Source organism: Nonomuraea composti, assembly GCF_012034275.1.
GTDB lineage: Bacteria > Actinomycetota > Actinomycetes > Streptosporangiales > Streptosporangiaceae > Nonomuraea > Nonomuraea composti.
Window position 1 is genome coordinate 1 of the sequence record NZ_JAATEP010000052.1, and the last position, 57671, is coordinate 57671.

Sequence of the window (57671 nt, forward strand, 5' to 3'; positions counted from 1 at the left end):
CACCTCGTCCTGGGGCGCCGTCAGGGTAGCCAGCAGATCGCGACCACTCGACTTCCTGTAGATAAAGATCATCATGACTGGCTCCGGAGCGTATGCGCCGTAGCGATCGAACGACTAATTTCAGGGAGCCCTAGACTCTACGAGCCGAATGCGGAGCTGGAACCTCGAGACGAATACTTTATGCTTGACGTTGGCAGCATACCCGAGCAGCCGGTAGCGCAAGGAAAATCCGGATCGGATTCGTCTGCAGATGACGGCAATCCTGATCGAGCTGCCGCCCTGATCCGATCTCTGCGTGATATTTCTATCTTGAACGTCATGAGCGCTCAAGATCTTCCCAGCTTCAAACCCATGCTGTTCTATTCAATCTCGTGGCAGCAGAACAACGATACGTGGATCCATTTCATCCGCAAAGCCAACCCGAGAGTGGCTTTCAAGGCCGGCAATCGCTGGTTTCAGTATTCCGGAACATTGCGCGAGATCGCAGAGCCTTCGATGGTTCTTGATGATGTTGTTGATGTGATTCTTACCAAGGATCACATGGCTGCATTCCACGGTACACATCTGAAGAACCTCCTCACAGACGTCCGCATCGTGATGCAAAATGTTCCTCAGTATGTAGAAACCATAGTCAAGGCACTCAAGGCATCAGATATCGGCATAACCGAAAACGCACAGGCTGCGCTACAGGCTGCGGCAGGCAGGCTTTACTCATTCGCAACAAGATTGTTCCACCTTCAAGATCGCCTCACACAGATCCAGCCTGACCCTGCCCACTTCGCCAAGGTACTGGGAACGCATGACATCGAAGTCTCAGCGTTCATCAACAGCGACGGCCTTATCGACTTCGATGAGAGACAAGCAGGTCTCTTCATCGATGTGATCGATGGTCGTCTATTCCGAGACGACTGGACTGGAGAGGAAAGGCGCGCTGATCGATTCTCCAAGAGGTCCCTCGTATCGGACGAAGGGCCTAAGTAGAAGCCTTCTGCCGGAGCTGTCAGTCAGGTCGACATCGTATAAGTGATGGACGGGTTTGCCCACATCGAACTAAACGACCCCGCGATCGGTGCCGTCAGGTGTGTGTCAACGGCGTGGTCTACGTCGGCACGATCAACAACGACCTACAGCCCCTGGCCACCGACACTGGCGAAGCCTAAGAGCTGATCGGAAGTTCGCGGGCACGGGTGCGAGCCCGGGCGCGGAGACTACTCAAGTATGGATGAAAAGCGTGATGGCGATTCTGATCCAAGTTGAGGGGAAGATCCAGCCGAGCTATCAGCTCAGACTCTCCCATCCAGGGCTCGTCATGACAGACCCAACACACGCGGGCGTACTCTGCCATCCAGTCCGTTAGTTCCTTCTCACCGGCCCGGCCAAAGGTGAACCGCTTCCCGCTGCCTACCCGCCGGAGATCAAGCCCGAGCAGGCAACCGAGGCTAAGGCGGAGAGTGGAGCCCTCAGCGTTGCCCCGGAAGTGATACCGCACCCTGCTCCGGAGATTCTGCTTGCTGGGTCGGGTTAGCATGCGGCGGGGAGCGATCCCTACGTAGAGAAGACGGTCGGCGGGTAGGCTTGGATGCGGAGGCCGGGTGAAGTACCACCCATAGATACCCCCAGTGTTCGGCACGGGGCTTGGGCGAGTAAGCACATCGGCCGCTTCCCACAACTTGGCCGGGTTGAGCAGCTCGGGGGTGTCCATCCTGGCCCTCCATTCTCGTCCCATTCTTGTCCGTGCCGGAAGGCTAAAGCACGCCACCGACAATGTGGATGAAGGGGCTTCAGCGGGAATCGGGCAAGTTCGGACTCTGCCGGATCGCTCATATCTGCGTCTCCAGCAGCCCCGCAAGAAACTTTTGCGTCGCGGGATCGACCGAGTACACCGCAGTGCCCAGCATGCCTCGGGTCAGCAGCACCTTGTAGGTGTTGCGGATCAACTGGTCCGCCTGTTCGTCGCTGACTCCCCTCCGCATCAGCGCCGGGTCCTTGCTGGCGCTGCGGACAGTGACCAGCCTGCCGTCGCGGTAGACGAGGTCAGGGCCGAAGATCACGCCGTTCCAGTCGTACTCGAAGCCCTGGGCGGTGTAGACGCATCCCACCTGCTCGAAACCACCAGGTGCCGAGGCCCACAAAGCGCTGGCGGGCGCGTTGCCGACGGCCCTGTCGCCCTTGACGTTCCACGGTCGCGCCCAGTCACCGATTCGCACGTCTGCGACCAGGCTGTCATCCGCGTTCGGGCTGCTCCAGGGCCAGCAGAACCCGGCCGTCAGCCGTGACGAGTATCCCGCCTGCAGCTGGCCTCGCAGCATGGCCTCCAACTCGTACGGAGACTCGGCAAGGGAGACGGCGAAGTGGTCGTCCCCCTTCCACACCTCTGGTGAGCCGCCGTTCAAGCCCAGCAGGCGCAGCACCCACTCCTCGTACTTGCGGCTCCCGCCGCAGCGGAACTGTGCGTCCAGGTCGACCTGGTGCACAGCGAGGCCGAGCGATTCGGCGTACGTGGTGATGTCGGCGACACGCCCCATCTCGCCCGGTCGTACCACCTGATGCTCGTCCAGTAGGAAGACCGGCACTCTTGCTGCGTTGATCAGCTCATCCAACTGTGGCCGGCCCGTTCGCTGGTCCGCCCTGGTGAACCTGTTGGCCGAGGTCTCGCGGATTCGGTGGGCTTCGTCGCAGATCAGGACATCCAGCTCATTGGGCTTGGCGGTCATGAAGTTGTTGAAGTACTTGAACATCCCCTTCAGCCGGGTCGAGCCCTTGGCGACGACGCGCCTCATCGTCTCGGTGAAGGAGCGCGAACCTGTGGCATGCAGGGCCGAGTATCCACGGTCGGAGAGCTCGCCCAGCAGGGAGAGTGCGATGACGCTCTTCCCGGAGCCAGGGCCGCCGGTGATGATTACTACCTGCTTCGAATTGCTCGCTCGAGCCTTCTCCACCGCGTGGAGGACCATCTCGTAGGCCAGCCGCTGTTCAGCCAGCAGGACGAACTGATCGCGATTCTTGATCTCACCGGCAGCGACCTTGAGCAGTTGCTTGGACGGCCGGATGGAACTGGACAGCAGCCGGTCGGCCGCGGCAGCCCCGGGCTCAGGCGCGAACTGCGAAGTGAGGTAGTCGACGAACTGACCGCGGCGGGTCTTGCTGAAGAGCCGGGTGCGCTCGTCCTCGACGTGGTCATAGAGATCGTGGATGTCCGGGTCACTGGCGTTGTGCAGGTAGGCCACACCGCGCACCGCGTTCCGGTGCTGCTCCAGGGCACCGACGAAGTCAGCCAGGTATTCGCAGTAGCTTCGCACTTGCACGACTGGGTGAAGCTTAGGGCGCGGGCCCATGCCGGACACCAGGACAAGCTCAGTGTCGTCCTCGTACAGTTCGGCCTGGCTCCACTGCTTGAGCTCGACGATCAGGTAGGAGTCGGCTCCCGTACGCCGGTCGCGGCCGGCGAGGATGACGTCCGCCCGCTTGCTGGTTAACGGAAGTTGGTACTCGATGAGCATCTCGACGCCACCGAGCCCGGCTTCGACCAGGTCTCGGGCCAAGATCGGGATGCTGCGGTCCCAGGACCTGCGTTCGCTCTTCCCCGGATTGATGCCTTGGGTGGCGCGCAGGTTCTCCGCGATCACATCGCTAAGGACGCGTTCGGGCACTGACTCAGACACCAACTGGACAAGGCTTTCCGCCGAGTGCCGGAAAACGGCCACGGATGTACCCCCAGGCAGCACGAAAGACTCGTGCGGTATGGGGGCGTGTCCGCTAGCGCAGCGGAAGCCCGTCGGGCCGCATCACCGATACGTCAGAGATTACCTGGATCTTGCCTCGATCCGATCCCGATGAGCCAACGAAGGCCTCCACCGGAGCGTGCGACAAATCTCTCTACCGTCGGAGGCGCCATATCACCTAACGCGGGGGCGACGATTCGGAAGGGACTGTCCGAGGTGCGCTGCGGAGCACAGAACGGGCTGTCGCCCACGAAGTATCCACGCCTAAAGTGGTCATCGTGCAGCGCTTTGCCCTCTTTGACCTCGACAGGACGCTCATTGATCTCGAGCACGCGTTCTTGCGGTGGGCGGAGGAGTTCGCGGAGCACCATCGCTTGAAGCCTGAAGACGTCGCCTGGCTCGTCTCCCTGGACCAGGGCGTACACCCCCATCGGGAGGTGTTCTTCAACGAGGTGCGCGCGCACTTTGCCCTGGCGGAATCAGTCGAGGAACTCTGGGCCGGCTACCGGAAGCGGATGCCGTACCTGGTGCAGTGTTACCCAGGCGTCCTGTCGGGATTGGGAGAGCTGCGGACCGCGGGGTGGCGCGTCGGGATCGTCACCAATGGCATGGCGGACAACCAACTCGGCAAGCTCCGCCGAACCGGCCTGGCTGAGGTGGTCGACGGTTATGCCGTGTCAGGGGTTGAGGGTGTTCGGAAGCCGGATGCTCGTCTCTTCCAAATCGCCGCTCAGCGGTGCGGAGCCAGTCTCGCCGAGGGCGGTTGGATGGTGGGTGACAACCTCGTCGCGGACATCGCAGGCGGTCAGGCTGCGGGCCTGCGCGGGATCTGGGTCGATCGAGGGACGTGGCCAGGGCACGACCATCGGGCCGATCACGTGGTGGCCGATGCGGCCGAGGCCATTGCCCTCATGCGTGATACGCACCAGCCGGAATAAATGTTGACCTTATGCCGTATGAGCAGTTCGGCTCGACGGCGCTACGGCAGCCCTTTATCGTCACATTGATCCCATAGATAGCCGTCCTCAAGATCCAAGGATCCAGGATGATGGCGACCCAGGAACAAATCGCTGCCGCCCGGCGCACGATCGAGCAGGTACGCGACCAGCATGCCAACGACGTGCGCAAGCTCATCAGCTTGCTCCAAGACGGCGCGATGAAGGGCAAGGCCGCCGACAGACTGCTCAAGGACTGCCAGGCGTGGGAAGCAGCCTATCGAGGCGTCTTCAACCGAGCTCTGGCACTGGTCGAGTCCGCACGTCCCGATCCTGCCAAGCCGACAGACCCCTTGGGGCTGTGGCCACCACCCCTGAACCTGCCGGGAAAGGCCGGCGGATGAGCCCTGCCCCGAACCGGATCGGCATCGACCCCGCGCTGATGACCCAACTGATCAGCGAGATCAAGCGCCTGGAACGGTCGTGGCCGGACGCGGACGCGCAGATCGGCAGAGCGTTGACCTCGATCGGCACCAGCATGTCCGGGCCGGGCACGCTCAGGGACGTTGCCTCCCAGATCTCCCAGCACGTCCCCGATCTTCAGCGCCGCCTGGACCTCATCGTCTCCACCCAGAAGATCGGACTCGACAAGGGCGTCGTCTGGGCGGACGAGACGCTTTGGGTCTCCAATTCGCCGGCAAGCGGCGCCGCGGCGGCCAAGACCGTCGCCGACCAGCTTCGCAAGGCGGTCAAGGACGTCGCCGAGGGCCGGGGAACGCTCTCCAAGGAGACCTTGGAACTGCTGGAGAAGCACCAGCACGACCCCTACTTCGCGGTCGCCCTGGCCAAGGAGATACCGCCGAAGGAGTTGAAGGCGCTCCTGGAGCGCTTCTACTTGGCGGACCGAGGATCCCTGAAGGACGACTGGGCTGCGCCGTCATCCTCCTCCGTGATGGACCGTCTGGCGCGAGCCCTCAGCGTCACGTTGGGAACGGCCTCGCGCGGCGTCGGTGAGATGAAGCTCCCCAAGGCATATATCGACGAGCTGATCGCGACCGACGACGATCCGATGAGCGGCCGCATGGTCGATGAACTCCTGCGCTACGGCACCTTCGATGACGCGTTCCTGCGCGAGATCGCCAACAAGGTCTTCGACAACGCGCAGAAGCCGTCATCCCAGCAGCAGGACATCATCAAGTTCGGGCCTGGCCTCGCAGCCGCCCTGGCGAACAACGCCCGAGTCGCTCAAGACTTCTTCACCGACCCCGCCCGCAAGCCTCTGTCCTTCCTGATGCGGGACAACTTCTGGGGTAGCGGCAATGGTGAGCTCGGCCGGGCCATCGAAGCGGCCACCACACGATTCCGCGACCACGGCCAGCCTCCCGGCACTTCCCGAGGGTACAAGTCGGCCTTGATAGCGTCCTGGGCTGCTCACTTCTGGTCAGATCCGCGAGCGCAGGCCAACCTTCCCGATACCAAGCAGAACGCTGCCCGCGTCTTCTCTGCCTACATGGGCGACGTTCACCGAGCGGCTATCTCTGATTTCCCGGAACCGATGGGCGTGAATCCGCAGCCCGACTCTGACCCGAACCTCCCCGGCAAGCAGCCTCACGGAGCCATGTTCGACGGCGGCGCCGTCAAGAACGTGATGACCTGGGCTTTCAAGGATCCACAAGCGCTGAAAATCGCAGTCGAGGGACACGGCGAGTACAGTACGAAGGTCCTGGACGCCCAGGGTAAGGCGATCCGCGATATGGTCAACGCCGAATTCGCGGAGTGGAAGAGCACTCATCCGGACGCTTCGAAAGAAGAGCAGGCGGCACATCGCCAGAAGATACTTACCGACAACATGAACAGCAATCCGGGAAAACTGTTCAATGCTCAGGCGAATACCCTCGGCAAGTCGCTTCACCTCATAGTCGACGCCGGAAATTTGACCAACATCCACGAGGCGGACCAGAAGGATCAGAAGAGCCAAGCTTTCAAGGATGGCGTATCAAGAACGCTCAAGCTGGTACTTACCCCAGCCGGGGACTGGGTCGTTGCCGGCTACGAGTATTTTGAAGGCCCTGTCAGCGACAGCATCAAGCACACCGAAGGCAAGGCCGCACGCAGCCAAGGAGAGGAAACGCTTCGCGAGAGCCAGCGCCTCTTCAAAGACCTCACGGCTAATGTGATGATGCGGTACGGACTGTTCGGCGACGAATCAGCAAAAGGCTCCGCACATCCTCACGCGTCCGAGAACTACGCCGAGCGGTCGGGTGGCGACTTCCTCGCCAAGGGCCAGATCATCCCTCGTGACCAGATGACGTGGCAACAGAGGATTGCCTACGACGAGTGGCTGAAGAGCTCTCCGGCCGCCGCTGTCTTTCGTGAGGTCGACCGGGCAGTCTGGGAGGGATTCCAGTTGGACGTCCCTCCATATCCGGAGGCAGAGGAATGAGAAACCGGTCGGCTACCGCGTTGTTGGCTGTCATCCTCATCTCTGCGGCAGGGTGTTCATCGCCTGTCCCAGCAGACCGCCGCCCGCTCGGCAGTGTGACGACACCGCCTGTGGAATGCGGCCTGCTCTCCAGCCAGGCCATTGGCCGAGCCATCGGATTAAGCGACTTCTACGCGAGCGGGTCAACCTCGGCGAACGACTTCTCGCATTGCGTCGTCAGCAAATCGCCGAGCATCAGAGACAAGGCGTCGATGACCGTCGAGCTACAGGATCCCTTCCCTTCGACATTGCAGAGTCTAGAGAACGGGAAGGCAAGGGACAGAGGTGTAGCCCTGCCCAGCGGCGTCGGTCCAGGCTACAGCGCGGCGATAAAAGATACGGACGGAAACATCGTGGGGGGCAAGGCCTTTGCCTGGACGCAGGACGGCACCAAGATGCTGGCCATCCAGATCGTCAAGGGAGCGCCGGGGCGGGATCATCAAGCCGATGCCATCGAGTTCGCCCGCCAGCTCCGCCCCCTTCTCCTGACCTCGACCTCGAAACAACCGCGCTAACCGTAGAGAAGGTGGCACGCCCGATTTCGGATTCGGAACTCGGGGCGGGAAGGCGGGAACAGTTCGTCACACGCCGCGATGCCCTCCAGTACCTCCGGATTCCTATCTCTGGCGCGTGCTTCGTTGTTCCGGCTCCTCTTCGGGCGCTCAGCAGGAACTACGGTCTTCATGGGCGGGGCCGGCGGCCCAGTTCGATAACGCTGGCGAGGCACGGCCGACGGCGCTGGTCGGCGGTGGGGCCTCGGCGATTGTGCCTTGCGCTTGGACGTCTTGGGGGTGGGCCTGGGCGTCGTCGAGGACAGCGCTCGGGACGATGGAGACACAGACGGCGAGGACGCGACCGAGCGCCCGGCGACGCTCGGTGTGGGCGTCGGTGTCGAAGCGGCGCTCGATCGTGACGCGGCGCCGTCCGTCACCCACGAGCCCGCCCAGAAGCTGAAGGCAAGGCAACCCAGGAGACCCGCGACAAGCACCGGCCGAGCCAGCCGACGCCGATCACGCAGCGGTGGTCGATCTGGCGGGGTCGGGGTCGAGTACCTCCGCCAGCCGAAAGGATCGGGCTCGGAACCAGGTTGCGGGCGGTCCCGGAGCGGCAGACCATACGGCGGGCGCCGGCGCGGGCGGGGCTCGTTCGGCGACGGGGTGAGGCGGTTCTGATCTTCTCGCATGATCCTCCCTATGCGCCGTCCATGCCTGCCAGGGTGCCGCAGCGTACCTACATCCAGCGGGAATGACTCGGCAAAGACAGCGGTGCAAGGCGAACCGGCCCCGCGATGAGCAGGGCCGGAAGCAGGTGAAATGTGGCTACGTGTCCAGAGCGTCGTTGATCTTGCCGTTGATCTGCTCCTGCTGGCCGTCCATGCACTTGGCATAGACCCGCAGCAGGACGTCAACGCTGTGTCCGGCCCTCTTGGCGACCTCCGGGGCCGGTACACCGGCGTTCAGCCAGAGCGACACCGCCGCATGACGAAGGTCGTACGGCCGAGCAGCCAGCGACGAGGCGACCTGCGCCGGGGAGAGGGCGAGCTTGCGGGCCCCCTGCCAGACGTAGGAGTGCGCCGAGCTGGAGTAGGTGCCGCCGGTGCCGGTGGCGAAGATCCGGCCGTCCTTGGCGGTGCCGTATTCGGCGATGTGCTCGCGGAGCATGGCGACCAGGACGGGCGGGATAGGGATCTCTCTGGTCTCCTTGTTCGCCCGGTGCTTGAGGCTGCGTGACTCGTGGGTCTGGCCGGAGTCGGTCCAGCGCTTGGTCCCCTGGGGTCGTGCGTTCTCCAGGACGATTAGGCCCCAGCCCGTCTCTGGCAGCGTGCAGTTCCTCAGCCGCAGGTCCGCTGCCTCCTCCGGCCGAAGGGCTGCGTAGTAGATGCAGGCGAACAGGGCCTTGAGCCGGGGACCGCGCTTGCGGCCTACCTTGGGCACAGCGTCGAGGAGTACCCGTGCTTGGGCGGGATTGACCACCGTGCGGGGATCGATCACCGTGACGGCCTTGGGCGCAGTCCACTTGATCTCATCCAGCGGGTTGCTGCCGAACAGCTTCTGCTCGACCGCGTGCTCCAGGAGGTGATGCAGGATGGCGCGCTTACGCCGTACCGTGTTCGCGCCCGCCGGCGAACCGGCGAAGGTGACCGAGATCGCGTCGAGAGCCACCCGAAGGACTTGCGGCTCCTTCAGCTCGGACAGCGGAAGGGACGCCCGTTCCAACCAGCCCAGAGCCACCGTTTGGGCAGCGGTCAGGTCCGCCCGCCTCTTCTCCGGGAGAAGCGCGTGGATGCGGAGCACCTCCCGCAGGTCCTCATCGGTAGGACGGTGCGGCGCCTTGCCCACCAGTGCCGGGATCAGCGTCAGGAGTGCGTAGGCGTCGGTCTCCCGGGTTCGGGCCGCCGTGGTGTTCCAGCGGCGGAGCACGTACGCCTGAGCGAACTCGAAGAACGTCGGTCCGGATGACGCACGGGCCAGCATCGACACCGGCAATCCGGTGGCGACGTCGAACTCCTCCCCCGCCTTGGCGGCCTGCCGTAGGTCGGACATGAAGGCGTTGGCCAGGCCCCTGGTCCGGAAGCTCTTCGACTTCTGCTTGCCTGCGACGCGCCAGCGAGCGATGAACGTGGGCGTGTCACGGTCGGTGCGGTGCTGGATTTCGCCGAGCTTCACGTCGTACGTGGTGTTCATGCCGCCTCCCGTCGAGAGTCGAGCCAGGCAGTGAGGTCGCTCCGCCAGATGCGGAGTTCAAGGTTGGGCAGCTGCACGCAGACCGGTGCACGGCCGAGCTCACGCCAGCGGTAGAAGGTGCGGCGGGAGACTCCGCCCAGTTCGGCGAGGACCTGGGGAACGGTCAGTAGCTCATCGCGCCTCGTCATTGGCGATCACCCGCCCCTGAAAGTGAGGTGCCGCCGATCGCAGCCGCGATGACCTGTTCTCCTATCGAGAGCCCCTGTCCGGCGTACTCCCAATGGGCGATGACCAGGACGGTGTCCTCGTCGAGCAGGGGCAGGCGACCCGTTGTGATCTCCGCTTCGCGCATGTGTTCTTCACGTGCCGCGCGGAGTTCGCCGAGGGTGGTGGAGTATTGGCGGCTCTTGGTCGAGAAGTGGCCACGGAAGCCGAGCATGTGGGCCCAGTGGACGAGCCGGAGGTCGGCCAGGCCGGGGTGTTCGCCGAGGCGCATACAGGCCCCGATCAGCATGCGGGCGTGCTGGCGGACGGGTAGGGCGTCGAGGTTGTCGAGTGGTTGGATGCGCCGGTCGAGGGTGCCGACACATTCGGCGGCTTTGGTGGCGTACTTGGCGATGTAGGCGGCGACCGCTTGTTCGGTGAGGTCGCCGTCCATGGTGATGCGCCGGACGTCGAGTTGTGTACCCCAACGGAAGGTCCGTTCCAAGGGCTTGATCTCCGCGGTGACCACGGAAGCCGCGTGCTGGGTGGCCTCCGCCAGAGCGTCAGCGGTCGCCCAGGCGGGCGGCGGCGAGGACGGGCCGTCAGGGCCGTCGAGCCGGATGACGGCGTGGAAGTGGACCACCCCACGCCTCTGGTACTCGGCGACCTTGGCGAACGCAATGCTGACGAGCCCGCGCAGGGCCTTGACGGTCAGCCCGTTGAGGCGGGCGAAGCGGCGGCGCAAGGCGAGCGTGAAGCGGCGCCACAACTCGGGGCTGATGGCGTTGAACAGGACCGAGCCGTCGTAGTCGTAGCAGTCCGGGCACAGCGGTTCCCCGAGTTGGGGATCGTCGGCGCTGTGCCGGTCGGTGCAGGACATGACCCGCCCGTGCGGGCAAGTCTCGGCGTCGCGGCGGGCGTGGCAGGGCAGGACCCTCCCGTTCTTCTTCTTCCGGACGTGGACCGCGCCGAAGGAGGGCGCGGTGAGGGTGACGAACAGACACGGGTGAGCGGCAACAGTCTCGGGCACGCCCTTGCCGCCGACGAGGCCGGCACGGACGAGCTGGTACGTGTCGGCGCGGTAGACCTCGGCGCAGGCCGGGCAGCGGGAGGCGCGGCGGGTCTTGCACGGGACACGCAGGATGCCGTTCGGTTCGGTGGTGGTGGAGTAGCGGTGGAGCAGGTGGCCGGTGGCCTGGTCGTAGTGTTCGACCTTCCCGCGCAGGTGGATGGGCTGCCGGCAGCCGCCGGTGCGCTTGATCTGGCGGGCCCAGCGGTCATAGTCGGGTTGGTTGAGCCGGTCGATCATCCCGGCTACGGCGTGAGAGTGGGCAAGGCAGGGCAAGATGGGTTCCGTCCTATCCAGTGACGCTGGTGTGGATGGCCCCCGGCCTGGCGAACGTCTTGGCGGATGTGTGGCCAGGCGGGGGGCGCTACGGCTATGCGCCGTGGTTGTCGATGCCGGTGCCGTCGCAGTCGGCGCAGGTCCGGTCGTCGTAGAGGCCGGTGCCGTTGCAGGTGCAGCAGCCGTAGTGGTGGATGTCGGTGTCCATGGTGATCAGCGGTTGTCGCGCGGGCTGATTCGGACGTAGACGCGGTACACCCGGGGGTGAGCGCGGTCCGGGTAGGCCCTGGACATCGCGGTGACGGTGAAGACCTCGCGCAGGCGGATCAGTCCGAGCGTGATCTCCGCGCGGTTTCCTTCGAGGCGGATTCGCATGGTGGTGGCTCCTAATTGGGGTCGATGCAGCCGCGGTAGCTGTCCTCGGCGTCGTGGCGGGCCTGGGCGGCGGCGAGGATCGCGACGGCGCGGTACTCGACCGGTCCGAAGGAAACGGAGGTCGCGTAGTGGGCGTACGGGGAGTCCTCGAAGTCGATCTGTGAGCCGACGCGGGCGGCGATCTGGTCGATCTCGGCGCGTAGGTCGTCGTCGTTGTCGTGGTTCGGGAAGTGGTGGAGGGTGAGGTTGGACGAGACGGGCACGTCCGGGTGTGTTTCCAGGAAGATGGCCAGGTTGAGCAGGCCGTTGATCAGGGCTCTGCGGTGGTCGTCCATGGTTCTCCTTCAGGCGGTTTCCGGTGTGGTTCGCAGGGTGCGGAGCAGGTCCGAGGCGAGTTGGTCGGACACGCCCAGGCGGGTGCGGAGGAGGTCTCCGGTGATGGGCTTGCCGTGTTTGGCGTGGTGTTCGGCGGCGACGCGGCGGGCGTAGTCGATCAGTGCCGGAGCGGGTGCGGGCCTGTCGCTCGGGTCGTCCTCGTGGGCGGGGACGAGGGCGGGGCGGTCCAATTGCGGGACGGCTTGTGTTCTGTCGGGGACGTCCGAGGACGCCGCCGTCCAGGATGGAGACGGTTGCGGGACGTCCGGGGACGGCTCGGTACGGGTTGCGGTGGCGCGGCGTTCGAGCATGGAGACCGCGACGAGGAAGGCGCCGGCCGGAGTGGCCGCGGTGATCCAGCCCCAGGCGGTCGGGGTGGCTTGTTGCAGGTTGGCGGCCAGCGAGAGGACCACGCCGCCGGTCAGGACGAGGACGGGCCAGGAGACGAGTCCGCGCCGGGCTTTGCCGATCTTCTTGTCGCGCTGGCGTTCGCGGGCGGCCATGACGCAGGTCAGGTCGATGCAGATGGCGATGGCCCAGGCCATCCAGCCTTGCTGGCCGTGCTCGGTGGCGGTGTCACGGATGTGGGTGAAGGAGCCGGCGCCCGCGATGAGGGCCAGGACCAGGACGGGGCCGGTATCGAGCAGCCAGGCGGCGAAGCGGCGCATCTCGTTCCTCCTCTCAGGCGGATCAGGCGGTCTGGGAGTCGGGCAGTTGGTGAGGTTGTGCGGCCATGACGTCGGCCCAGGAGGGGGCGCGGTCGGCGTAGGCGCGAGCGGCGTGTTCGGCGGTTTGCTCGCTGACGTAGAAGGAGCGGGCCCGGTACCACTGGCCGTCCTGACTGGCGACGATGGCGACGCCGGGTGTCTCGGCGGCGATGGCCCGGGCCGAGTCCAGCGCCGCCGGGTCGAGGTCGCCGAGGGTCATGGTGGCAGTTTCGGGATCGTTGACGCGGTGGCAGATCCGTCCGGAGCACTGCGCCCGGAGTGCTGTGACGCCGGGGCCGAGGTCGGAGCCGATCCGTTGGCCGCAGCAGAACAGGTAGATGCCGAACGCCCGGCCGAGCTGCGCCACCCGCAGGAGTGCGGTCGAGGTCTTGGCGATCTCGTCCTTTTCGGACTTGTCGGCCATCAGGTACAGCTCGGCAAGCTCGTCCACCAGGACCACGATCGGTACTGGGCGCATGGTGGGCGGGAGTTGCCAGATGTTGCGCGCGCCGGCCATCCGGCACACGCCCATCCGGTCGGTCATGAGCGCCACCAGGTCATCCAGCAGTCCGCCGCACTCGGCCCGCGTGGTGGCCAGCGCGGACAGCCGTGGCGCATACGGGGTGAACTCGACGCCGCCCTTGAGGTCGAAGCCGACCAGGGCAACCGGTTGCGGTGCGAGGCCGACGATGAGTGCGTTGGCGAGGTTGGACTTGCCGGACTGGGTGGCTCCCGCGTTGATGTAGTGCGGCACGGTGCGGAAGTCGATGACCCACGGCCCACCGGTCTCCAAGCGGCCCACGGTGACCTTGAGCAGTTCGGTAGAAGGCGGCAGGTCATGGACCTTGACCAGCGGATCGCGGATGGTGGCGGCCAGGCGTACCCGGCCGGGCTTGTCGGAGGAGACACGCACGGCGTGTACGCCCCAGGAGTGCGCCAGGCGTTCGGCGACGTCGGCGTAATCTTTGGGAATCTGCCCTTCCAGGGTGTGCAGGGTGACGCGCCAGCCGTGCCGGGTCGGCATGGGCAGCCACATGAACGGCTTGGTGTCGACCGCGACGCGCTGGAACTTCCGCTTGACGCGGACGACGCCAGTCGAGGCGACCAGGCCGGGGACGGTGGTGAACCAAAAGCGCTGCCGCTTCTTGGTGAGGTTGCAGCCAAGGGCGACTTTGCGCCAGGTGGCCCACACGCTGATGGCCGTGATCGGGAAGCCGACAACGAGCCAGAAGGAACGGTAGTGCCAGCGGTGCCAGGCCCAGAGCCCGGCCGTGAGAGCGGCCAGGACCCCGAGCACTACGTGGAGTTGGTCAGGCACTTGCGACCTCCTCCAGCGGGAGCAGGGCGGAGGCGCGGTAGGAGATGCCCCACTTTCCGGCCATCTCCCAGACGTAGCCGAGCAGGCCGACGGCGTTTACGGCGTCGCCTGTCTTGATCGGCGGCTCTCCGGCAATGCCGATCTTGACGAGTTCGATCCGGCCGAACTCGTCTTCGACCGACACGGTCACCTCGTAGACGGTGTTGCCGTTCTTGTCGGTCTTGATCTCGCCGGTGTCGCGGTTGAGCACCCGCGGACGCGGAGCCTTCACGCAGGTGATGGCGAGCTTGCTGACATCCACGGGGATGGGGACAGTGCGCATGGTGTGGTTCCTTCGTTCGTTTGGACTCTTAGAATACATAGAACACTTGGAATTCTAAGTTGTCAAGGTCTTCCACGAAGACTTGGTTGGCATGCCGTGCGGGCTGTGCTGAACTAGAGGGGTACGCACCCGCACGGAAGGCATCGGATGGTCGAGAAGACCGGCCGGCCCGGCTATCTCCAGATAGCCGACGACCTACGCACGCAGATCAGAACGGGCTCACTCGCGCCCGGCACCGCGTTGCCTTCGACCGCCCAGCTCTGCCAGCGCTATGACGTGTCGGCCAGCGTGGTCAAGGCGGCCATCAGCGTGCTCCGCACTGAAGGGCTGATCATCGGTCAGCAGGGCAAGGGTGTGTTCGTTCGCGAGGGCGCCGCGGCGTCGGCGTCTACCTCGACATCGGCATCGGAGGAGGAGCCGGCCGCGTCCGAGATCATGGAGCAGCTCGCTCAGATGCGGAGCACTCTGACGACTCTCGGCGACCGGATCGCCGAGCTGGAGAAGGCTGTGTTCCAAGGGCCGAAGCGATCTCGCTGAGTCGGCAGGCCAATTCTTCCATTTCAGCCCGAATAGCCTGGAGTTCATCCAGGATGCGCTGGTTTGTAGTCACTCCGACACCCCCTTTCTGGTCGGTCGTTATCCCGGCGGGGATGCCGTTAGTTCATCGCGCATTGGCGCTGGTGAGTATCACAGAGCGTTAGCTAAGCTTCATCACTGCTGCCTGCACGGCGGTTACACATCCACTTACACATTGGCCGCTTCTCAATGTGCGCAAAAGGATGCAATTGACGACAATCCACCGCCCCGGATGGCAACCGCTGGTCCTGCGTCAACATCGCGAAGCACACGGGCTAACCCTCGAAGCCGCAGGTGACCAGCTCCGCCAGGTCGCCCGGCGGCACGGCCTGACGGCACCAGCCGCGAACTTCCAGACACTCTGGGCGCATGAACAGGGATCGGTATATCCCGGACCTCACTACCGTAGAGCCTATTGCCTCCTATACCAGGCAAATGAGCCCACCCTTGGTTTCCGTCTGGCGCTTCCCGGCGAAATAACCGAAGTGGAAAATTCCATCTCGGAGTTGCCCCAGCCCACCGACCCCGCCACCGACAACGCCGCCGCCCAGGTCATCGAACAAACGCTGCTCAAAGTCTCGGGCACCCCATCGAACGCCGAGCAGAACGCACTCCTCAACCGCGTCGTGGACGCCTGGCGACGCCGCCACGGCAAGGGCAGCCCCAAGCCCATCCTCACGCTCGTCGGCGGCTACGCCGGATCAGGCAAGACCGAGTTCTCCCGGTTCCTGTCCGACATCACCGGTTGGGCCTTCCTGGACAAGGACTCCCTGACCCGCCCCATGGCCGAACGCCTGCTGATCTCCCTCGGCGCCGACCCCCACGACCGGCATACCGAGCTGTACCTCCGCGAGGTCCGCCCGCTGGAGTACCGCTGCCTGATGGAAACCGCGTTCGACAACCTCAACGCCGGCACTTCGGCGATCCTGTCGGCCCCATTCATCGCCGAGCTGACCGACCCCGATTGGGTGACCCGCCTGACGCACCGGTGCGCCGCCAAAGGCATCGACGTCGCCGTGGTGTGGGTGCGCTGCGACGCCGCATCGATGCGCGAGTACATCGAGTTCCGCGGTGCCCCCCGCGACGCCTGGAAACTCCAGAACTGGCAGGCGTACGTCGACACCCTCAACACCGACACCAGCCCACCCACGGCCCACATCACCGTCGACAACCGGCTCGGCGCCGCGATCAGCCTGGCGGACCAGACCCGCGAAACACTGAAACGGATCCTGACATGAGGGGCATCGTCCTGTACGGGCCACCGGCCAGCGGCAAGAGCACCATCACTGTCGCCCTCGGCGAACTCGACCCGCGGTTCGCGCTGGTACGCAAGCTCAAGATGGGCAACCAGCGCGGCACCGAGTACGACTTCGTCAGCGCCGCGGAGCTGGACAGGCTGAGAGCCGCCGGGCGGGTGCTGATCGAAACTCGCCGCTACGGCAACGTCTACGCCATCGACCGCGACCGCATCGACCGGCTCACCTCGGCCGGGCGGATACCGATCGTCCATCTGGGCAACCTCGGCGACGTCCGCCGCCTGGTCGAGGACGCCCCTTGGCTGACCGTTCTGCTCTGGGTCCCGCGTCAGATCTGCCAACAACGCTCCCACCAGCGTGGCGACAACGACACAGCACACCGCCTCCAGGCATGGGACGAAACGCTGGCCGACCTGCGTGCCGACGACGACGGCCTGTTCCACCACCGCTTCTCCACGGACCAGGCCGGCCCCGACGAGATCGCGCGCGTGATTGCAGGCACCTTCCCCGACGAGGGGACGGTGCCGCTTGGTCACCGCGCCTGACCAGTCATGATCTGTAGCCACAGGGTCCGTGCGGCCTGAGCGGACGTCCACGGGCTCTCCAGCATGTCCCCAGGACGCCCAGACCTGAGTTGCCGGACGAACGAAAGGCCGGCCGCCGTACAGAGCTCAAAGGCTGGGAAGGCGCACATGCACGTGTGCTCCCGGACCCGCACCCGATCGGCGCGACCCAAGGGCACCGCCCACCTCACCCGCATCGCCTGAGCGTGAGGTCTCGCGACGTGGGTGCCGTGATAATCAAAGTGCGAGGGCGGTGGAGTCACAACGTCACCGTCAACTGGCACTGTTCGAGCAGCACCGCGATGAAGGTCTCCAGGTCATCCGCACTCACCGTCTGGTGGAGCCCTCTGTCGATGTCTTCGTTGCGGAGCCGGACACCGCGTCGAGTCGCGTAGAACACTCCCGCGTCGCTGCAGAAGATCGACCAGGTGGGGAACGCTGCGCGGAACACGTCGAGGTCGTAACTGGGTAGTGCCATACCGCGAATGTAAGAGAGAAGCCCGACCCTGTCTACCCCTATGGATCCCTGGGGGTAGACGCAGACCCCTATAGATACCGATAGGTCTATGTAGGCGACTGAAGACCCGTGACGCCCCCTTTCTACGCTTAGCCTTGTGATTGAGTTCGAGCCTGACCGGCCACGCTGGCAGCAGATCGCCGAGGTCCTACGCCAACGCATCACCACCGGCGAATATCCGCCAAAGTACCTCGTGTCGGAAGTTCGGCTCGTCCAGGAGTTCGGCGTCGCCCGCGACACCATCCGCAAGGCGATCCGCCAGCTGCGCGAAGAGGGGCTGCTCTACACCGTCCCCAACCTGGGCAGCTTCGTCAGCCCACCCGGCGAGGTCTCACCCGAGGGCACCTGAAACCCGGACATACACGGCCAAGTGCCTCCAGGTTCGCAACCCGTCGAGCCGCCAACTACGACGACGAACGCCCAGGCCGAACACCCCATGCCCACGGAGAACGTCGTCGTCAGGAACGATGGCCGGCCAGCTCTTCCGATCCCCTCCTCTGGCAACGAGCGCTCGACCTTACCCGGCGGCGGCTATCGAGCCCATCGAGGTATGACCGCAGCGGCCATCAGGGTTCATAACCGCAGTTCAGAGACATGAGTGCTCGACAACTACACGTCCGGATGAGAACTTTCTCTACGTCTTCAAGGGCGGCCCGCTGCGCGGCCCGCCGGGCGCGCAGGCCGGTGTGCGTGCCCGGCTGCGGCTCTTCGGCCGGTCCGGGCACGCACCGCCAGCGCGCCCCAAGTCTGCAGAGGATATCGGCTAAGATCGTGACGATCGCTCACTTCGGACCTCGCCGTACGTGGTCGGGGCGATCGGCTGCCGCGGCCCTCCTCCGTCGGGCCTTGCCATCGGGTAACGTGACAGAGTGCCACCGGCCAACCAGGGTGCGGCAGGTGTCGTGGGAGATGCGCCGGAGGATTTAGGATGTTCCGGCGCTGGTCAGACGTTAGGCGACGGTCGCCAGGTTATGTAGAGCGGCCATGGCATGTGGTGCAGTGCCGGAGCTGACCCATCCCGCAAAACGCGCACCTTCAGAACTCGCCGACTTGATCTCAACAGCGTCAAGCGGCAGCCACCACGCCACCGTGCTCACCACTCTCATCAACGTCAGCCCTACCTCGCCGTACAGCGCCTCTCATCCGCCACTGGTCCTCATCGCCTTGCGGCCCTTTGGAGTGCTCCACATGTGCCGGTCGTTCCGCTCGCGACGTGGTAAAGCGCTGCAGCGGCCCAGATGGGTATGAGCCTACAAGGCCTCGGACTCCAGACCACGCAGCATCGACCACAGCGGATCCTGGACTGAAGAGTCATCATCGGCCTGCCTCTGAACGCAATCCACGCTGTCAATGGCCGACAGGAGAAGATCTCGAACTCCGCTCTCATCGTCCTGACGCTCGCGGAGCCATTCAAACCCCGAATAAGCAAAACGGTCCAACAGCGCAAGGCGTTGGCCTACCTCCTGCTCCGATAGCATATCCAGCTGCGAGCGAAGCGTCTCCCGTGCAACATCACCGCCGTCAGGACTAGTCAGCACGACAATTGCAGCAAGCTCCCGCGCTCCCTCGGCACCAAAGAACACGCGGTCTTGGATCTGAATAGCATCCTTCTTAGAAGCGGGAATCTGATCAATAGACGCCGGCTGGTTGAGTGCCAGTGCCAGAGACGCTGCGAAGATGTAGGCATCCCGCATCTCACGAAATGGACCCGTCTTGGTCCCCGCCATCACCGACTTCGCCTTGCTAGTCGCAATGAGCGAATCAAGGAGAGCCTGGTGCACTGGATAGATGTACACACTTGCCACAGCGAGCCCTTCAGCTAATCTTGCTCATTCGAGTGCGCGCCGGGTCCACACCATCGTCCTGGGTGCTGTAAATGTAATCCTTACCCTTCCATCTGACGTGACGGTTGGTCGCCTTGTGTGAAGTCAGCTCCATGACGTTGACGCTACCGATGTGAGACTCGATCTCTTCCCATGCCGTGACAGACTTTGCAGAGACGATAATCACTATCTGCGGGAGCAATCTCGGTAGCGCTTGGATAACTTCAACCTCATATTCATGGTCTAGAGGACTCGTAGGTGAGTCCAAAACTACTGGAAAGCCGACCCGCTTGGAAGTCTCGACGTCGCCCGTACGCTGAAACTGCTGGTTCCTTCGCGCAATCTCGGCGTACTGCGGTGCAAGCCGTGCGATGGCTCCAAGGAATGCGATAAGAAGTAGCACCTTCTCTGATTGCGATACCGGCATCGTCTCATCGCGCCCCTGAGCGCCAACAGAGATGCCAAAGTCTTCGCCTACGCGTATCTCGAATTGTTTAGCAATCAGATCCGCATACGTGTCGTTGATGGCTTTCTCGAAATCCTCACGACCAAACTTATTCAAACCCTTACGTGCTTCGTCGAAGAACTCCTTCACATCTCGGAGAACCTCGATGGCTGCCGTTTTGCGCTTGTATGTGTCCAGCTTGGAAGATTTCTTAGTATAGTCGGCTAACTTCTCGCGCTCAGCTTCGGTCGCCCTCTGAATCGTCGACTCTATGCTACGGTATTCCTGCTCCAGACGATCGACTCCCTGTTGCATGAGCATTGCAATATCAACAGGACTACTCCCCCGTGCCGGCACTGGGGATTCCTGATCGTCCGTAAGCTCCTTGAGTTCACGCCTAGCCTTGGTCAGGGCGCGGTCGGCTGCCTCGATACACATCCGGAGCACGGACTGTAGCATCCTCATGTCGGCGTCCTGCGGAGGTCCAGCGACGCCAAGATCTGCTGCTAGCGCCGCAACCTTCCCTCGCACCTCGGCTATTTGCCGGTGAAAATTATCGAGATGGCTCTTTAGTTGAGTTCTCGTTTCCAGCCCCAGCACGGCCATCGCGTGCTCAGTAACGTGTGACAGCAGCCCTTCCACTCGCGAGCGCGTCTGCTGAGTGAACTGGACCTGACAGAGGGCACAGCGGCCGTCCGTCAACGATTGATGTAGAACAGAGTCGTGAATCCGGGGAGGCATGAGCCCTGCCTTCTCGGCAATATCGAGGCGATGAACCGCTGCCTCGGTTGCACGCTGGCTGAAGTGAAGATAAGCCTGCCGCGCCAATCCAACATAGAGTTCATGAGCACGGTGGACGGCACCCTCCGCGTCTGTGACCCTATTCTTCAGCTCGTTGTACTTACGTTCCCACTTCTTGATCTCTTCTGGGTTGTACTTCTCGGCCTCCTTCTTCGCCTTGCTAGCCTGGTCTCGGGCTTGCGCGAGCAGTGACGGCAGCTTGTCCCGGCGGTCCTCGGCAGCATTGAGTTCCGCCTGCGCCTGCTCCCAAGCCCGCCTGGCCGCCTCCACCGTTTCGTCGGTGTACTTCTGCGTTGGCCGAAGAGCCTCGCTAGCGATCGCACCGCGAAGATCCTCAACTGCATGGTCGTAGATGTCGCCAGCCAGCAGCGACCTGATGGCCGAGCCGATGTCCAACGACGTACCCTCTCCAGGCCGGTCACCTTGGAGGACGCTGGCAGTACTGAAAGTTTCTGCAGGAAAAAAGAACAAGTCCTTAAGTGGTTTGGGAAGAATTCGGTAGATCTCGTCCTCGACCGTTCGTTCGCCGTTTCTGGTTACGGTCAGGTCGTAATCGCCCTCGAGCTGTCGCCGCGCGTCAGTTGCTCGACGGACATGGAACTTGGCATTCTCATGTTCGAGCTCGAGTTCAACAAAGGCTTCCGCAGTCGGATCGTTCTTGATTGCTTCGAAGTTGACTAAGCTCTCCGGAGCTTCGAATCCATCAGTAAACTCACCGTACAACGCCCAGGTGAAGGCATTCAGAAGAGCAGTCTTGCCCGCGCCGTTCGCGCCGAAAACCAGAGTGACCGATTTGTCTGGATTTACCGAAAAGTCTATTCGATGGGTGCCATGGAAGGGTCGCCAGTTGCGCATCGTCAGCGAGGTGAACTTCACCGTTCGTCCCCTTCCTGCCTAACTGTCTCCAATGCCCGGTGGGCAAACTCTTCGTGAAGGTCGCTGCGGTCCTCGGAGAATCTGCGCCTGTGCTCAGCTTCGATGACGAACATCGAGACATCCTTCGCGGCAGGGCTGAGCTGCGCCCCTAGATCCTTCATACGCTGCTCAAAGGCGCTCACTGGACCCATTCCTCCATGTTGCCCTCGCGGGTGAGGTTCATCCATGCATGCTCGGCGGGGCGCAGGCCATACTCGTAGGCCCAGGCTATGACAGATGATAGAGCCTCGCTGTTGCGTGCCGCATCAGCGAGTTCGGCAGCACGCGACAGCTCCGCCCCGATTAGACGCTTCTCGGACTCGATCGGTTCACCGATCGGGCGCGGGGGCATCACGAGAAAGTCGTAGATCACCGCATGTGACTTCGGGTTGTCGGGGTCCCTCCGAAGGAGGCGTCCACGACGCTGGACGAACTGACGAGGATTCTGGGTCGACGCAGTAATCACACCGATTCTTGCTGAAGGGATGTCCACCCCTTCGTCAAGGCACTTCATCGCTAGCAGAGCCTGGATATCACCGCTTGCCAAGCGCGCCTGCAGTACTTCCCTGCGGCGAGAGTCGACCTCACCGTAGTAACGCTCGACCTGCATCCCAAAGTCCATCCTCAACATACGTTCAGTTTCATCAAGTTGGGAGAAGTCGGACTCCGGATCTCTTCCTTCCGCAACGTAAATAATCTGATGTGACTGGCTCTTTAGGCCGTCAGCCATGAGTTCACGCAGGCGGACGCGTTTATTGGCTGCGTGTTGAATGAGACGGGTCCGGGCGCGGATTTGGGCATCAACGGCCTGCTCGTCGCCGACTCCATACGCCCTGGCGATCTTCTGCGAGATCAGCCGATATTGACGGCTCTCCTCATCGGTAAGCTCAATTGGCAAGGGGAGATAGTCATACGGCACCAAGGCGCCATAGTCCTCAATGGCCTGCTTTATACTGATCGATAGCACGGCCTTACCGAAGTACTCCAACAGCGCCTCGGTGCCGATCTCGTCACCATGCCGCTTTGGCGTTGCAGAGAGGCCCAAAGTCATGGTCGCGTTCTTGGGTAGTGCTGCTAGACGGCTAGGCGTCCCCAACGAGTGCATCTCGTCACCGATCACGAGCAGATGTCCCCTATGCCGGGCAAGCTGGCGCTGGAGAGGATGGTCGAACTCCCCCCCAACGTCGGCAGAGCGGGGAGCCAGACTGTCGGCGGTCGTAATAACCATCTCGGTGCGCCGCCCATGGCTTGATCGGGCAGCAGAGAACACAGATTTTAGGTGCTCTTCCTGGCCTCTCCTAAGCCCGCCGTGACATACCGCGGGTCGGAAACTAAACCGTTCTGCATCGTTTCGCCACTGCCTCACGAGGTCAATCGAGGGAACAATTACCAAAATTAGCAACGGTCGATCCGACTTGGCAATATGGATCGCTGCTTGAGTTGCCGCCGCAAGTGCTGTGAGCGTCTTGCCAGTCCCGGTAGCCATCGCAAAGGTGCCCTTGCCGCCAGCTCTCAGCCAGTCATTGACGGCCTTCTTTTGGTACCCGCGTAGCGTGAGGTCGTCGGGCAGGGAAGGCACGAATGTGGTGTCATCGGCCAATGGCATATACGGCACATCCACCTCGCCCGCTTCGTGCATTTTTGCCTGGGCAGACGATGGTTCACGCACCCCAAAGGTGGATCTCATAGGTTCTTCGATCCACTCGTTCACCTGCCACAGCGAGATGCCATCAACTTGCTCGTTCCAGACCTGCTCGAACCGTTCTCGCTCTTCCCTCGCATATGCGCGCTGCTCCTCGTTGGCCCAGCTGCGGTGAAGGGGAAACGATTCGGAGTGCAGTCGTGCACCTCCTAAAGTCTCATTGGGACTACCAGTGAACGTCATCCAGTTGCCAGCATCGTCCGAAAAGATGCCGATTTTTTCATGAAATAGACCGAAGCCTCGCTCGTGTTCTCGCAGAGCAATCCGCACATCGAGCTTCTCGTTGGCAATCATCCAGGTTAGCAACTTAAGGCGGTCAGCTAGAACGGGATTAGGAATTGGCTTTGTGACAGCAGCGACGAATTCTGACCTGACCCGTTCCCTAAGCTCCTCACCTTTGCCCATCGCCTCCAGTTCGTCATCGCTGAGGTGAGCAGGGGAGGTGATAAGGCGCATTTTGCCACCATTAAGGACAAATCGATCAATGGCTGGGGCTATGGCGGCCAGAAGTCTTGCAGAGAAAAAGCCCACTGCGCGGTCGTAAGCAGTGGCACGAGCGAAGGCTGGAATGTAGAAGTCGCTGACTAGGTCGTCAGGAGGTGAGTTGTACCTACGCCTCCAGTGGAGGTCCCACGACGGCAGCGTATCCACGCTTACCTACTCTCAAGCATGTCGAGCAGAGGGTCCGAGACTGGGCTAAGTGAATCTATATCTCCAGCCACCGCCGGCGCAGCCGAAGCATCAGAGCCTCCACCCAAACCTGGAAGAGGCAGGAGACCTGGTGGCACAGAGTCTAGATCGTCAACGGTTGCGAGAAGCGTAGCTGCCAAGATATCGATTACGCTTACCGACCCACAACCGGGGATACACCGAAGGTCTTTTATCCGGGTACTCACCAATCTACTCAGCCGAGCAAGGCCGTTCCTTATCAAGATCCGCTGAGCACGTCTCGTGCGACACCGCACGCTGACGTCACTGTCAACAAAATCAGGCTTGCCGAGGAGCACAAAGAGAGTGTCCGGTTCGGCTGCAGTAGCGAGGATCTTGGCCCAGGTGATCGCTGCGCGTCGGCGCGGGTCACCGCTGTCGGCCTGCGCGACATCCGACACCGCCTGCTCGTACACCGCGCCTATTCTCCTCTCACTGCGCTCCAGGAGCATAAGGGTCAGAGGGTGGTTGCGGCCACCGGTCCTCGCCTTCGTCAAAAGAGTTTCCTGCGCGCCGGCACGCGCCCCTTACCAATGTTCGTCCAACCCCCTCCTTCCCTGGTTAACTGAGGAGTGCGACGAGGTCCGGAGTGTCGCGCATGTTGGCATCACCGACCAGATACTGGGTACCCCGTGTAATGTGCGCGCGTAGCTGTGCGTGCAGAGCCTGCTCGTCGAGCGGGAGGCCCAGTTCTCTGGCTCGTTGCTTGATCAGCCACCAGTAGAGATCGCCGGCTGCGCCGGAGAACGTCTTCCAGGTCATCTCCACCGCCGTATCGCTGTTCGGTGACGTGGTAGGTGGAGCCGTCGGTTCGGCTAGAGAGCGGCATAGGGCCCAGCGGCAAAGAACGTTCCAGTTCATCACGCCTGTGCGTCGCTTCATGGTGATGAGTTGCTCCCGGACGTCGGAGCCGATACGGACCGACTCTGGCGGACCCACAACGTGGCCCGCAGGTGCTGGCTCCTTCCTGCCCCGGGTACTCAACGTGCCACCTCTTTACGCTGCTGTGTGCCGGTTGCGCCGTTGAAGTAGCCCTCGCTGACGTGCGTTACACGGCGCTCAATGTCGTGTTCCAGCCGGATGGTGTGACTAATCACCCCATCAAGTGTGTCGAGAATATCCGGCGTGATCTCGGTATCGGTCGACAGGACGATCACTTGGTGGCTGGCGTTGGGCAGGTAGCTCTGGACAAAGCGCATGCGGTGATCGCTGTCGAGGCGGCCAAGCGGGGTATCGATGACTACGGGCAACATACGGCCTGAAGCTCGTGCTAGGCCGGCGAGTAGTGCCACTGCTAGAAGTTGGCGTTCACCGGCTGACAGGCTGCGGGGCCGTACTGGCCGTCCGTCCTGGGTGAGTAGCTCCATCTCGCAGGTGTCAGGATCGATATTGACCTCGTGCACGAGGTTGTCCTTACGCAGCAGTAGCTGCAGCGACTCCAGCACCATGGATTGGATCCGCTTGACATGCCGCTCGGTCGCCTTGGCTCGCAGGGCGACAAGCGTTGCGCGCGCCCGTCCGGCATGCTCAACGATGCGACGCAACCGCTCGGTCTGGAGTTGCTTCTCAGAGGCCGACTTCAACTCCTGTTTGAAGGCGCGTTCGGCCGCCTGCTGTGTCGATCGCGTGGCGGCAAGTTCTTTGTTGAGAAGGTCAATATGAGCCCGAAGACTTGCCACCACCTTATTGGCCTTCTCGTACTCGGCGACCAGTGCTTCACCGACGTCCTCGTGCGGAATCGCAGCGGCGGCGCGTTCAGACGCCTCGAGAGCTGCGCGTGCCGCCTCCAGTTCGGCGACTCGATGCCGAAGGTCGCTACGGATGCTCTCAAGGTCCTCATCAAGGAGCCGTTTCGCTAGCGCCAAGGTCGTCTCGTCGTGGCCAAGGAGCGGATCTACTCGTGCTCTGGCTTCGCGACTATTTCGGTCCTCGCTGAGGAATTGAGCTACAGCTGTCTGGATCTTCGCGCTCGCTCGCTGGGCGCGCAGGTGTTCAAGAAGCTGGTTGTCGCGCTCGGACAACAGACCGTTAAGGATATGGTTATCGGCCTGTTCCTGTTCGGCAATCGCCTGTGCGGTGGTAGAAGCGAGCAGGTCTGGCACGAGTAGCAGCGGACCAAAGCCACCGACTGCATCAATCAATGCCTGCCGACTGGCTTTCACGCTCGCTTGCGCTGCATGGAGCCGTTCGGTGAGCCTGTCGCGTTCTTGGTATTGCTGCATGCCCTCTCGATGCAGACGGACACGTGCCTCCGTCGCGTCTTGTGTGGCGAGCTGCAACTTGCGCTGGGTAGTCTCCAGCTCCTGCATGAGATCGATTTCGTGACTACGAAGCCGCTGCAGCTCACGTTGCTTGGCAACGATCGCTTCCCGATCCTCGTCCGAGGTAGCCTCCTGCCGATGGCGCCGTTCGAGGACGGTTAGGTCATCCTGGAGCCGGTCGACGAGGTCAAGCCCCAGCAAAGCGCTAACGGCCGTGCGGACGAGTTCCTGAGACACATCCGACTCGGCGAAGGCTTCGATCTGCTCACCGTCAAAGAAGAAGAGGTTGGCGACACCACGGGGCACCAGGGTCTCGACGTGGTCCGCCCAGCCTTCAGAGAGGATCTGGTCGGGGTAGCCGTCCCGGTTGACATCAACCCGCTCGCGCACTTTGCCGCTCACGACAGCCCACCGGCGGATCAACTGGAACTCCTGCCATGCCCCGTTATGAATTGCACGGAACAGCAGCTCAATGGATGCCCCGTCGGCCGGGTCCGTGGCACTGTGAATGAGCTGGGTAAGGTACTTCTCGTAACTCGTGGCTCGTCGGCTGCTGCCCGGGGTCATTGTCCCGTAAAGAACTAGAAGCAGGGCCTCCAGCACCGTCGTCTTGCCGGCGCCATTGAGGCCCCCAAACAGCACGATCGGGTGGTCAGGCTCCTTCGGCGCTAGGCGAATCGCCTGGCGGCCCGCGAAGGGGCCGACGTTGGTAAGGACGAGTTCTTGGAAGATCATCTGCTGCCTAGCGGGAAGTCGTCGAAGGCCGGGCTGTCGTCGGCTCTAGCGCCGAAAGCCAACTGGATGTTGCCGCTGGCGAGGTCTTCAGCGCTGACCGCTTCACGAGCCGCCTTCTGTCTGCGTGCGTAGGTGACGGCGTCATCCTGGTCGCGATAGAAACCCTTGACGAGCGCCTTTTCCAATGCTGGGAACAGCCCCGCCCGCCGGATCTGGTTGCGGTGACGGCGCTCGACGTCCAGCAGTTCCCGCACCGTCTCGAAGTGCAGCCGGTCCTCGCCGCAGATTTCGGCGAGCAACTCGACCTCAACCGCGCCGAGCGGTAGCGCCTCGTCCAGAGGCTTACCGGGGTAGGGTCGCCCGGTTGCCTCCGCGTAGATGCGCGGCAGATTGTCCTCGAATTCATGCTTCTCGACGACCCAGATGCGGCGAATTTCCTCAAGTTCCGCCAGGGTGATCAGTTCGATCTGAGCGACTTCCGGTGGACCATTGCGACGGACTTCCTCTTGCGCTTCCAGCAGGCGGCGCAGCCAGCGCTGTCGGGACGGCTGGGTGTAAGGCCCGGGGATTGGCTCGTCGTGGAACAGCTGCACAGTGCCATTCATGCGTCGGAAGTCGCGCAGTTCCCGATCATCTGGCAGGTCAAGCTCATTGCGGAGCGCCAGCAGCGGCTCCATCCATGCCTTCTCGGCGTCGTTGAGCACCATGGCGGTCATCGACTTGTCTTGATCAACGAGAGTGCAGGTCCAGCAACCAAAGCGGCTATCACCGCAACTGGGTGTGGATGTGTCGACGACCAGGGGGCATTCGTTGTCCGCTGAAGCTCCCTGGTACATCGTCAACAGGTCCCGGTTTGAGTACCCCCATGGGTTCTCCATCTGCATGAGGAACATCCAGACCTCGTCGGAGCTCCACGCCTCGATCGGGGTGTAGACCAGCGAGTTGGGCAGATTGGCGTTGGGCGCCAGGCGCTCCCGCACGCGATTGACTTCGTGCGCCGCCATCACGCGGGCACGAGTGACCGACTCCTGCTTGCGCATCCCGAGGATGAGGACCGCCTCACCGTGTGCTCGGACCATTGAACGGATAAATGCGTTGGAAGGCTTAATCTTCAGACGCTCCGTGCACCAGCGAAACTTCGGTCTTGGCGCCGGATACCCCTTGCCTATGAGGTTCACCCAGAAGGTGTCCGCTAGCTCGGGTGTCAGCTTGTGCGGCGTCAGCGGCAGACCAAGTTCTGCCGCTCTGACTCCCATGACATCGAGACTGGTGTTGACCCATGCGGAAACCACCGGGTTCTCCACGAGAGTGTCAGTGCTGATGACATGAACTGGCTTGGTCAGCTCCGATGCTGACAGCCTCTGCAGGGCCATCCACACGAGCTGCAAGGTGGCGGTGGAATCTTTACCGCCAGAGTAGCCAACCACCCATGGGATGTTGTCGGTCTTATATAGCTCGGCGATCTCGTCGACGATGACTTGCACAGCCTTGGCAAGCCCGAGTGCGCCGAACGGCCTGCGCCGCGGCTCTGGCATCATGACCTTGCTCATGCTTGTGCCTCTCGGTTAGCTTCTGCCTTCTGCTCCTCAGGCGACAGCGGCATGCCCAGGTGTGCGCGTAGTAGGGCGGTGGTGAGCACAATGTTGGAACTTGCCTTGGTGACTGTGCCGCCGACCAGTGCGCGGCCCTCCCAGAGGGCGGTGTTGGTGCGCGACCAATCCAGGTGCGACAGAGGGGCAAGCTCTTGTGACCACCACTTCACAGGCACGTCGTCGAGCAACAGCGTGTTACAGATCCGGCCGAGTGCGGTGAGGACGATGCCATGCGTGTGGATGAAGTCGCGACGGATCTCGGGAGCGTGCACCTGCTTGGCGCGAATCATCCCCCACTCGGGGAACTGACGGTTCAGCGCTTCCCACATCCCCATTGCAGCGTCTATCATCTGCGGCTGCCCCAAAGTTGTGACGCCCGCGAACAGCGCTTTGTGGGCCCCATGCACAGCAGACAGCGTGAACATCTTCCGCGATGCCTTAGCCAACGATGTGGACGCCTGCTCGACGAACCCTCGCAGGATAGGTGACTGCGCCGCAACCGTCCTGGTCACCGCTGCCAGGGGGTCACGATGATCGTAGAGCACCCCGATGGAAGGTGAAGGACGTACCGCGTGGCGGTTCAGGTCCGCGAACATCTGTTGACAGTGCTGCAACCCCTTGTCCAGGAAGAACACCACCGCGATCGTCTCATCTCCCAGCTCGGGATTGCTTCGTAGCACCTGCTCAATCGCTGCACGGCGGTGCTGCCCGTCGACGACAATGAACCGGCCATCCATGGGGATACGCAGAGTCCCTAGTCCAGAGTTGGCCTCCGCAGCTTGCGCCGGCACGAAGCGGACCGACGCATCGACCGAAGCGGTGATCGCAGAGAAGGTATAGGAGGTGGCGTTCTCCTCGATGTAGCGAACGATCTCCGGAATCCGCCCCTTGTTGAGCAGTCGCTGGGCCCGCAGCTCCACCGGCAGGTCATCGTTGTCCCACACAAACATCTTGGGTAGCAGCTTGAGCGGGCACATCGACACGAAGTAGACCCGACCAGCCTGAATACCCCGAATGGCAGGAAAGGCATACTCGTACACGCCCGACAGCACGGGGGGCGAGGTTATCTCAGACAGGGTGGCCACCTCGGCTTGACGCTCCATTTGATCACGCTCGGCTTACGTTAAGTTGGAAACGTACCAACGTCAAACCCGTCACGTCCGCCACATCGGTCGATCGTAGACTTCAGCCAGCTCCAGCCGAGACACCGGCTACCGAACGTGATTGAGGAGGCAGAGAGCGTTGACCGTCTACCTTGATGCAAACGCCACCACGCCGGTGGACAAGCGAGTTGCCGACGTCGTCCTGGCGTACCTGACGGAGGAGTACGGCAACGCAGGAAGCCGCACTCACGAGATCGGCCATGCCGCCCAAACCGCCGTCGCCCGAGCCCGTCGGCAGGTCGCCGCCGTCGTGGACTGCAGCGATGACGAGGTGATCTTTACATCGGGCGCGACTGAGGCGAACAACATTGCACTGCTTGGCCTAGCACCCGAGGGCCAGCGTTCTGAACGTCGGCACATCGTCACGACGGCGATCGAGCACAAGGCCGTACTTGAGCCGCTCGACAGACTGGCGCATAGCGGATTCGAGGTCGACCTAGTCAAGCCCGATCGGTCCGGTCGGGTGTCACCCGATGAGATTGCCAGCAAGCTCCGTAAGGACACCCTGGCGGTCTCCATCATGGCTGCCAACAACGAGACGGGCGTCATCCAACCCGTGCTGGAGGTATGCAGCCTCCTGGCAGATCACCCCGCGTACCTCCACGTCGACGCCGCCCAGGCCTTCGGCAAGCTCTTGCCAGATTTGCGCCACCACCGTATCGACCTCATCTCGGTCTCCGGCCACAAGGTCTTCGCCCCGAAAGGCATCGGCGCGCTTGTTACCCGCAAGCGCGGATTCCGGCGTCCCCCGCTCACCCCGCTCCTCGTGGGCGGCGGCCAAGAACGAGGACTGCGGCCGGGAACCTTGCCGGTGGCACTCATCGTCGGCCTGGGCCTTGCCAGCGAGCTTGCCGTCAGCGAACATGCCGAACGGCAACAAGCCTGCATCGCCTACAAGAACGAAGTCCTCGCCGGCCTCACACCCCTCGGACCCCAGATCCACGGCGACCCCGAGCACACCTTGCCCCACGTGGTGAATCTCTCTCTTCCCGGGCTGGACTCCGAAGCTGTCATGGTGGCCTGGCGCGGTCTACTCGCAGTGTCCAACGGATCCGCATGCACGTCCGCCTCCTACGAGCCCAGCCACGTGCTCACCGCCATGTCGCTTCCCGAGGACAACATCCGCAGCGCGCTGCGCCTGTCATGGACTCACATGACAGAATCAGTCGAGTGGGCCGAAGCCGTCTCACGCCTGCAGGATCTTCTCCCGCTGTGACGCCCCGTTACACCGATTGAATGCGTGAGTCCTTGGGTCGTGACGGATAGCGCTCGGTGCGGTACGACCGGGGTATGCGGTACGGGCAAAGGGGTGGGTACACGCCCGCGGCGCAGGAACGGTGGGAGCGTGTACGGCTGCAGGCGGCCGAGTGGTTCGAGGCCGGGGAGTCGACCAGGACGGCCGTGGCACGGTTACGGGTTCACGAGCGGTCGGTGACGCGCTGGCGTGAGGCCTGGATTGAGGGCGGTGAGCAGGCGCTACGGTCCAAGGGGCCGGTGTCGAGGGAGAAGTTGTCGGCCCGGCAGTGGCAGCGGCTGGACGTCGAGTTACGGCGCGGACCGCTGGCCTGGGGTTACGTCGAGGATCAGTGCTGGACGCTGGGCCGGGTCAAGACGCTGATCGAGCGGTTGTTCCACATCGGCTACACCATCGAGGGCGTGGGCAAGCTGCTGCACCGCCATGGCTGGTCGGTGCAAGTGCCGGCCCGGCGGGCGATCGAACGGGACGAGGAGGCCGTCGCGGTCTGGAAAGACGAGGTGTGGCCGGCGGTAAAAGCACCGCGGCGGACCTGGGCGCCTACATCTGCTTCGAAGACGAGGCAGGCCAGGGGCTGAGGCCGCCGAAGGGACGTACCTGGGCACCGGTGGGTGCGCGGCCGGTGGTGACCGTGCGCGGCAAGGGCCGGGGCCGGGTCAACATGGCCGGTGTCGTGGCCTACCGGGACGGTGAACGGCCGCACCTGTTCTACCGCCTGTACATCTACCGGCGATGCAAAGGCGAACCCAAGACGTTCTCCTAGATTGACTACCGCGACCTGATCGTGGCCACCCACCAGCAGTTGGACGCTCCACTGGTCTGGTGCTGGGACAACCTTAACGTGCACCTGGCCGGCCAGCTCGCCGACTTCGCCGCCGAGCACGCCGACTGGCTGCGCATCGTCCAGTTACCCGCCTACGCTCCCGAGCTGAACCCCGTCGAGAGCGTCTGGTCCCTGCTCCGGCGGTCCATGGCCAACCTCGTCATCGCCAACCTGACCGGACTTGTCCGGCTCGTCAAACGCAAGCTGGGGAAGATCAGTACCGGCCCCATCTGGTCACCGGATGCCTGACCCAAACCGGCCTCACCCTCGACACCCCGGCAAAACCATGGCCGACTCTACGAATTCAACCGGTGTAGTTGAACAATCCCTATCTCAGGCAGCGCTCTACTGTCACGTAATATTTGGCAGTAGGGTTCGCACGGACCTGGTTAAAGGATGTTTTTTCCCGAGGACACGCTCGCAGTCCTTCAGTGTGTCGATAAGAAGCAACCTAGCCTTCTTGATTTTTCCAATCCGTAGATATCCTACCGCACAGTTACTTTTAGTGATCAGGGTCTCAGGATGATCTGCGCCGAGAACGCGCTCACGATCGGCAAGCGTTCGCTCAAGTAGAATCAGCCCGCGCTTAAGGTTTCCGATGCCTAGATAAGACGTGGCAAGATTATTCCGAGCCGTAAGTGTTTCCGGGTGATCCACACCCAACACTCGTTCAGAGTCCGCAAGAGCGCGGCGATTGATCAGTATCGCGCGGGCATAATCGCCCGCAGCTTCATATGCGTGTCCGAGATTCGCTTCAGAAACCATAGTGCGATAGTGATCTTTGCCGAACACGCGCGTTGCGTCGTTCAGTATCTGTTCAGAGAGGGACACTGCTCGACCGTGATCGCCAGCATCTCGATATGCACGAGCTAGATTAGTCTTTGTTATCAGAGTGTCGTCATGGTCTGGTCCCAGGACTCGTTCACGTCCCATAAGGGCTCGCTTGAATAGTTGCGTAGCATGTTCTAGGTCGCCCTCTGCCATATGCATATAGGCGACGTTGTGGAGAAGCGTTAGAGTATCGGGATGTTCCTTGCCAAGAATGCGCTCTGCATCATCCAGATTACGCTGAGCCAGAGGGCGCGCTCGAGCTGGTCCATTCAACACGTGGTAGGAGTAGACAAGATTAGAGCGACTCGCTAGAGTAGAACGATTGTCATCACCCAAAAGCCTCTTATGGCCATTTACTGCACGTTCTAGATATTTCACCGCATTCACAGCGCGGCCGTGTATGTTCAGAAAGCCACCTGCCTGACTTAGCATATCACACAGGGTAACGCTATCCGCTTCTGGACTACTATAAGTAGCAATTGCCTCTACGTGAGGCATCAACACATGCCAACGAGCCCAATTTCGCGAGTCCTGCGGATTGTCCGGCAGGGCTTGGTATAGGACAGAGATTGCATCATGGCGAGCCTCCTCAATGGCTTCGGCCCCACGATGCGGATCAAGCAAATCAGGAGTGCGCCCGACTGCTTGCACTAGACGGTGAAGCGTGATGTTAGCCGCCGAATCTCCGATGGCTATCATGCTATGCGCCGCCAGGCGACCAATAGCCTTCGCTAGAATAGGGGGTTTTGCGATACCTGTCAGCAGTGTGCGAGGGATCGTTTCTGGCGCATACCAGGACAGGATTCTTAGGAGTCGCCCCGGCAACGGGTCATCCGCAAGTGCGTTAAGGCTTAGATGCCAGACGCGTGCGATTGTGCGTTCCTCCTCCCTCCCTTCAGGCGCTGCTCGAAAGGTTTCGGCAGGATACCCTGAGAGCATCTCCAAGTATTCACGCGGAGACGTTCCTGTTTCGGCGCAGAATGCAGCCGCCTGTTCAACACCCAATGGAAGGTAGCCTAGCTCCTCGCACACATCGACTACACCGTCAGCGGACCGCTGATCGTTGTGCTGCAAAATGCGGGTGAACATCTCGACGGCCTCAGTTTGTCCCATAACATCTAGCCGCGCCGGGGTGCCAATATGATGCCATCCAGTGGCACGGCGAGAGGTAATGACGCAATGGCCTGACGTAGCACGCGCGAGCAAAGGTTGTACATGAACTGGATCGGTGACATCGTCCAGCACGAGAAGCCAATTGTGGTGACTCGACAGCCATTGTATTGCCCGTTCAGCTAGAGCTGCCTGCGGCATGGCTTGATCGATACCCGGCTGCAGTGCGGCGGCGAGGCCGGCCAAACCCATACTCAAGGCCCCCTGAGTATCGGCAGTGATCCACCACACCACACTGTATCTGCTGGCGCGACTGGCGGCCCAGTGAGCCGCTACAGTGCTCTTACCAACGCCACCTAGCCCATGTACTACGTGGACTACTGCGCCCTCCGAGTGGGCTACGGTCTTGTCGAGGCTGTCCAGCGCTACCTTGCGGCCAATGAAAGGATTCACTCGCAACGGCACGTTATTCAGTCCCGTTGGAGCTGGGACCTCCTGCGGTGGACGAATAAACTCGAGAGGAAGCGCGTGAATCTGAAGACCGCCATGAATGTCTCCTGTAATGGCGGTCCCTGAGAGCACCTCCGCGGCGATCGACCGTTTGCCTTGCGCGTTGATCATCGCTGAGGGAGTGTGATTTTGTCGCCCGCTCAATTGCTAGCCGCCCTTTGGTCGCCAGTAACAGCGACTCCGGATATAACGTGCGCCGCGACCGATCGATCACCACTGGCAGATACCTGCACCTGAGTTCGTCCCTCGTTCACCTGAGGATCTTGTTGACGATCAGCACTTATAGTAGGGGTCTGCTGATTCGCAAATGGCTCTTTTGCACCCGTGACGTTCGGCGATATCCCGTCGCCGGTGCTCGCGACACCATATATCGCCTGAGCAGCGAGCGATCGTTCACCGGAAGCAGTGACATGTACGTTTGTGGCGAAGTGCATATCGGTGGCGGAGCGCATGTTGGTGCTCATAGCGCGGTGCGACAAGATCAGGCTCCATGCTGATGCTCCTAGACCGAGCAGGGCTACAAACACCCCGATCACGCTGGCCCACTTATCGGCATCATCCAGACCAGCGCGAAAGAGGAAGACTCCTAGGGCTACCAACGCGAGTCCTACCGCTATCCCTAGTGTTACCCGCCACACATGTGTCATGGTTCTATGATGGTCCACCTCGGACCTGCTTGGACCAGTATCCGGTGAGCAGCTGGGGGCAGATACTCGATCTTCTGAGCTCGCGTTCTACAGGCCAGACGAGCGGTCAGGTCAGCCACGACGAAGTCGACGCTTGTCAGCCAGTTGGGCAGCACGGCGCCCGTACGATACGGGGACATACACGGGATGATCTCACGTGCATTACGCCAAGGACAGGCTCTTCGTCCAGCTCAGACCTCCTTAGTCGGCAGGGTTGCCCTCGCTCTCCTAAAGCGGGTGCCGCAGGTTCGAATCCTGCCGGGGGCACTCACCTAGATCGGCATTTCAGGCTCCTGACCTGCGGTTTCACAGCCGCAGGTCTTTTGTTTTGTATCCCTGGTAGGCAGCAGACGGTGTCCGCATGCAGCCGTAAGACCATGATCAGGGGACATACGCGGGATGATCTTGATAGCGTTTCCCCAGCTCAGGCCCCGATTATCCACCGTCCCGGCCTTCGGCACCCGCTACGGCCACTCGGACACTAGACAAACGCCACCGGCGGTCGTGCCGAAGAAGCGCGTACCCCACCGCGCCACCCCACGTCCCCTGAACAACTCTCCGGCCCATGCTCAGGCTGCTGCCACACGAACGCCAGGCCTGTCCCGCGCTTCCGGCCACAACGGGTGCTGACTTGCAACTGGTCCAGCATCGCGCGCATTCGCCCCGCGCTGGCCCGGCAAACGGACGTGCGCGCCTCTTCGATCACCGCCAGTACCGGCGGGCACGGCCGACCTGCTTGCCGATGGGTCATCGCGGAGCACTGCGATCACCCGATCAGCCATCGCCTGCAGCAGGAAGACAGGTGGCGATGCGTCCTGGGAACCGGACATCAGAAACCATAAGGCGACCAGCCAACCTTCTTCAGGCATATCCACTAGCAGGAACGATCTTCGAGCTGCACAATTCCTTACGTGAAGGCATATGTCGGAGTCACCGACGGCGACTGGTATCGGTTCATGTCGGCTCGCCCGACCTTGACGGAGGCCAACTTCTGGCGCCCCTCGGGCAGCACGAACTTCCGCGCACTGCGTCCTGGCGAGCCGTTCTTCTTCAAGACCCACCATCCGGACAGGAACCCGGTCAACGGCTTTCCGTACAACCGGGTGGTCGGCGGTGGCATCTTCGAAACCTTCCAGCCGCTTCCCCTGTCCGAGGCATGGGAGACCTTCGGCGAGGCCAACGGCGCCGACCATCAGGAGCAGATGAGGGAGAGGATCAGCAAGTATCGTCAAAGTCCCATAGCAGCAGGTGAGGACCCGATCATCGGCTGCGTCATGCTCCGAGACACTCGATTCTTCGAGCTTCCAGCGGGCCCACCCCCTGACTTCGCCTCCAACATCGTTCAGGGCAAGGGCTACGACATGGCCGCCCCTCCTTACACCGACTACTTCACCGACCTCATGACCCGCCTGCTCGGCAACGACACCACCGACGTATCCCAACCATGGCGGCTCGAAGGCCCCGTCTTTGGGGACCCCCGCTTGGCCCCCCGGCGTCTTGGCCAGCGAGCCTTCAAAGCTGTGGTCCTCAACGCCTATGCGGGACGCTGCGCCATCACCGGCTCGACGATCCGCCCAGTACTGCAAGCAGCCCACATCCGACCAGTGACGCGCGGAGGCGAGCACCGGCTGGACAACGGCATCCTGCTGCGCTCGGACATGCACATTCTGTTCGATCATGGATATCTCGCGATCGACACGGACTACCGGCTACGAGTGAGCCCGCGCTTGAGCAAAGAGTTCGGTGACGGCGACGAGCTCCACCAACATGCAGGAAGTACGGTCACCATGCCTGCCAACGCATCCGACCGACCCAGCCGCGCCTTCCTGGAATGGCATCTGAACGAGGTGTTCCTCGCAACGTAGAGGCTGGTGTGACCCAGGTTGAATGAAGCAGCCACGGCGCGGTGAACTCCTTATGCGCCAGGCCGGGCTGTAAGGGCTCAGCGGGCAGCCCATATGGCGGCGCCCCGAGCCGGATCCCGGCGCGGTTCACCGGAAAGGACGTCATGTAGCGATGGAGACAGAGCCTCCTGGCGCGCCTGCTGCAGAAAATTCCTCCCACGAGAGTTCTGAAGTGCATCTGTTGGGGTAAGGCGCGACAACTCAGCCAGTACGCGAGCAGCCTACACTCATCTGTAATCAAGAGAGGGGTAGGCGAGATCCTCCTCCCTTGCGACATCTCGCACATGGCGAGTGGCGCGATCCCAATCCAGCTGCAGAGGTTCCTAGCCAGCGTCTATCAAATTTATGCAACTGGTTCTGCAGTTCCGGAGACCTCGTACTATGCTCCGCTATCTCAGCTGAGCCAGGCACAGCGTCCGGTGCCTGCGTCGCCGTGACTGTTTGGGCCGCCCAGCGCTCGCGGGCTGCGGACAGAGCCGCCACGAGGGCGGGGGCCCTCCTGGGGATCATAGTGGTGAAGCTATCGGGCGACGCTCGCTGGTGAGTGGCAGGAGAGCGGCGACCGCGAGCGCCTGCAAGACTCAGTGCGAGCAGGAAACATGGCCGCGCGTCTCTTGTGTTTTGGTCCATGCTACCGACGTTTTCGTGCGTAGACCAATTGAACTCAGGGTCCACCAGCCTCTCCATCACCTAGAAATGATTTACAGCGGTGGCATGAACCTGACTTTTCCGTCAGTGGGCATGGCGTGATGATGACGTGGTGGGGAAGAGGCGAAAATTATGGTGGGTAGCAGCCGTCGCACTTCTGGTGGCGGTGATCGCCGCGGGTAATTCCACGTTCGGGTGGAACATCCTGATCGACCCAAGCAATCCGAACGCCAAGTATCTGGGGGTCCTCAACCAGACCGTCGGCATCATCGGCGTCTTCAGCAGCATCGCCATCGGGCTGTACCAGATCCGGCTCAGCAAAAGGGCGGGCGGATCGGCCCCGGCCTCTGAAGGGCAGCCTCGACAGGACGGGTCCGGCGAGACCGCCCTCCCGTCCGCGCCCGTTCCACGCCGGAAGCCGGGCATCATCGACCACGGTGAAGACCTGGCTGATCTGCGACAGCGGCTGACCGGGAGTAGGTCGGGCATCGTCATCGTCACCGGCCCGCCGGGCATCGGGAAAGCGGAGCTTGTGGAGGAGGTGTTGTGGGAGTTGGAGCACACGCCCCCTGGGCCGTCCGGGCAGCCCGGGGTACGTGTCCTCCGCTGCGAGGCCGGCCCGGACATGGCTCCCGGCGCAGGCCTCGATGTCGGCATGCTGGCCGCCGCCGTCGGGAACCTGTCCGACGACGACGTAGCGTTACAGGAGGCGATCAGCTCCGACAGTCCCCCTCTCGACGAGCTCAGAGCCGCTCTGGAGAAGAGCGCAGGCGACACCCGTGTGATCATCGCAGTCAGGCACGCGGAGCACCTGCTCGACCCCGTGACCCGACAGTTGCGGGACCCTGAACTGGACGAGGCGTTCGAGGTCCTCACGAGGAACGACCAGGTTACGGTCATCGTGATCCTGATGACGCGGCACTCGCCTGAGCCCCTCGGACGGAGCACCTGGTCGAAGCTCCAGGAACCGATCAGCGTCAAAGGGCTCGATCGTCGTGACTTCATCGAGTACCTTCATCGCCTGCCCGCCGACGACACCGAGGTGTTCAAGGCGGTGGCGAAGCTTCACAGCCAACTCCGCGGCAACCCCCGCCTGGCCCAACTGGCCTACGCCGCCTTCCAGTCCGCCCGGCAGGAATCCAACGAGCTCCTCGCCGAGCTCAAAGACTCCAAGAGCGGTGATCGCGTTCTGGGCACCCTCATGCAGCACGTCATAGGCGGCCTCAAGCACCTGCAGCACCAGGTGCTCGAGGCCCTCGACGCGTACGACACTGCTGTCCGCGTCGACGCGGTGTGCGCCCTTGTCGTCGAGGAGCATCACGATCCGTATCCGGCCGCCCCCGTGCGCAACGCACTGGAGAAGCTGGTGAAAATGCACTTGGTCGTAAAAACGGCCCACGACGAATACCGCCTGGGCCTTTCGCAGACCGAACGGAAGTGGGCCGGCCTGCCGGATAAGAACAAACCCGTGAACGACAAGTGGCACAACCTGCTGCGCCGGGCCGCCTACGAGCTCCACGATCGGCGCGTCACTCCGCCACGTACCCTCGCGGACCTACGCCTCCATCTCGCCGAGCTCAGGGCCCTGCTGTGGGCGGGCGATCTGTGGGACCGTGCCTACAACCGGATTCACGATGACCTCGACCCGGAGTTGCGCACGCGGAACCACACGTCCCTCCTGCTCGAAGCGCGTGAGAAGCTGCGTGGCAAGCTCGGCAACGAGATGCGCGAGATGGCCAATCACAACGCGCTCGGCGAGCTGTATGCCTCCAAGAGCGACTTCCCCAAGGCCCACCAGGAGTTCAGCAAGGCGCTCGAGTACGCGAACGACCTGCGGAACCTTCCTCTCCGGACGGTGATTCGCGCTAACTGGGCCATGGTCTACTGGCGGAACTTCGAGGTCGAGACCGCGTACGGTTATTACGAGCTGGCCCGCGACGACCATGACGAACTGTCCCAGAGCAATCCAGAGGTTTACCGCGACCTGCTGCCGCTGCGGATGAACATCCTTGAAGGGCTGGCCGACTGCCATCGGCACTGGGGCGAGTACAGCGATGCGCTCCAATTCGCCGAGAAGGCCCGCGCCCTACCGGAGTCGACCGAATACCCGCACACGCCGGAGACACAGGGCCTCACCGTGCACAGAAGGGCCAGCATCGGTATGAAGCTGGCCTCTTGGCATGCCGAGCTCGGCGAGGATCGCATCACCGAGCAGATGGATGAAACCGTCCGAGCGGAGGTGAATGGACTCGGCCACGACTGGCTGCGGAGCGGCTACCTGAGCGGACACGCCTACCTCCTGGCTGGCAGGAACGCCAAGGAGGCGATAGAGGCTGCGGGACAGGCGGTGGAGCTCGCGAGCAAGTTCGCCGATCCCGTCATCTTGCTGCAGGCGCGAACCACCCTCTGCCTGGCCTACCTGAGAGAGCACGATCTCGACAGGGCCGCACGACAGGTCGAGGCGGCCATGCAGTACCACCGCTCTGGGGATTCGCTCCTGCCGCTCGCTCTCCAAGGGCTTGTCGCGGCGGCGGCCCCCAGCTCGGACACTGGTGGTCCCCGCGCGGGCGAGCTTTTCCAGCGCCTGCAGACCCAGGCCGAGGAGCGCCTCGATCAGGACTCGCACGATGTCGCGGCGTGGGACTTCAAGGGGTTCGCCGGCTGCGGACTGTTCCTGGACGGCCAGGGCGTTCTGAAGGATGCCATCGCAGCCTTCCACACTGCCCGCCACACTACCCGGGATGCGGCCAGGGTCAGGGAACCGACGCCTGGGCTGGTCGAGCAGTGGCTGTTCCTGCTCGAACGGCTGAACGCCTGTGGCCCCCGGCCGGGGCTACTGCAGCCGGTCATCGACGTTCTCGAAGCGACACAGCTCCATACCAGCGGATCATGAGCGAGGAGGTGAGCGGCCTCAGCGCCGGGTGCCTCCGCGAATCTCCGCGTCCTCCATCAAATCCGTGACGGCGGCGAGCCAGCCGCGTTCCTGCGCGCGGACGATCGCCTGGATCCGCGTGCTGACCCCCATCTCCCGGTAGAGCGTTTGCAGCAGCCGGAACATCGCGCGTTCGGAGTAGCCGACCCGCCCGGCGAGTTCGGCGACGGTGGCTCCCTCAGCGAGCTGTCGCAGCCATGACAGCTGTTGCGGACTGAGTGTCTCCGGGCTCGTCTCAGCCCGGTGCGCCCCAGTGACGAGTGCGGTGACCACAGCCGCCGGCAGCAGAGCCTGCCCGTCAAACGTCGCCTCCACCGTCCGCCGCAACACCACTGCTGTCACCTCGCGCGGCAGGACGGACCGGGCACCGGCCTGTACCGCCCGTGTCCCCAGCACGACGGACTCCTCCGCGATCAGCGCGATCACGCAGTGACCTCCGCCGACATCACGCAACCGCCCAAGGAGATCCCAGTCTTGTTCTCGTACGAGAGTCAGCAGCACCACGCCGCGCTGCTCCTGGCGCACCCACTCCAGCACATCGACTGGGGACTCGACCACGTGGCCCGCCGCGGACAGGACGGTGGCGACCCCCTGGCGATACATGGGTAGAGGGTCGACAACCGCTACGTGGACAGCCACCGGTGACAGGATGTCCCTTCTCCCACGGAAGCGGCACCAGCGGGCAGCAGATGCAAACGGGCTCCAGCCTAAGCATCAGGCTCGGCGGGTGCCCAGAAAGGCGAGGCGAATGGAGCAGGTTCCTGCAGCCTGTCGTCAGATGACCGCCAAGGAACGTGCATGGACCTGTGGCGTGCACCCTTCTTAGCGTCGGAGCCACCCACGCCAGGAGGTCTTCATGGACAGGAGTAACGCCTCGCTGTTCTACATGATTCATACCGACGGGCGAAACATGAACAGGTCGTTGCAGCCGACCGAGACGCTCGGTGTGGTCTGGGAGCGCGAGCGGCTGGCCATCCTGGAGCTCGCCAAAAGGCATCCAGACTGGACCCCGCAGGACATCAGAAAAGAGCTGATGCGATCAGAACGCGAAATGGTTCGCCAGCTCGGGGGCGAGTTGCTGCTGCGCCTGATCGAAGTGGTCACCGGCCAGAAAGGCCCAGGAACCAGTAGGATTCCCCTTCCTTAGTCCACAAGCGGCACTCGCTCGAGCCCGCCACGCCAAACGGTCACCCCACCTGGCCGGTCATCGGGATGTAGTGGTCGGACCCTGGGCGGTGTCCCTGACGCCGTAGCGCAGGTAGACCGCACCATCGCCGAAGCGCCGCTTGTCCATCAACTCCAAGTCGACGCGGACGTCCTCCGGGAGGAACGTGGCGCCGACGACGGCCGGTTCGACGAAAGGAGTACTCGTCTATCAGCTCAGACCGAATCGCCTGCGCCGCCCGACCGGACCTGGACACACCACGGCCCAGGTTGGCGCACCCACACCCGATGAGCGGGAACATCTTGCGTGGCTTTCGCCACGGCTGCTGCTCTGACCAGGCCATAACCGAGGCAGTGGCGGGCACGGAAGGTCGTTGTGCAGCGGCCGGTGTACGGACGATTAGCCAGGTACATACCGCCCATTCAGGTACACACTTGACTCCGTAAGCTCGAGCTCTCCTAAAGCGGGTGCCGCAGGTTCGAATCCTGCCGGGGGCACACACCTAGATCGGCATTTCAGGCCCTTGACCTGCGGTTTCACAACCGCAGGTCTTTTGCTTTGCGCCCTTGATAGGCAACCGACAGTGCCCGCATGCAGCCGTAAGACCATGATCAGGGGATATACATGGGATGATCTTGATAGCGTTTCCTCAGCTCAGACCCTAGATTCCCACCATCCCGTCCTCCGGCAACCACTACGGCCGCACCACACATTGGACGCCCGCCACGAGGGACCGTGCCAAATGCGTGCACAACCCCCTGTCCCTCCCGAAGGAACGCGGCGGTCTGTTCATGCGCTCCGGCGGCAGGCGGGGCGGGGCCTCGGCACGTCGTCCGCGCTGATCTGAAAGCGCAGCCCATCCATCAGATGATCAAGCTCATACGGGTCGTCGCCGACGCGTAACTCCGGTTGGGAAGGGCTGAATGAGGTCACCAGGCGCCAGTCGCGGGCGTAATGGAGGTCGTCCCTGTTGCTGATGTCCATACTGAGGCCGAAGGTCTCTCGACCGCCTGCGGTTATGGACAGCAGATGGCCGCAGTCGCCGCCTTGAACCGTTCGTCGGCCAGGAAACTCCACGGGGTCGTCCTGCTCGAGTGGCGGCCATCATCCCGTGATGACCTGACCCAAGGCCGCGCCCACGTCAGTCCGGGCGGAAGGAACGGCTCCGACTCCGCGTACACCAGCCGTGATGGAAACGGTCCATCACCCGATCGGCCACGCGCCTGACCCTCAGTGCTGCCAGCTGTGATGCCGTCACAAGACCAGAAGATCAGCCTTTCGTCCACGTACAAGTGCCGCTGAACTTGATGTAGGCGTCCGACTCCATGAGGGTCACAAAGCCCTGCCCACGCAGAACATCGTTGGCGATGATGCTGCCGATTTCTCCGGTCGCGTCCTTCAATCGGGAATAATAGCAACTATCACCACCAGCCGTACGATAGGTGCCTGGCTCGATCTCGCTTCCCACCTTGTACATGCCCGACGCGTACTTACCGGCAGGCGGTAATAGCTTGGCAGCGTCGACTGGTTCCCAGAGACAGTCGCCACTGAAATTGATGTACGCGTCCGTTTCTTGGAGAGCCACATATCCCTGCCCACGCAGGTTGTCGTTGGCGATGATGCTACCGATTCCGCCAGTCGCATCCCTGAGCCGAGAATAGTAGCAACGATCACCACCAGCCGTACGATACGTACCTGGTTCGATTTCGCTTCCCACCTTGTACATTCCTTCGCCGTATCCCGCCGTGGAACGTTCCGGTCTTGGTTGCGACGAAGTCTCTGGCACAACGGCCTGCGAAGTCTCTGGCGGCAGCACAGACTCTGCTTGGCTGGGCTGGGGTTGAGTAGGGAGAATCAGCCTCTCACGGCCGTCCTGCGAGACAACCGCGCTCGAACTCGGCTCGCTCAAGACACTGCCCCAGAGCACGGCTTGAGCGAAGAAAAGTATGACGGCGGAGACAGATGTCACCAAGCCCGTGACCGTGAATCCGGTACTCGTACGGCCCGCCATCATGGCCTTCACGGTCACCAACCCCAGGACCAGGCCGGTTAATCCCAGGGGAAGCGAAAGCAGCCCCAGGACGGGGATGAATCCGAAAAGTGTGCCGATGATGCCGAGCACCATGGCGCTGATGGCAAGCCCGTTCTGCTTCTGCTGGGGCATCGGCCCATAAGGGTCCGGATGGTGCATCGACATGGAGGTCCTCCTTACTTCACTGCTGCCAGGGCCGCGCTGCTTGCTCCCAAAGCTCTGAAGGGGCTCAGCGATGTGGACGCCCAGGAAAATTGCTGCCTGCACCGTTCCGCATGAGCACCTGTTCGATGGCCTGTTGATACGCGGACCATCCGCGCTCGCGACCGTCGGCCCAATCCCATTCGTGACGGTCTCCCCCGAATTCTTTGATATCAGGTGCGCGACCCAGGGCCTCGGCAATCTGAAGGTAAGTAACGCTGGCAGCGGCCAGGCGGGCTTTCTGGCGGCAGGAGTTCGCCAGCGGCGATCCCGGATTCTTCATGACCTCATCGAACGGCAGTCCGCCCAGAGCGGCGTAGACGGCATCAACGAAATCATGGGCGGCGCCGGGAAGGAGATCGACTCGCCGTGACGTGGCCGGTGCCCGTTCCCCGATGGCCGCGTAGAGGCCGGCCAGATCCCCGTTGAACCAGTGATTGGCCGCCGTGTCGGCGAACCGCGCGAACTGCTTGTACGTCGGGAGCTTGCCATTGGCAGCAACGAACTTGTTCAGCTCGTAGGAGACCTCGGTCAGCTCGCTCTTCCATCGGTGTTCGAGATATTCGGCCAGGTATCGATGGCTCCACCCCTGCCTATGACCCGTGATGATGTCCCTCAGTCTTTCGAAGCCGGCACGGCGCTCACCGATGATGACGCCCATGGAGATGCTCGTTCGGCCCGCGTTCGCGTTCTGCTGGTGTGAATACACCGGCTGGGGCTCCCCGAGATAGCGCTCGGCGTGTTCGAGTTCGTCGAAGAGACCGAGGTGGATGGGCGTACCGGCCTGTGCAAGTTCGTTCAGGTGACGACGGTAGTAGGAGCGCAAGCCCGAAAGGGGCGTACGGGAGGTCGGACCCTCACAGACGAACCAGGCCGTGAGCGCGACACCGTGCCAGAATGCGGCGGCGACGCCCACGGTCTCGGCCATGAGCCGGTGCGGGTAGGGCTCGCTCACAATCGTCTCCGGCCAACGCGGGAGGGTAACGCCGTCCCAGAGGCGATCCACTTCCTCAACCAGATCTGGGGACAAGAGCCAGCGGTAGAGCTGCCGGGTGGGGCCGAATCCGGCTCTGATCGCGTATGGACCATCTTCGACCAGACCCCACAACGGATGCATGCCGGGTGCCTGGCGGGCATGGACGGCGTCGAATTGCGACCACCATCGCCGTAACACGTCGACACGCTGCTCCACGGGAGACACAGAGCTCCCCTGGCCCAGGAAGGCCGCGAGCATGGCTTGAACGTCGCTGACGTCGATACCCTGCTGAGCCGCGACGGCTTCGGCCTTGGCCGACCCGCCGACGAACAGCTTCGCCTCTGGCAGAGCGGTGACGATCTCTTCGCCCGACCCTGGAGGCATCTCCACATAATCCAGGTAGGACAGCCAGTCACCACCGAAGTAGGCGCTCAACACCGGCTGAAGGGCCTTGGTGAGCACCTTGCGCGCCAGGGGTGTCCCGCTCCGCGATTTCTTCAGTGTCGCGCTGATCAGCGCCTGGATGCGTGCGGCGCGAAATCGTGCGGCCACCTGGAGCGGATCGGCCCTGGTCAGCTCATCGAGCAGAGCAAGTCTGGCCCGTACCTGGCCTCCACGATCAAGGCGGCTCCAGCCCGCACCGTAGACGAAGACGCGGCTCTGCGGGGTGGGGGCCAGGCCCATGGTGGCGTACCTGGCCGTGATCTGACCCCAGGTCTCCTCCTGCTCCGCGCCTGGCTTGGACGAGCCAGCCGCCCGGACCGTGATGGGCGCCATCAGGTCGTCGAACAAGGGAATGAGCAGGCACCATGCCGCCAGCGCATCCGGTGCGGCGCCGAGATGCACGCGGGCCACCTCGTTGGTGGCGAGCGTCATGGCGTGCCAGGGATAGTGGCGAAGGTGTGCGGGCAGGTTGAGTACGCCCGCCTTGAGGGACATCTGCTCGGTCAGGTACCAAGCGCCTCTTTTCTGTTGCTTAGAGAGGCTGTACATCTCCCGTACGAGCCCCTGTTCCTCCCGGCTCAGGCTGCTCAGGGCCAGGGTGTCGTTGTTGCTGGAGCCCTGCACTCCTGTGACAACGGATACCGGGCGGTGTCCCGCAAGAGCGATCGAGAGTACGTTCGCCACCAGCTGATCGAGCTCCGCGAACCTCGAGCTCCGGCCGGTGTCACGTTCCAGGCGCAGGAACTGGCCGGGCTCCGCCGTCGCGAGCGCGGATGCGAACGGGTGCTCACCCATGGGTGCTCCTCATGACCGCCACGAACTGCTCGAACGGTCGTGGTTCCGATGTTTGCGCCACATATCTGGCGTAGGCCTGGGCCATCGCATGCAGCCGCCGCTCCTCCACGCGAGCCTCGATGCTCACCGGCGTGTGCAGGAACTGCTCGCGCGTGTCGCCCTCCTCATGGACGACGCTGGCCCGCAGACGTTCTTCGGCTGGCCATCCGCCCAGCGAGCTGCCGCCGCGATCGGGAACCGGCGCGTCGCCGAAGTCGTCGGCATCGGGCGGGCGAGGATCCATGTCGTTCTCGACCCGCAGGGTCTCGAGGTGCTCATCAAGGCCGAGCTCTCCGTGATACACCAGGTCGAGATGCTGTTCCTGGCGTCGCGCACGGAGCTCGGGATGCTGTACGACCCGGATGCCGCGTCCCACGAGCTGATAGAACTCGCCGAAACTGCCGTAGGGCCGCATCGGGACCACGATGGCGATGGGCGGCAGATCGTAGCCCTGGCCGAGCATCTTCATCTGCACCACTGCTTGCAGCGTCCCCGCTTCGCCTTCGTAGCGGGCCCTGACGGCGGCGATCTCGGAGTCGGACATGGAGTGGTGCAGCACACTGGCGGCAATGCCGTAGGCGTTCGCGATGCGTGCGACCTGCTCCGCGTGCCCCTTGCCCAGGGCGGCGAACAACACCCGGGGACGGACAGGCGCGAGGGCCCGGATCTGAGCCGCCAGACATCTTCTGACGCTCTCCATCACCTTGCGTATCGGCTCCTCCGAGGTCGCGGTGATCCGAGCGACCTTGCGCTCGTCCGCCAGAACCTCCAGCAAGGCATCCTTGCCGACGACGCGCTCGCGCAGGCCGTCCGGCCAGAGGATCTCGTATTCCGTCTGTCCCACTTCCGGGCTGAACCGCTGTGCACGCAGGTGCTTGGCGTGCCCGTCCGCGATCGAATCGATCAGCCGGTAGCGATAGACCACGTCAGCGGTCACCGGTCGTCCGTCACCGCGGCTGAAGCAGGCCGACATCAGCAGCCGACGGGCATGCGGGAAATACGCGAAGAGCCGCCGGTACGACTCCGCGGCCGCGATATGCGCCTCGTCGACCACGATGAAATCGATGTCGTCCGGGGCGAGTTTGCCGAGCAGCCCGCTCTCCCCATCACCTTCGCTGAGAGAGTGGAAATTCGTGACAATGACTTCGGCGCGTAGCAGGCGTTCCCGGGAAACGGCGCGAATGGCGCCCTGCGCTCGGTCGAGCACCTCGACGACGGGCGGCCGGAGGCCGGAGATGAGAGGGCCGCCCGGAAGCGTGAACAGCACGTTGCCCGCCGTCGACGCGTCGAGCGCCCGGGCGAAGGTGCCTCTGATCACCCGGCCCGGTGTGACGATCAGCGCCCGTCGCCGGGCGAAGGCAAGCGTGGCGGCTACGCCCAGCGCCGTCTTGCCGGCACCCACGGACATCACACAGGCGGCGTTGATCTGCCCCCGCCGGTAGTAGTTGGCCAGCGCCACAATGGCCTCGCTCTGACATTGCCGCAACGGCTCCAGAGTCAGGCGCTCCCGTACCTGGTCGAAATAGTGCCGTTCAACCACCTGTGGCCGGGCGGGGGGCGTGATGATCGCCAGTGGGGTCGTGCCCATGTCGTCAGGGACCGGAACGATGGGCTGCGCGATGAGGTACGTCGCCAGTAGAGGGTCGTCACGGAGAACGCGCTGGAGTTGCTCGACGCACAACCTGGCGTCTCGGCGGATCATCTCGTACGAGAACCGCAGCACGGTATAGCGCAAGCCGACCAGGTGATTCTGCCGGATCCTGTCGTGCAGGAAAGCCGTCCTGTCGCTGTGGTACGCGAACCCGTCCAGCTCGATCGCGACACGCAGTCGTGACCCTGTCAGCAGAAAGTCCAGGCGATAGTCATGTCCATCGGCCGTCACCGGGTGCTGCCCGCTCACGTGCTGTGCGATCCCACTCGTCGCTGCGAAGCTGAGCACCCACTTGACGAAGGCGTTCTCAAGAAATGAGTCGCCCCGGATCAGATCGACCAGACGGGCCACCTTCACTGCCCCTCTGCGTCGAGTGCGGCCACTTTCGCCTCCAAGTCCGCGCGCCGGTAACTCTCCCCGAACCGCTGGGCCCGTCGGCTCACCGCAACGGCATCGCGAAGCGCGCCCTCGGTCTCCAGAAGCTTCATCCAGACCTCCACGGACGCGAGCCGAGCAAACCCTCGTGTCAGATCCGCTTCGTCAATCGCGACAGCATGCGGGACCGCCTCTATCAGGCCGAGGTCGAGGGCAGCGAACACCTCAACGGATTGCAGCCCCTCGGGCGCCGGCCGGCGCCGCGACCACAACTGCTTGATGGCGCCCTGCAAGAGGAAGTGGTAGTCCGACGCGGTGCCCGGAAGTTCCACTCCTTCCCACACCCAGCGAACGAGCCCGTTCGTATCCATGTGTCCGATGTCGGCGAAAGCCCGGCGGTGTGCCGGAGAGCCACTGCTATCACCCTCCGGAGTCGGCCAGTACAGATACCGGGAACCGCGCTCCTGGCGAGGCCGTACATGAGCATCCGGCAGCCGGGAGCGGTCGATGTCAGGGCTGCCAGCGAACCGCATGCCGGAGATGTCCGCCATCCGCGTGTACCACCGTGTCACCGGCCTCCCCCTCCGCCAGCGTCTGAGCAGTCAGCGAGAAGATCATCGTCCGAAAGGCGTCAAGTGTTACGGCGGCGGCAACCTTACCCGCCACCCAGAGTGCGTTGGGAGACCTGTGTCCGGTGTGATGTTGGGGGCGGCGGCAGCTATGCGACACCGCCCGCTCTCGGCTATCCGCTCGTGGTGACTTCTCACTGCCAATCACTTGATCACTGTTTTACCTGGTCAATGCCTGGTCTGTGGCGGGAAGAGCACGAAGTTGGCGCTCGTTCCTTGGATTTTGGTGTGCCCGAAGCCCGAGCCCTGCTTGGCATACCCGTTGATGCACCGCTGCATAAGGTCGATGTCGAGGAAGGCCAGCATGTCAGCGCCGGGCAGCAGGGCGTGTGCCGTGCCAGTGCGGCGAGTACCTGCCGGGCGACCGTGTCCAGCAGGAGTGTTCACCCCACCTTCCGCTCGCGGGTCACATGCTCGCCGGTCAGGCGCTCCATGCCTGCCGCTCGGCCAGCCGCAGCGCCGGAGCATGGCCGCGTGGGAGACCAGATGCTCTTCGTCGAAGATCGCGTGAGCGTTGCTGGCGGCGTGGGAGAATCGCCTGGCAGCTACCCGAACCGGACTTCCATCGGCAAGCGACGACGAGCTTACGAACAACAAGATCCACCGCTACGTCACGCCTTCACCTCGTGCTCTGCCGGGCACACGGAAAAGCTTCAGTGGAGGACCGTCGTCGAACGCGAAACCCCTCACGAGCACGCCCGCAAGGGGTTTCGCAGACTACATCAGCGACAATGGGCCAACGTAAACAAGATGGCGATTTCGAACCTTCCATACCCAAGTGTCGGAGGGATAGTCGCTGAATATCTCCAGGACGAATCCGTTGGATAGCCGCAGCCGAGGATCGACGGGCAGAAACGCCGACTGAGCTTCCACGTCCACTACCTGGGTATCGGCAAGTATGCGGAGATGTTCCCGAACATCGCCCTCTTTGCTCTGTCCTCCCAGCATGAGGCGCCCGTGCTCGTCAAGCAGCCGCCACGACGACAGTATGCTGAGCGACCATCCTTCACCTCCGAGCAGGAGACTGGGCTCGTCATAGCTGAGCTCGTCGATTCGCAACGGCAGGCAGTCGCGGAGACGCTCGAGACAAGTGGCCGTCATGGCATCAACTCTACGTGGGTCTGTGCACGGAATTCCTGCTTCCAGTTTCCCTGGAAGTTCTTCGGCTTCTGCGGCGGCTTTCCCGTGAACGGATTCACCGGGCTTCCCCTTCCGTTCTCGAAGGACGCGCGAAGTCCGGCATAGTTGGTCGGCTCCATGATTCTCATGCTCGATCCATCAGGGAGAAGGTATTCGCGGCCTGCGGAGGCTGTCGGAGTAGACGTGACGTGTCCGGCGCTCTCCGCCGCCTGGAGACCTGCCTTGAGTCGGGTCGCACTGGTCGGTACGGCCACGCCGTTGGCACTTGCCACGAAGTCCGCCGAACCGCAGTTGTGGACGAGAACGCCCGCACTCGCGCGTCCGACGTGGTAGGTGTGAACATCGGCGACGGTCAGGTTGTGGACGCGCTGGATGGCGGTCCGCTTCTCGATCGCGGTGATCTTGACCCAGGTGCCCGCGGCCGTGCGCAGCCACATCCCGGGGACGAGGGCCTCCGCCGCGATCCACGCCTTACGGGCCTCGATCCAGAACGGGTGGCCATCGGTGGCGACGATGACGTCGGTGACCCGGCCGCGACCCGTGTCGGTGTCGACGGTGATCTGGACGAGGTTCTTCCGGCCTTCACCGGTGATGACGTTGACGACGGGTCGTGAGGTTGTCTTCCCCGTCCTGGGGTCGGTGGCCTTGACCTTGTCGCCGAGTTCGACCTTTTCGATGGGCTTGGTGCTGCCGTCGGCCATCAGGACAGCCGTCCCGGGCACGAAGCTGTTGGTGAGGCAGTTCGCCAGAGTTCGTTCGGCGGCGGCGAGCTCGTCCTTGGCCTTCAGCCAGCCGACGAAGGAGTCCTTGGCCTTCACCAGCAGGCCGCCGACCTTCTTGCCGAGCTCGATGGCCTTGCCCCATTTCCAGGGCAGGCCGTACTTGACCGCCGCCTTGCCCAGGACACCGCCCGCCACAGAGGTGAGGACGTTGACCGCGGTCTCACCGCAGGCGGCCAGGTCGCCCGTGGTGAAGCAGTCGATGCCGGCGGTGATGCCGACTTCTTCGGCTGCGACCTTGGCCAGCGCCACCACCGTGGTGATGATCTTCTGCTTCTCCGCCTCGACCTTGGTCTGGGCGGTGGCCACCGCCTGCTGGGCGGCGGCGGTGCCGGTGGCACGGCTCCCGCTGGAGGTGGAGGTGGAGGTGGTCGTAGGGGTGGACGGTTTGGCCGCGGGTTTGGGCTTGGGTTTCGGCGTGTAGGTGGTGTCGCCTGTTTCGCAGAAGGAGGCGCAGGCCGTCAGCAGGCCGGTGGGGTCGCTCCAGGTGAGCGGGTTGTTGCCGGCGTAGGCGTAGCCGTGGATCTGCTGGGGGTCGGTCAGGTCCATGATCGGGTCCACGCTGACGAACCGTCCGAGGAGCGGGTCGTACTCGCGGGCGCCGAGATGGGTGAGACCGGTGGTGTCGTTGATGCCGGTGCCGAGGAAGCCGTGGTCGCCCGGCCAGAAGCCGGAAGATCCGCGGAGGCCGCCGAAGGGCAGGGTCCGGCGCAGCGACACGTTCTGGGTCGCGCCGTGGACGGCTACCTGGCCGGTGCCCTGGTGGTCGGGGGCGAGGAAGGTGACGGTGCTGGCGCCGGTGCGGACGGCGATGGTCTGGCCGTCCACGTTGTAGTAGCGGGTGCCGGAGACGACGGCGGTCTTCTTCAGCTCCATGCCGTAGGGCAGGTACAGGGTGACCGTGGTGCCGTCGCGGCGGATCAGGCGGTTGCCGTCGGCGTCGTAGAGGTAGGAGCTGGTCTTGGTGCTGTCGGTGACCTTCTCCAGGCGGCCTTCGGTGTCCCAGGTGAGTGTCTGGGTCGTGGTGCCGATCTTGCGGGTGGTGGTGTTGCCGACGGCGTCGTAGCCGAAACTGTCGGTACGCGCGCCCGCCGCGCCGGTCTGGGTGACCGACGAGAGCCGGTGCTGGCCCTGGCCGGCAGCCGGATAGGTGTAGGTGCGCCCGGTATCGGCCGCGCCGGCCACGCCGTGCTGGGTCTCCTTCGTGCGGTTGCCGGTGGCGTCGTAGGTGTAGGAGTGCCAATACGGCTGGATGCCGCCGATCACGCTGGAAGCGGGGGCGGCTGTGCAGTCGGTGTCGCCCTCGGTCCAGGCTTCGGTCAGGCGGCGCAGGTGGTCGTAGCCGAAACACTGGGTGTCGGTGCCCGACTTGGACACGTCCGCGATGGAGGTGATGTTGCCGGCCGGGTCGTAGCGGTAGGTGGCCGAGCGCTCCACGCCGGTCTGGTTCTCGCGTTCCACGCGGGAGTTGGACAGGCGCTGGGTGCCGTGCTCGTAGGAGTAGGTGAACCAGGCGTGCTTGCCCGCTGTGGTGCCGACCTCGTACTGGCCTACCTTGCCGGTCAGGCCGTAGGTGGTGGCCGTCAGGTAGGTGTTCAGGTTCGAGGTGAGGGTGGTGGGCCGGGCGAGTTCGTCGTAGCCGTAGACCACGCTCTCAGCGTTCATGCCGCCGGCCTGCGGGAAACCGATGGACTGGACGGTGCCGTCCAGGTTGTAGCTGGTGCCGAACTGGTAACTGCCGGCGAGCGTTCCCTCGGCCGACGGGACGGTGACCGTGGTCTGGGTGGCCCGGCCCATCGTGTCGTAGGCGGTGACCGCGCTGGTGTACGCCTGCCCCGCTGACCAGCGGGTGGACGACGTGATCGCGCCCTTGCGCAGGGTGTCGTGGACGAACTCGGTCAGCAGGGTGCCGGTGGCCGAGCCGTCGCGGGTCTGGGTGACGCGGTCGAGATCGTCGTAGCCGGTCCAGACGGTCTTGCCTCGGGCGTCGGTGGTGGATGTGACGCGGTCGAGGTCGTCGTAGGCGGTCTTGGTGACGCCCTTGTCCGGGTCCGAGCTCTCGATCAGGCGGCCGCGCTGGTCGTAGGTGTACGTCCAGACGTTGCCGGAGCCGTCGGTGACCCTGCCGACCCGCCCTGCCGGCGTGTAGCCGTAGGTGGTCGCGTCATAGGCGCCGGTGGGGCTGTCGCCCTTGTACTGGCGCTTCTCGATCACCTGGCCGCGCGCGTCTGTGATCGTCGTGGTGGGCGTGCCGCCGGCGGGCGGGTCCACATGCACGCGGTCGCCGCCGTAGCTCGTGGTGGTGCGCCACTTCTCCTGGCCGACGCCGTTGCCGGCCAGCAGCTTCTCGACCGTGACGCGGCCCAGGCCGTCGTACTCGTAAGCCGCCTGCGACTCCACGCCGTCGGTCACCTTGAACAGCGATGGCTCCGGCGCGCCGGTGGCGTAGTAGGCGGCGTAGCTGCGCTCGACCAGACCCCGCTCGTTGTAGAAGGTGTCGGTCAGCAGGCGGCCGCCGTTCGGACCGGGCGATTGAGTCTGGCGCGGGCGCAGCAGGCCGTCCATGAGCGTGTAGCTCCACGGGCGGTAACCGCCGGTGTTGTTCAGCGAACGGGTGCCGACCGCGACGATGGCGCCGCTCTTGATCGTGTAGCTGTACTCGGTGTTGGCGTCCAGCCCGGCCGACTTGGGGTTGTTCGGCAGCCATACGCCGATGAGGCGGCCGAGCCCGTCATAGGTCAGGTCGGTGCGGGATCCGGCCGCGTCGATGTTGGCGGTCGGCAGGCTCCAGGCCGCGTCGAGCTCGGTCGTGGTGGTCAGCGCGGTCGCCGCGTCCCCGGCCTTGGCGGGAGGGGTGGTGCTGGCGATCGACGTGGCCAGGCCCTTCGCGGGTGTGTAGGTGGTGGTCGAGGTGCGTCCCGCCACGTCCGTCGAGGTCAGCTCGCGGCCGTAGGCGTCGTACGTGGTCGTGCCGACCGTCGCGTACGTGGCCGTGGTGCCGTTGTGCGCGGCGAGCTTCTCGACCTTGGTGGACTGCCCCTTGGACGGGGCCGCGCCGAGGGCGCCGTTGTCGAAGTAGGTGCGGACGTCGGCGATGACCTGCTTGGCGCGGTCCGGGGCCGTGGCGCAGCCCACAGCGACGGTCTCCTCGCGGGAGACGTAGTTGATCAGCCAGTCGCGCGTGTTGGGCGTGGTGTGGGTGATGCGTACGCACTGGTCGTCGGCCGCGGTCGCGACGTCGCCCTTGTCGTCGGACTGGGTACGCAGACCGTAGGTGGTGTCATAGGTGTGGTCGACGCGGGTCTCGCGCCAGCCGCCCGCCTCCAGCGCGGTCCAGGTGCGGGCGCTGCCGATGCCGGTCAGGGCCGCGGTGACGGTGCCCCAGGGCCGGGTGCGGCCGGCGGACTGGTGCCGCCACGGAGTGTTGACCGTCTTGGACACCACCGCGCCGCCGGGCTTGTCGTACGTGATGGTCTTGAGCAGGAAGCCGTCCAGGCCCTCAAGGTCGGTGTGCGTGCCGCCCTCGCCGTCGGAGACGGTCACGGTCTTGGTGTCCGAACCGTCCTTGGTGGCCCGGTCGCCGTTCATGCCGCGCAGGTACAGCGACGTCTGCTCGGTCTTCATGCCGACTTCGGGACCGCCGCCGGTACGCGTGGTGACCTTGCCGTAGCCGCGCCACTGGCCCCAGGTCTTGTACTTCTCCTTGACCAGGCCGTCATCGTCGTCGAAGTGCCAGGCCGCACCGCCCTCGTAGGTGTAGCCGGTGGCCATGTCGGGCGCGAGCCCGGTGCGGTCGGAGGCGATCACCTTGGTGACCACGTACTTGTGGAACCAGTCCCGCACGGGGTTCGCGGTTCCGCCCGGCTCCCAGAACACCGGGAAGCAGCGTTTGTCGTTGTCCGAGGGGGCGGGCAGGCTGTCCAGCGCGCATTCGGGCTCGCTGTAGCTGACGTCGAGCTGGCCGCCGGACTCGTCATAGATCGTGCCCAGGCGGTACTTGACGAACGGCGGGATGTCGTCGCCCTGCTTGTCCAGCCGGTTCATGAGCTGGACGTGGTTGAACGTGACCGGCGGCAGGCTGACCGGGGCGCCGGTCGCCAGGCCGGTGTGCTGGATGGACTTCAGGAGCAGCGCCTTGTCGGCATCCGCCTCGCCCCACAGATGATCCAGCGTCCAGGAGTCGACCGGGCGGTAGGAGCCGTCGGCCTTGAGCACACTGGTGGTGACCTTGGTCAGCCGCTTGCGGGTGAAGAACGCGGGCGCGAAGACCTGCTCGCACTCACCGTCGGCGTTCTTGCACTGCTGGTCCCAGGGCACGTCCGGCCACTGCTGCGGCTGGTTGTCGATCTTGTCGGGGGCGCAGTCGAATCCCGACTCGGGGATGCAGCGCTCGGCCACCTCGAAGTCGACCCGGCCCAGCGGCTTGCCGGTGTAGACGGCGTCGGAGCGCAGACCGTAGTCGATGTGGTCCAGCCAGGAGCCGCGGTCGTAGGGGGTGTCGTCCTCCTTCTTGAGGTTGCGGCCGTAGTGGTTGCCCTCGACGTCGTAGTAGTACGCCATGGCGTTGCCGGAGGGGTCCACGACATAGTCGAGGTTCCAGCGGTAGGCCTGCTGGCACCAGGAGCCGGCGAAGCCGCCGTCGTTGCAGGGCTCACCGGAGTCGTTGCCGAACACCGGGACGGTCAGGGCCGACTTGGTGGCGCTGTTGCCGTTCCAGCCGGGCAGGCGGTTCAGGCCGAAGAAGTACTGGGTGCCGTCGGTGGTGGTGACCCGCCAGTGCTCGCCGTTGTCGTCACCGTTGGTGGTGCCGGTCAGGTGCTCGACGCGGGTGCCGTCGTCGTCCTTGAGCTTCCAGATATCCGAGCCGGGAGCGGTCTGGACGAGGTCTCCGCCCTTGCCGTTCCAGGTGAGGGTGGCGTTGGGGTAGGCCCAGCACAGGTCGCCTGGCTTCTCCAGGTCCGTGCCCTCACCGTCGTCCTGGCAGGCCTTGTAGCTGCGTTCGATGAAGCCGGGCGAGAGCTGGAAGCCCTCACCCACCCAGGAGGTCTGGCTGTTGGTGTTGGCGGTCTTGCCGTCCACGCTCGTCGAGGAGTAGGAGACGGCCAGGTCCGGCGTCAGGTCGCCGGGCACGGGCGGCACGCGCATGGGATACGACCAGGTGAAATCGCCCGTGTTGGTGCCCGCGGACCAGGTCGCCGAGGCCGACAGCGAGGTCGCCCGGTAGTCGCCCTGGCTGCCCGACGGTCCGGTGATGGCGGCCAGCACCATGGGCTCGCTCACGGTCAGCGCACGCGTGTCCGCCTCGAACGTGATCTCGCCCGTGAGCGTGCTCGCCGCGGGGTCGTTGGCCGACGCGATCGCCGTGGCCTGGCGGCATTCGGTCTTGTCCGGGCTGGTCAGTGCGCAGGAAGGCAGACGTACCAGGCGCAGGCGGCTGCCGTACGAGCCTCCGTACGCCTGCTTGAACGACGAGTAGTCCAGCTTGACCCCAGCGCGGCCCGGCCCTGTGTTCTGGGACAGGCTGAAGAGGGGGCCGTCCAGCCCCAACCGCTGGGCGGCGGCCCTGTCGTGCACCTGGAGCTTCACCTTGAGCGCGCCGCTCTTGCTCTTCGGCGTGGCGGGGACGGTGAGCTGGAGCGGGGAATCCTTGAGGGGAGCACCCAGGTCCGCTTCCACCGTCATCGCGCGGGGCCAGTCGATGGTGGCGGGGATCGGGCTGTGCTTGGCGGCGGCCGGATCCGGCTTGCGGTCGCGTACGGCCGCCTGGCCGCCCTTGGCGACGCGGTCGTGGCTGGTGACGTCCGGCCGGACGTTCCTCCGCGGCTCGGCGCTGACCGGCTGAGCGTGCAGAGTGGTTAAGCCGACACCGCTGAGCGCGAGCACCGCGAGTGCCCGCGTCCAGCGGTCTCGCCTGCGTGGCAGCGTGCTGCCCACGTACTACCTCCAGAAAAAGCATCATGAGAAAGAACGGGCTGGGCCTCCAGGGCCCAGCAGCGTCAGGAGTTGGCGAGAAGGGTGATTTCCTCGGTGGTGAGCGCGCCCTGGTAGGCGTGGACCTCGTCGATCGCCCCGGGCCAGGCGTTTCCGTAGCTTCCGCTGACGAACTTGGTCCGGCCGATCTGCAAGGCCCCGCTGCCGTTCCACGGAGTGTCGTGAGTGGTCGAGCCCTGCGGCGCGCCGTTGACGTACAGGCTGACCTTCTTGCTGGTCGGGTCGTAGACGCCGGCCAGGTGCGTCCAGGATCCGACGACCGGCGCGGCGCTGGAGACGGCGGTGCGCGCGGCGGCGGTCGAGGTGTCGTTCGCCCTGATCCGCATGATCCACCGCTGGGTGGCCTGTTCGTAGCCCAGGTAGAACGCGCTTCCCCCAGCGCTGTCCTGGGATACGACGGCGTGGTTGGCGGTGGCGCTGTCCAGCTTGACCCAGGCCGTCACCGAGAAGGCCCGGTCGGTCCGTACGGGAGCGACCGTCGTGGCGGCGTAGGCGCCGCCGGTCAGTTGCACGGCGCAGCTTCCCCGCACGTCCTCCACCCAGCTGACGGTGCCGTTGAGCGTGGCGTCGTGGCCCTTGCCGGAGTTGTCGTAGGCCGTCGTGCCGTCACATTCGTCGAGGTTGAGCAGCAGCTCTGGCGCGATGGGCGGGTAGGTGGGCAGTTCCGTGCTGTTGGCGAGGGTCTGGATCTGGCTCTCGCTGGCGATGCCGGTGAAGGCCCAGGTGTCGTCGAGCCGGCCGGGCCAGTACTCACCGTACGCGCCGCCGGTCTTGGTGCGGCCCAGTTGCAGGCCCTTGGTCGCGGTGAAGCCGACGGTGTTGTCGCGGAGCGACGCCGACTCCTCCAGCTGGCCGTTCACGTACAGGCGCAGTTGGTCGGCGAACGCGTCGTACACCACCGCGAGGTGGTCCCAGGAGGAGTTCGTCTGGAAGCGGGGGTGGCTCGCGGTCTGGGACACGGCGCCGGTGGCGTCCTTGTCCGGTACGTCGATCTGCCAGGCTCCCTGGTTGGCCGGATCGGCGGAGTCGGGCAGATAGCGCAGGGTGAAGGCGCTGTTGACGTTGCCTTCCTCGCTCAGCACGGTGACCGGCTTCTGCGGGCGTCCCGCAGTGCTGGCCCAGGTGGCGACGGTGAAGCTTTCGCCGGTGTTGACGACCGGGGCGGCGGTGGCGGCGTAGCCGCTGGTTCCGTTCAGTGTCAGGGCGCCGGTGCCTACCGCGACGTCCGC

44 protein-coding genes, 1 tRNA gene and 1 pseudogene (1 of these 46 running past the window's edge) are annotated in these 57671 nt (G+C 63.8%); 18 read left to right on the forward strand and 28 right to left on the reverse strand.

Annotated features, from left to right (window positions below; translation table 11 throughout):
* Positions 1-981 (forward strand): hypothetical protein (locus HCN51_RS45520; RefSeq protein WP_206068649.1); only part of this gene is annotated, 981 nt, incomplete at its 5' end.
* Between the two features lie 175 nt (positions 982-1156).
* Here the strand turns inward: HCN51_RS45520 and HCN51_RS63185 are convergent.
* Positions 1157-1726: a GIY-YIG nuclease family protein gene (locus tag HCN51_RS63185; RefSeq protein ID WP_428981574.1), complete on the reverse strand. Its 570-nt coding sequence runs from the start codon at positions 1724-1726 to the stop codon at positions 1157-1159.
* 94 nt (positions 1727-1820) lie between these two features.
* The gene (locus tag HCN51_RS45525; RefSeq protein WP_346434024.1) at positions 1821-3626 is read right to left on the reverse strand and encodes a DNA/RNA helicase domain-containing protein; all 1806 of its coding nucleotides are present in this window, start codon (positions 3624-3626) and stop codon (positions 1821-1823) included.
* 365 nt (positions 3627-3991) lie between these two features.
* Between HCN51_RS45525 and HCN51_RS45530 the strand changes: the two genes are divergently transcribed.
* From HCN51_RS45530 to HCN51_RS45545, 4 genes are all read left to right on the forward strand, one after another.
* Complete coding sequence (locus HCN51_RS45530) at positions 3992-4660, forward strand: HAD family hydrolase (protein WP_346434025.1); 669 nt, start codon at positions 3992-3994, stop codon at positions 4658-4660.
* 107 nt (positions 4661-4767) lie between these two features.
* Positions 4768-5061 carry a hypothetical protein gene (locus HCN51_RS45535; RefSeq protein WP_168018155.1) on the forward strand — a complete coding sequence of 98 codons (294 nt, stop codon included), beginning with the start codon at positions 4768-4770 and terminating at the stop codon, positions 5059-5061.
* Positions 5058-7100 (forward strand): NDUFAF4 family protein, encoded by a 2043-nt coding sequence (locus HCN51_RS45540; RefSeq protein WP_168018156.1) that lies wholly within the window; start codon positions 5058-5060, stop codon positions 7098-7100. Before HCN51_RS45535 ends, HCN51_RS45540 begins: the two co-directional genes overlap by 4 nt.
* A gap of 95 nt (positions 7101-7195) precedes the next feature.
* Positions 7196-7654, forward strand: a complete 459-nt coding sequence (locus tag HCN51_RS45545) for a hypothetical protein (protein WP_168018157.1) — start codon at positions 7196-7198, stop codon at positions 7652-7654.
* An 804-nt stretch (positions 7655-8458) separates the two neighbouring features.
* On the opposite strand, the gene HCN51_RS45550 is transcribed toward HCN51_RS45545, so the two are convergent.
* From HCN51_RS45550 to HCN51_RS45585, 8 genes are all read right to left on the reverse strand, one after another.
* Positions 8459-9823, reverse strand: a complete 1365-nt coding sequence (locus tag HCN51_RS45550; protein WP_168018158.1) for a tyrosine-type recombinase/integrase — start codon at positions 9821-9823, stop codon at positions 8459-8461.
* Positions 9820-10011: a helix-turn-helix transcriptional regulator gene (locus HCN51_RS45555; RefSeq protein ID WP_168018159.1), complete on the reverse strand. Its 192-nt coding sequence runs from the start codon at positions 10009-10011 to the stop codon at positions 9820-9822. The genes HCN51_RS45550 and HCN51_RS45555 overlap by 4 nt, the downstream gene beginning before the upstream one ends.
* Positions 10008-11336 carry a replication initiator gene (locus tag HCN51_RS45560; protein WP_168018160.1) on the reverse strand — a complete coding sequence of 443 codons (1329 nt, stop codon included), beginning with the start codon at positions 11334-11336 and terminating at the stop codon, positions 10008-10010. The genes HCN51_RS45555 and HCN51_RS45560 overlap by 4 nt, the downstream gene beginning before the upstream one ends.
* A 249-nt stretch (positions 11337-11585) precedes the next feature.
* Positions 11586-11747, reverse strand: coding sequence for a hypothetical protein (locus HCN51_RS45565; protein ID WP_168018161.1), 162 nt, complete (start codon positions 11745-11747; stop codon positions 11586-11588).
* An 11-nt stretch (positions 11748-11758) separates the two neighbouring features.
* Positions 11759-12082 carry a hypothetical protein gene (locus HCN51_RS45570; RefSeq protein ID WP_168018162.1) on the reverse strand — a complete coding sequence of 108 codons (324 nt, stop codon included), beginning with the start codon at positions 12080-12082 and terminating at the stop codon, positions 11759-11761.
* Positions 12083-12091: 9 nt separating this feature from the next.
* A complete protein-coding gene (locus HCN51_RS45575; RefSeq protein WP_168018163.1) occupies positions 12092-12790 on the reverse strand; it encodes a DUF2637 domain-containing protein in 699 nt (232 codons plus the stop codon).
* A 22-nt stretch (positions 12791-12812) separates the two neighbouring features.
* Entirely contained in the window at positions 12813-14147 is a 1335-nt protein-coding gene (locus HCN51_RS45580) for an FtsK/SpoIIIE domain-containing protein (protein ID WP_168018164.1), read from the reverse strand.
* Complete coding sequence (locus HCN51_RS45585) at positions 14140-14469, reverse strand: SCO3933 family regulatory protein (RefSeq protein WP_168018165.1); 330 nt, start codon at positions 14467-14469, stop codon at positions 14140-14142. The genes HCN51_RS45580 and HCN51_RS45585 overlap by 8 nt, the downstream gene beginning before the upstream one ends.
* 147 nt (positions 14470-14616) lie before the next feature.
* Here HCN51_RS45585 and HCN51_RS45590 point away from each other — a divergent pair, with 147 nt between their 5' ends.
* The 3 genes from HCN51_RS45590 (at position 14617) to HCN51_RS45600 (ending at position 16846) form a co-directional block, all read left to right on the forward strand.
* Complete coding sequence (locus tag HCN51_RS45590) at positions 14617-15006, forward strand: winged helix-turn-helix domain-containing protein (protein ID WP_168018166.1); 390 nt, start codon at positions 14617-14619, stop codon at positions 15004-15006.
* A 242-nt stretch (positions 15007-15248) separates the two neighbouring features.
* On the forward strand, positions 15249-16283 hold the full coding sequence (locus tag HCN51_RS45595) for a P-loop nucleotide/nucleoside kinase family protein (RefSeq protein WP_168018167.1): 1035 nt from the start codon (positions 15249-15251) through the stop codon (positions 16281-16283).
* The gene (locus HCN51_RS45600) at positions 16280-16846 is read left to right on the forward strand and encodes a nucleoside/nucleotide kinase family protein (RefSeq protein WP_168018168.1); all 567 of its coding nucleotides are present in this window, start codon (positions 16280-16282) and stop codon (positions 16844-16846) included. The genes HCN51_RS45595 and HCN51_RS45600 overlap by 4 nt, the downstream gene beginning before the upstream one ends.
* Positions 16847-17123: 277 nt before the next feature.
* On the opposite strand, the gene HCN51_RS45605 is transcribed toward HCN51_RS45600, so the two are convergent.
* A complete protein-coding gene (locus HCN51_RS45605) occupies positions 17124-17342 on the reverse strand; it encodes a hypothetical protein (RefSeq protein WP_168018169.1) in 219 nt (72 codons plus the stop codon).
* A 136-nt stretch (positions 17343-17478) separates the two neighbouring features.
* Here HCN51_RS45605 and HCN51_RS60505 point away from each other — a divergent pair, with 136 nt between their 5' ends.
* The gene (locus HCN51_RS60505; RefSeq protein WP_168018170.1) at positions 17479-17730 is read left to right on the forward strand and encodes a GntR family transcriptional regulator; all 252 of its coding nucleotides are present in this window, start codon (positions 17479-17481) and stop codon (positions 17728-17730) included.
* Between the two features lie 901 nt (positions 17731-18631).
* Here HCN51_RS60505 and HCN51_RS45615 read toward each other — a convergent pair.
* From HCN51_RS45615 to dndB, 7 genes are all read right to left on the reverse strand, one after another.
* Entirely contained in the window at positions 18632-19186 is a 555-nt protein-coding gene (locus HCN51_RS45615) for a hypothetical protein (protein ID WP_168018171.1), read from the reverse strand.
* Between the two features lie 10 nt (positions 19187-19196).
* Positions 19197-21326, reverse strand: a complete 2130-nt coding sequence (locus tag HCN51_RS45620) for an AAA family ATPase (RefSeq protein WP_168018172.1) — start codon at positions 21324-21326, stop codon at positions 19197-19199.
* 178 nt (positions 21327-21504) lie between these two features.
* A complete protein-coding gene (locus tag HCN51_RS45625) occupies positions 21505-23718 on the reverse strand; it encodes a DEAD/DEAH box helicase family protein (protein WP_168018173.1) in 2214 nt (737 codons plus the stop codon).
* Between the two features lie 618 nt (positions 23719-24336).
* Positions 24337-24714, reverse strand: a complete 378-nt coding sequence (dndE, locus tag HCN51_RS45630; RefSeq protein WP_346434026.1) for a DNA sulfur modification protein DndE — start codon at positions 24712-24714, stop codon at positions 24337-24339.
* 41 nt (positions 24715-24755) lie between these two features.
* Positions 24756-26771, reverse strand: coding sequence for a DNA sulfur modification protein DndD (gene dndD, locus HCN51_RS45635; RefSeq protein ID WP_168018175.1), 2016 nt, complete (start codon positions 26769-26771; stop codon positions 24756-24758).
* Positions 26768-28321 carry a DNA phosphorothioation system sulfurtransferase DndC gene (gene dndC, locus HCN51_RS45640; RefSeq protein WP_168018176.1) on the reverse strand — a complete coding sequence of 518 codons (1554 nt, stop codon included), beginning with the start codon at positions 28319-28321 and terminating at the stop codon, positions 26768-26770. Before dndC ends, dndD begins: the two co-directional genes overlap by 4 nt.
* A complete protein-coding gene (gene dndB, locus HCN51_RS45645) occupies positions 28318-29466 on the reverse strand; it encodes a DNA sulfur modification protein DndB (RefSeq protein WP_168018177.1) in 1149 nt (382 codons plus the stop codon). The genes dndC and dndB overlap by 4 nt, the downstream gene beginning before the upstream one ends.
* Positions 29467-29605: 139 nt before the next feature.
* On the opposite strand from dndB, the gene dndA reads away from it, so the two are divergent.
* The 5 genes and pseudogenes from dndA to HCN51_RS58545 all read left to right on the forward strand — a co-directional run bounded on the left by dndA (position 29606) and on the right by HCN51_RS58545 (position 31853).
* Entirely contained in the window at positions 29606-30742 is a 1137-nt protein-coding gene (gene dndA, locus HCN51_RS45650) for a cysteine desulfurase DndA (RefSeq protein ID WP_168018178.1), read from the forward strand.
* A 74-nt stretch (positions 30743-30816) separates the two neighbouring features.
* Positions 30817-30990, forward strand: a pseudogene (locus tag HCN51_RS63190) (helix-turn-helix domain-containing protein); the annotation flags it as partial.
* A 30-nt stretch (positions 30991-31020) separates the two neighbouring features.
* Positions 31021-31359: a helix-turn-helix domain-containing protein gene (locus tag HCN51_RS63195; protein ID WP_428981575.1), complete on the forward strand. Its 339-nt coding sequence runs from the start codon at positions 31021-31023 to the stop codon at positions 31357-31359.
* Between the two features lie 29 nt (positions 31360-31388).
* Positions 31389-31544, forward strand: a complete 156-nt coding sequence (locus HCN51_RS58540) for a hypothetical protein (protein ID WP_206068650.1) — start codon at positions 31389-31391, stop codon at positions 31542-31544.
* Positions 31545-31583: 39 nt separating this feature from the next.
* On the forward strand, positions 31584-31853 hold the full coding sequence (locus HCN51_RS58545; protein ID WP_206068651.1) for a transposase: 270 nt from the start codon (positions 31584-31586) through the stop codon (positions 31851-31853).
* Between the two features lie 102 nt (positions 31854-31955).
* Here HCN51_RS58545 and HCN51_RS45665 read toward each other — a convergent pair whose 3' ends face one another.
* A complete protein-coding gene (locus HCN51_RS45665; RefSeq protein ID WP_168018180.1) occupies positions 31956-34166 on the reverse strand; it encodes a tetratricopeptide repeat protein in 2211 nt (736 codons plus the stop codon).
* A 768-nt stretch (positions 34167-34934) separates the two neighbouring features.
* Between HCN51_RS45665 and HCN51_RS45670 the strand changes: the two genes are divergently transcribed.
* From HCN51_RS45670 to HCN51_RS45680, 3 genes are all read left to right on the forward strand, one after another.
* Positions 34935-35005 (forward strand) — tRNA-Arg (locus HCN51_RS45670).
* 647 nt (positions 35006-35652) lie between these two features.
* Entirely contained in the window at positions 35653-36606 is a 954-nt protein-coding gene (locus tag HCN51_RS45675) for an HNH endonuclease (RefSeq protein WP_168018181.1), read from the forward strand.
* Between the two features lie 847 nt (positions 36607-37453).
* Positions 37454-40186 (forward strand): P-loop NTPase family protein, encoded by a 2733-nt coding sequence (locus HCN51_RS45680; RefSeq protein WP_168018182.1) that lies wholly within the window; start codon positions 37454-37456, stop codon positions 40184-40186.
* Between the two features lie 18 nt (positions 40187-40204).
* Here HCN51_RS45680 and HCN51_RS45685 read toward each other — a convergent pair whose 3' ends face one another.
* Positions 40205-40828 carry a helix-turn-helix transcriptional regulator gene (locus HCN51_RS45685; protein ID WP_206068652.1) on the reverse strand — a complete coding sequence of 208 codons (624 nt, stop codon included), beginning with the start codon at positions 40826-40828 and terminating at the stop codon, positions 40205-40207.
* A 253-nt stretch (positions 40829-41081) separates the two neighbouring features.
* On the opposite strand from HCN51_RS45685, the gene HCN51_RS45690 reads away from it, so the two are divergent.
* Entirely contained in the window at positions 41082-41372 is a 291-nt protein-coding gene (locus HCN51_RS45690; protein WP_168018183.1) for a hypothetical protein, read from the forward strand.
* Between the two features lie 807 nt (positions 41373-42179).
* Here HCN51_RS45690 and HCN51_RS45695 read toward each other — a convergent pair.
* From HCN51_RS45695 to HCN51_RS62690, 8 genes are all read right to left on the reverse strand, one after another.
* Complete coding sequence (locus HCN51_RS45695) at positions 42180-42374, reverse strand: hypothetical protein (protein WP_168018184.1); 195 nt, start codon at positions 42372-42374, stop codon at positions 42180-42182.
* A gap of 286 nt (positions 42375-42660) precedes the next feature.
* On the reverse strand, positions 42661-43587 hold the full coding sequence (locus HCN51_RS45700) for an Rv1352/Rv1906c domain-containing protein (protein ID WP_168018185.1): 927 nt from the start codon (positions 43585-43587) through the stop codon (positions 42661-42663).
* A 64-nt stretch (positions 43588-43651) separates the two neighbouring features.
* Entirely contained in the window at positions 43652-45838 is a 2187-nt protein-coding gene (locus HCN51_RS45705) for a stress protein (protein ID WP_168018186.1), read from the reverse strand.
* Complete coding sequence (locus tag HCN51_RS45710) at positions 45831-47879, reverse strand: DEAD/DEAH box helicase family protein (RefSeq protein ID WP_168018187.1); 2049 nt, start codon at positions 47877-47879, stop codon at positions 45831-45833. Before HCN51_RS45710 ends, HCN51_RS45705 begins: the two co-directional genes overlap by 8 nt.
* Before the next feature lie 2 nt (positions 47880-47881).
* Complete coding sequence (locus HCN51_RS45715; protein ID WP_168018188.1) at positions 47882-48454, reverse strand: hypothetical protein; 573 nt, start codon at positions 48452-48454, stop codon at positions 47882-47884.
* A gap of 795 nt (positions 48455-49249) precedes the next feature.
* Entirely contained in the window at positions 49250-49633 is a 384-nt protein-coding gene (locus HCN51_RS45720; protein ID WP_168018189.1) for a hypothetical protein, read from the reverse strand.
* The gene (locus HCN51_RS62685; protein WP_168018190.1) at positions 49630-56385 is read right to left on the reverse strand and encodes a polymorphic toxin-type HINT domain-containing protein; all 6756 of its coding nucleotides are present in this window, start codon (positions 56383-56385) and stop codon (positions 49630-49632) included. Before HCN51_RS62685 ends, HCN51_RS45720 begins: the two co-directional genes overlap by 4 nt.
* A gap of 62 nt (positions 56386-56447) precedes the next feature.
* Positions 56448-57671, reverse strand: the final stretch of a protein-coding gene (locus tag HCN51_RS62690) for a LamG-like jellyroll fold domain-containing protein (protein WP_168018191.1). 2778 nt of this gene lie beyond the right edge of the window; the window shows 1224 of its 4002 coding nt (coding positions 2779-4002); the start codon falls outside the window, past its right edge; the stop codon is at positions 56448-56450.

Bases quoted from the DNA above. Each gene is read 5' to 3' on its own strand.
- HCN51_RS45550 (WP_168018158.1), bottom strand. From the start codon at position 9,823: ATGAACACCACGTACGACGTGAAGCTCGGCGAAATCCAGCACCGCACC.
- HCN51_RS45720 (WP_168018189.1), bottom strand. From the start codon at position 49,633: ATGACGGCCACTTGTCTCGAGCGTCTCCGCGACTGCCTGCCGTTGCGA.
- HCN51_RS45575 (WP_168018163.1), bottom strand. From the start codon at position 12,790: ATGCGCCGCTTCGCCGCCTGGCTGCTCGATACCGGCCCCGTCCTGGTC.
- dndD (WP_168018175.1), bottom strand. From the start codon at position 26,771: ATGATCTTCCAAGAACTCGTCCTTACCAACGTCGGCCCCTTCGCGGGC.
- HCN51_RS45585 (WP_168018165.1), bottom strand. From the start codon at position 14,469: ATGCGCACTGTCCCCATCCCCGTGGATGTCAGCAAGCTCGCCATCACC.
- dndC (WP_168018176.1), bottom strand. From the start codon at position 28,321: ATGAGCAAGGTCATGATGCCAGAGCCGCGGCGCAGGCCGTTCGGCGCA.
- HCN51_RS45685 (WP_206068652.1), bottom strand. From the start codon at position 40,828: ATGTATCGCCAGGGGGTCGCCACCGTCCTGTCCGCGGCGGGCCACGTG.
- HCN51_RS63185 (WP_428981574.1), bottom strand. From the start codon at position 1,726: ATGGGACGAGAATGGAGGGCCAGGATGGACACCCCCGAGCTGCTCAAC.
- HCN51_RS45555 (WP_168018159.1), bottom strand. From the start codon at position 10,011: ATGACGAGGCGCGATGAGCTACTGACCGTTCCCCAGGTCCTCGCCGAA.
- HCN51_RS45705 (WP_168018186.1), bottom strand. From the start codon at position 45,838: ATGGGTGAGCACCCGTTCGCATCCGCGCTCGCGACGGCGGAGCCCGGC.
- HCN51_RS45605 (WP_168018169.1), bottom strand. From the start codon at position 17,342: ATGGCACTACCCAGTTACGACCTCGACGTGTTCCGCGCAGCGTTCCCC.
- HCN51_RS45570 (WP_168018162.1), bottom strand. From the start codon at position 12,082: ATGGACGACCACCGCAGAGCCCTGATCAACGGCCTGCTCAACCTGGCC.
- HCN51_RS45535 (WP_168018155.1), top strand. From the start codon at position 4,768: ATGATGGCGACCCAGGAACAAATCGCTGCCGCCCGGCGCACGATCGAG.
- dndB (WP_168018177.1), bottom strand. From the start codon at position 29,466: ATGGAGCGTCAAGCCGAGGTGGCCACCCTGTCTGAGATAACCTCGCCC.
- HCN51_RS45690 (WP_168018183.1), top strand. From the start codon at position 41,082: ATGGACAGGAGTAACGCCTCGCTGTTCTACATGATTCATACCGACGGG.
- HCN51_RS45560 (WP_168018160.1), bottom strand. From the start codon at position 11,336: ATGATCGACCGGCTCAACCAACCCGACTATGACCGCTGGGCCCGCCAG.
- HCN51_RS45565 (WP_168018161.1), bottom strand. From the start codon at position 11,747: ATGCGAATCCGCCTCGAAGGAAACCGCGCGGAGATCACGCTCGGACTG.
- HCN51_RS45665 (WP_168018180.1), bottom strand. From the start codon at position 34,166: ATGATCAACGCGCAAGGCAAACGGTCGATCGCCGCGGAGGTGCTCTCA.
- HCN51_RS45540 (WP_168018156.1), top strand. From the start codon at position 5,058: ATGAGCCCTGCCCCGAACCGGATCGGCATCGACCCCGCGCTGATGACC.
- HCN51_RS45600 (WP_168018168.1), top strand. From the start codon at position 16,280: ATGAGGGGCATCGTCCTGTACGGGCCACCGGCCAGCGGCAAGAGCACC.
- HCN51_RS45700 (WP_168018185.1), bottom strand. From the start codon at position 43,587: ATGTCGATGCACCATCCGGACCCTTATGGGCCGATGCCCCAGCAGAAG.
- HCN51_RS45590 (WP_168018166.1), top strand. From the start codon at position 14,617: ATGGTCGAGAAGACCGGCCGGCCCGGCTATCTCCAGATAGCCGACGAC.
- HCN51_RS45695 (WP_168018184.1), bottom strand. From the start codon at position 42,374: ATGGACATCAGCAACAGGGACGACCTCCATTACGCCCGCGACTGGCGC.
- HCN51_RS45715 (WP_168018188.1), bottom strand. From the start codon at position 48,454: ATGGCGGACATCTCCGGCATGCGGTTCGCTGGCAGCCCTGACATCGAC.
- HCN51_RS45595 (WP_168018167.1), top strand. From the start codon at position 15,249: ATGCAATTGACGACAATCCACCGCCCCGGATGGCAACCGCTGGTCCTG.